Raw genomic sequence first — 56211 nt, 5'->3', positions numbered from 1 at the left:
GCGCAGCGTGTAGAACATGCAGCAGCTCGCCCGGTCCCGGGTGGGCAGCGCCGCACCGTCCGGACCGGCCAGCTCGCGGAAGGCGGCGCCGCCCGGGTACGGGGCCGTGCCGCCCGGCAGCAGCCGCTTCAGCTCGGCGACCGCTCTCGGCTCCTCGCCCAGCAGGTGGCCCAGGTACCACAGGCCCTCGGCGATCTCGTCCGACACCATGCCCCACAGGGCCCGGGGACCGCGCCGCATACGGGGCCGGAAGGCGTCCAGGACCGGCCCGAGGTGCTCGGCGACCGCCTCCCGCACCTCGGCGCGCAGGGCCTCCTCGTCCGGGACGACCCGGGCCCCGGGCAGCGCGGCGGCCGGGTCGCCGGGCAGGCACGCGAACGAGCGCACCCGTACGGCCATCCGGCCCTGCTCGCGATGGTGGGCGACGGCCTCGACGGGCAGCCGCGGCACCCGCCGGTGCAGGAACCAGGGGATGGTGATCAGCAGGCAGGCGGGCCAGGCGTAGCGGTGCAGCGCGAAGGTGGCGACGACGTCGGGGCGGGCCCGCTGTCCGTAGTCCGCCACCACCTGTGCGTCGTCCCAGGCCAGGAAGGCGTCCAGGGTCGCGGGGTCGGTGGCCAGCCCGGCGGCCGTCACCCAGCCCTCGCCGTGTGGCGCCGCCGCCTCCCAGTCGGTCACCGTCAGGGTGGGGAACACCTCGGTCAGCCGGGCGTACGCCACGGCGAAGGGCTCGATGCGCGGCCGGGCGGCGAGCAGAGAGGCCATGCGGGGCACCACCGTTATCACGTCCGTTGGCAGGTAAGGCTTACCTTACCCGATCTTCGGCGGTTTTGAGCCGGGTTTGAACTGTCACAGGGGGCGCCTATGGTGCTGGAGGACGTGAGGAGGAACCCGTATGGAGCAGGGCAGAGCGGAACCGGCGCCGCGGCTGCGCGCCCAGGTGCCCGCGCAGGGCGGCTCGCAGCCCGTGCGGGGCGAGCACACCGGACGCGACGTGCCCGCGCGGCACCCTGCCGCGCCCACCGGACCCGGCGCGCCGGACACCGCGTACGAGCACGACCCCGGCGTGCCCGACCCCGCCACGGCGTTCGTGCCCGTGCCGCTGTCCCCTCTCACGGCGCCCTCCAGGGCAGTGCCCGGCGGCGTACGAGGAGGGGTGGCGGTCCCGGCCCCCGCTTCCGCCACCGACGCCGTGCCCCGCAAGCAGCCGCAGCGGCATTCCGTACGCGGCCAGGTGCTCGCCGCCCTCCGCGAAGCCCTGATATCCGGTGAACTGCGTCCCGGCGAGGTCTATTCGGCCCCCGCGCTCGCCGTCCGCTACGGCGTCTCCGCCACGCCCGTCCGGGAGGCCATGCAGACGCTCGCCGGAGAGGGCGCGGTCGAAGTCGCCCCGAACCGCGGCTTCCGCGTCGCCGAGCGCACCCACCGCGACCTCGCGGAGCTGGCCGAGGTGCGCGCCATGCTGGAGATACCGGCGCTGCTGCGGCTGGCCCGGGCGCTGCCGGCCGAGCGGTGGGAGGACCTGCGCCCGCTGGCCGCCGCCGGCGTCGCGGCCGCCGCCCGCGGCGACCGCGCCGGTTACGCGGAGGCCGACCACGCCTTCCACCACGCGCTGCTCGCGCTCACCGGCAACCGCCAGCTCCTCCTGGTCGCCGACGACCTGCACCGCCGTACGCAGTGGCCGGCGCCCGGCGGCACCCCGCTCCGCACGGCCGACCTGCTCGCCGCCGCGTCCGAGCACACGGCGCTGCTGGACGCCCTGATGGCCCGGGAGTACGCGATCGTCGAGCGGATCGCCCGCGAACACCTGGCGTCGGCCCGCCGCCCGCACTGAGCGGCGACGGGCCTCAGGGGAGCAGCCGCTCCAGAGGCAGCGCCGCCACGTCCGCCGCGGGCCGGGAGAGGTAGAGGTCCGCGTGGTAGAAGCCGTCCGACTCCTTGCCGGTGGTGTCCAGGTCCCGGTCCTGGAGCGCGCCGAAGGCGGCCCGGCGCTCCGCGAGGTCGGCGAACCGGCGCTGGCGGAAGGTGCGCGCGGGCAGCCGCTCGGTCACCAGGCCCGCGTCCGCGAGCAGCGCGGCGACCGGCGCGTACGACACGGTCCGCAGGACGAACGCGGCGACCCAGGGCGCGGTGGGCGTACAGGCGAGCAGCCGGCCGAAGGTGGTGGCGGAGATGTAGCCCACGCCGCCCGTCACGGTGATCAGGTCGGTGCCGGCCAAGGCGTCGCGCAGCCGCCCGGTGGGCTCCGCGGCCTCCAGGTTCTCGGCGAACCCGGCGTCCAGCAGGCCCACGCGCTCGGCGTAGCCGACCGCGTGCCGGGCCGCGTCGATGCCGAGGATCCGTACCGCTTCCGGACGGCGCAGCTCGTCGAAGAACGTCCGGTCCTCGGCGGCCAGCCGGCCCGGCGGCAGACCGCCGGTCTCCTGGGCGTCGGTGTACCGGTCGTACAGGTCGTCGAGGCTCAGCTTGTGGTTCAGCAGCGCGGCGTTGACGCCGTAGGAACAGCACAGGTCGACGACCTGGAGCGGCGGGCGGCCGGGGCGGCGCCGTTGCAGGGACTCGGCCAGGGCGCGGAAGACGCCCTGGCCGTGGTGCGGGATCTGATAGTCGAGCGGACGCAGCGTACGGAAGTACGTACGCGGGTCGGGACGGTCGTAGATGGCCTCGAAATCCGCCTTTCCCCAGTCCGGGCCGGCCGATGGGTGCGGTGCTCCTGCTGCCAAGGTGTGGCCTCCTGAAAGGCGCTGCCGAAGGTTGGGAGTCAACCGCACCAGCATCCAGTGCCAAGTCCCGCACGGACAGTGCGACTTGAGGCCAAATTCGGGGTCCGTGGGGCGCGCGGAGCGACATATGCCCCGACAGCGCGGCATGCCGTGCCCTACGAAGGCGCGGGCGCCACCGGTACGTCCGCGAGGTGCTCGGCGAGCCAGGTCGGTACGCCGCCCATGAGACGGAAGAGGCGGGCGGCCTCGGCGCGCAGTCCCTCCGCCTCCTCCGGCGGAGCCGCGTCGGCGAGGGCGACCAGGGCCGGCGCCGTACCGACCAGGAAGCCCAGCTCCTCGCGGATGCGCAGCGATTCGGCGAAGCCGTGCCGGGCCTCCGCCAGTTCACCGTCGCGCAGGGCGAGACCGGCGAGATGGCGCCAGGTGAAGGACAGCAGCAGGGTGTCGCCGCGCGCGGTGGCGCCCGCGTGGGCGCGGCGGTAGGCGGCGCGGGCGGAGTCCGGGCTGTCGGCGACGTGTTCGGCCATCAGGCCGCGCCGGAAGTCCAGCATCGGGCGGCCGGGCGCCGCCGGTGCCAGCAGTGCCGCGGCGCGGCCGAGCGCGGAGCGTGCCTCGTCGGCGCGGTCGCGCACGCCGAGGACCGTGGCGGCGTACGCGAGCTGGCCGCGCTCGCAGGCCGCGGCGCCACGCTCGTCGTTGTCGCCCGCCAGCGCCTCGGCGGCGCGCAGCGCGTCCTCGGCCGCGGCCCAGCCGGTGGCGGTGAACATGCAGCGCTCCACGAGGAGCGCGGCGCGGCGGATCGCGTACGGGGGGAATCCCGCCGCGTGGGGTTCCAGCAGCGCCGCCGCGTCGTCCCAGCAGCCACGGGACCGCAGCCGCCACACGGCGCGGCCCAGGGCGTCCGCCCCGGCCGCCGACCTGGCCGCCGGAACCCCCGGCGCCGGCCCCGCGGTGTGTGGGGTTTCCGCGGGTTTCGCCGGTTCCGCGGTTCCCACCGTTTCCGCGGATCCTGCGGCTCCTGACATGGCGGTGTCCGCCACATTGCCCTCCCCGAGCGCACCGTTGAGCTGGATCTGAGAAGCAGTGGGCGCATCTCAGCACGGATTCCGCCGCCCGGCCAAGGGGGAAGGTGAATGATTTCACAATCTCTTGGACGCGTTACGGGGGCGACGGCGCGCTCGGGGGGGCGGGCGGGGTGGGGCGCCCCATGGGCCGGGGGCTCGGGGCGCGCCGTTCGGCCGGGCTGCCGGGATACGCCCGAACGGGTGATGCCGGTCCGTTGCTTCCCGGCACTGCTGACAGTGAGTCAACTGACGGCGGAAGGTGACCAGTTGTGTATCGGCCGCCGGAGCGGTACATACGCGCCATTCGGCTATGGCCGGATGTGCGCCCTGCCGCCCGCCCGCGTACGCGTCTCAGCTCATCCGCAGCGCCAGGAAGAAGTCCAGCTTGTCCTCCAGGCGCGCCAGGTCGCGTCCCGTCAGCTGCTCGATGCGGCCGACCCGGTAGCGGAGGGTGTTGACGTGCAGGTGGAGACGGGTGGCGCAGCGGGTCCAGGAGCCGTCGCAGTCGAGGAACGCCTCCAGGGTGGGGATCAGTTCGGCGCGGTGGCGGCGGTCGTAGTCGCGCAGCGGGTCCAGGAGGCGGGCCGTGAAGGCGCGGCGTACGTCGTCGGGCACGAAGGGTAGCAGCAGGACGTGCGAGGCCAGCTCCTCGTGGCCCGCCGCGCAGACCCGGCCGGGGCGGGCGGCGGCGACCCGGCGGGCGTGCCGGGCCTCCTCCAGGGCGCCGCGCAGGCCCTCCGCCGAGTGGACGGAGGCGCTGACGCCGAGGGTCAGCCGCCCGTCGTCGGCCAGTCCGCGGGACAGCGGTTCCTGGACGACGGACAGCAGGGTGTCGGCCTGGAGCCCGGCGGCGGACGCGTCCCGGCTCTCCCGCGCGTCGCCGTCCTCCGGTACGGCCGGCAGCGGCACCAGGGCCACCGCCTCGTCGCCGGTGTGCGCGACGGCGATCCGGTCGGACGGGTCGGGCCCGAACGTACCGGGGTCGACGAGCACCTCTTCCAGGAGCGACTGGGCGACCGGCCCGCCGGGCACGTCCCCGCCCTCCCACTCGACGCGGGCGACGACGACCTGCCAGTGCGGGGCGGTGCCCAGTCCGGGCAGCAGCACCGGGGCGGCCACCCGCAGCCGCGCGGCGATCTCGGCGGGCGCGGCGCCCGTCTGGACCAGTTCGAGGACCTCCTGGGCGAGGCGCCTGCGGACCGTACGGGCCGCGTCGCGGCGGTCGCGTTCGACGGCGATCAGTTGGGTGACGCCGTGCAGCAGGTCCAGCCGCTCCTCGGCCCAGTCGCCCGCGTCCGCCTCGACGGCCAGCAGCCAGTCGGACAGCACGGTCTCGCGCAGGTCCCGGCCGGTGCTCCGGATGGGGAAGAGGGAGTACGTGGTGCCGCCGAGCGGGAGCCGGTAGGGGCCGCGGCGGCCGGTGCGGGACGCGGCCAGGTGCTCCCCGGCCAGCCGTGCGCCCACCTCGGCGGGCAGCTCGGGGCCCGACCCGGCCAGCGTGGACCCGGCGATCTGCCGGCCGGTGGGGGACAGCACCCAGGCGCGCAGGTCCAGGTCCGAGCCGAGCAGGTCCAGGACGACCTCGGGGCCGCCACCGGCCGGCCCGGACGTCATCAGGCGGCGGTGCCGGTCCACCACGGCGGCCAGGTCGCCCGCCCGCTCGCCGGAGACCTGCCGTACGACGTACTCGGTGATCGACGCGAACGAGACGGCCTCGACGACGGAGAACAGCGGCAGGCGGTGCCGGGCGCAGGCCGCCACCAGGTCGTCGGGGACCGAGCCCAGTTCGGCCTCGCCCGCGGCCAGTCCGGCGACCCCGGCCGCGGCCAGTATGCGGACGAACCGCTCGGAGTCCGTCGGCTCGCGGCGCCAGGCCAGCCCGGTGAGCACCAGTTCGCCGCCGGACAGGTAGCGGCTGGGGTCGCGCAGGTCGGTGGTCATCACACCACGCACGGTCCGGTCCAGTTCCTCCTCGCCGCCCAGCAGCCGCAGGCCGAGCGTGCCGGTGTCCAGGAGTGCGCGGAGCCGCATGGTCTCTCGCCCGCCGTTCTTTTCTGTCCGATGTTGCCGGTGGAATGCCGCGAGGTTTCTGGGCCCCGCCTTTCGTTCGAATCTACAAGACATGCGCCGTGGCCAGCCAACCGCTTCATGGTTTCGGTGACTGCACCCGGCGGGTGCCCGGCGCGTTCACTTGGCCCGACCGCGTAAACACGACATGAACAGCCCGGCGGACGCGAGGGCCGAAAGTCCTCGTTCCGGGCAGCGGACGACCCGATTTCGCGAGCGGATCCGGTGCCCGGCCGGCCCGGCGTTCCGCCGCACCGAAGATTCGTGGAAGAGAGCCCCCGTATGGACTTCCTTCGCCCCGCCAGCTGGGAGGAGGCGCTCGCCGCCAAGGCCGAGCACCCCACCGCTGTGCCGATCGCGGGCGGCACCGACGTGATGGTCGAGATCAACTTCGACCACCGCCGCCCGGAGTACCTGCTCGACCTGAACCGCATCGACGACCTGCGGGAGTGGGAGGTGGGCGAGGAGACCGTACGGCTGGGCGCGTCCGTGCCGTACACGCAGATCATGGAGAACCTGCGCGCCGAGCTGCCCGGCCTGGCGCTCGCCTCGCACACCGTGGCCTCCCCGCAGATCCGCAACCGCGGCGGCGTCGGCGGCAACCTGGGCACCGCCTCCCCGGCCGGCGACGCGCACCCGGCGCTGCTCGCCTCCGGCGGCGAGGTCGAGGCCGAGTCGGTCCGCGGCCGCCGCATGATCCCGATCGACGCGTTCTACCTCGGCGTCAAGCGCAACGCGCTGGAGCCGGACGAGCTGATCCGCGCGGTGCACCTGCCGAAGGCGGACGGCCCGCAGCAGTTCTCCAAGGTCGGCACGCGCAACGCGATGGTCATCGCGGTGTGCGCCTTCGGTCTCGCGCTGCACCCGCGCACCCGGACGATACGGACCGGCATCGGCTCGGCAGCGCCCACCCCCGTACGCGCCACGGCCGCCGAGGAGTTCCTGGCGGCGGCGCTGGAGGAGGGCGGCTTCTGGGAGTCGGGGCGGCCCGTGCCGCCGTCCGTGGCGAAGCAGTTCGCGGAGCTGGCGGCGGGCGCCTGCAACCCGATCGACGACGTGCGCGGCAGCGCGAAGTACCGGCGCCACGCGGTAGGGATCATGGCGCGCCGCACCCTCGGCTGGACCTGGGAGTCCTACCGCGGCAACGAGAGGAGCGCCCAGTGCGCGTGACATTCACCGTCAACGGCCGCGAGCAGCAGGCCGACGACGTATGGGAGGGCGAGAGCCTGCTGTACGTGCTGCGCGAGCGGATGGGCCTGCCCGGTTCGAAGAACGCCTGCGAGCAGGGCGAATGCGGCTCCTGCACGGTCCGTCTGGACGGTGTGCCGGTGTGCTCCTGCCTGGTGGCGGCCGGCCAGGCGGAGGGCCGCGAGGTCGTCACCGTCGAGGGGCTGGCCGACTTCGCCGGGCAGCGCGCGCAGCGCGGCGGCTGCGCCACCGGCGCCTGCGGGACGGAGACAGGCACGGCGGCCGGCGATGCAGCCGGTACGAGCCTGGACGCGGCGCGGCGCTGGCAGGCCAAGCCGGCCGGCGCCGACGGCCGGACGGGGGAGCAGGCCGGGCTCGCGCCGATCCAGCAGGCGTTCATCGACGCGGGCGCCGTGCAGTGCGGTTTCTGCACGCCCGGTCTGCTGGTCGCCGCCGACGAACTGCTGGAGCGCAACGCCCAGCCGTCCGACGCGGACATCCGCGAGGCACTGTCCGGCAACCTGTGCCGCTGCACGGGCTACGAGAAGATCCTCGACGCGGTCCGGCTCGCCGCCGCCCGCGGCGACGTGCGGACCGTCGGAACGGGGGCCTGACCATGACCGGAGTCACCCGCACGCCCACCCACCTCACCCAGGGCGGCAAGACCGACGCGGGCATCGGCGCCTCCACGCTCCGCCCGGACGGCACCCTCAAGGTGACCGGCGAGTTCGCGTACTCCTCGGACCTGTGGCACGAGGACATGCTGTGGGGCTTCACCCTGCGCTCCACCGTCGCGCACGCCGAGATCGTCTCCATCGACACCTCCGAGGCGCTCGCCCAGTCCGGCGTGTACGCGGTCCTCACCTACGACGACCTGCCCACGGACGTGAAGAACTACGGCCTGGAGATCCGGGACACGCCTGTCCTGGCGCACGGCAAGGTCCGCCACCACGGCGAGCCGGTCGCGCTGGTCGCGGCCGACCACCCGGAGACCGCCCGCCGCGCCGCTGCCAAGATCAGAATCGAGTACGCCGAGCTGCCGCTGGTCACCGACGAGGAGTCCGCGACCCGCGAGGGCGCGCCGCTGGTCCACGAGAACCGCGACGACTCCCACGCCGGGCACGTACCGCATCCCAACATCGTGCACCGCCAGCCCATCGTGCGCGGCGACGCCGCCGCGGCGGCCCGCCGCGCCGACGTGATCGTCACCGGCGAGTACGTCTTCGGCATGCAGGACCAGGCGTTCCTCGGCCCGGAGTCCGGTCTCGCGGTACCGGGCGAGGACGGCGGCGTCGACCTGTACGTGGCCACCCAGTGGCTCCACTCCGACCTGCGTCAGATCGCGCCGGTCCTCGGCCTGCCCGAGGAGAAGGTCCGGATGACGCTCTCCGGCGTCGGCGGCGCCTTCGGCGGCCGCGAGGACCTGTCGATGCAGATCCACGCCTGCCTGCTCGCGCTGCGCACCGGCAAGCCCGTCAAGATCGTCTACAACCGGTTCGAGTCCTTCTTCGGCCACGTCCACCGGCACCCCGCCAAGCTCTGGTACGAGCACGGCGCCACCAAGGACGGCAAGCTCACCCACCTGAAGTGCCGCATCGTGCTGGACGGCGGTGCCTACGCGTCCGCCTCCCCGGCCGTCGTCGGCAACGCCGCCTCCCTCTCCGTCGGCCCCTATGCCGTCGAGGACGTGGACATCGAGGCCATCGCCCTGTATTCGAACAACCCGCCCTGTGGCGCCATGCGCGGCTTCGGCGCCGTCCAGGCGTGCTTCGCCTACGAGGCGCAGATGGACAAGCTGGCGAAGAAGCTGGGCCTGGACCCGGTCGAATTCCGGCAGGTCAACGCCATGGAGCAGGGCACCCTGCTGCCGACCGGGCAGCAGGTCGACTCCCCGGCGCCGGTCGCCGAACTGCTCCGCCGCGTCAAGGCGATGCCGCTGCCGCCGGAGCACCAGTGGGTGACCACCGAGGGCGCCGACGTCCGCGCGCTGCCCGGCGGACTGTCCAACACCACGCACGGCGAGGACGTCGTGCGCGGCATCGGCTACGCCGTCGGCATCAAGAACGTCGGCTTCTCCGAGGGCTTCGACGACTACTCCACCGCCCGCGTCCGCATGGAGGTCGTCGGCGGCGAGCCGGTCGCGACCGTGCACACCGCGATGGCGGAGGTCGGCCAGGGCGGCATCACCGTCCACGCGCAGATCGCCCGTACCGAGCTGGGCGTCGAGCAGGTCACCATCCACCCGGCGGACACCCAGGTCGGCTCGGCGGGCTCCACCTCCGCCTCCCGCCAGACCTATGTCACCGGCGGCGCGGTGAAGAACACCTGCGAGCACGTGCGCGAGCAGGTCCTGGAGCTGGGCCGCCGCAAGTTCGGCACCCATCACCCGGCGTGGGCCACCGCCGAGCTCGTCCTGGAGAGCGGCAAGGTCGTCACCGACGGCGGCGAGGTGCTCGCCGACCTCGTGGACGTCCTGGAGGGCGAGGCCGTCGATCTGGAGCTGGAGTGGCGGCACCGCCCCACCGAGGCGTTCGACCTGCGTACCGGCCAGGGCAACGGCCACGTCCAGTACTCCTTCGCCGCGCACCGCGCGGTCGTCGAGGTGGACACCGGACTCGGCCTGGTCAAGGTCATCGAACTGGCCTGCGCCCAGGACGTCGGCAAGGCGCTCAACCCGCTCTCCGTCGTCGGCCAGATCCAGGGCGGTACGACGCAGGGCCTCGGCGTCGCGGTGATGGAGGAGATCATCGTCGACCCGAAGACCGCGAAGGTGCGCAACCCCTCCTTCACGGACTATCTGATCCCCACCATCCTCGACACGCCGACCATCCCGGTCGACGTGCTCGAACTCGCCGACGAGCACGCCCCGTACGGGCTGCGCGGCATCGGCGAGGCCCCCACCCTGTCGTCCACCCCGGCCGTCCTCGCGGCGATCCGGAACGCGACCGGGCTCGAACTGAACAGGACTCCGGTCCGTCCGGAGCACCTCACCGGTACATAGCCGCTCCGGCCGGGCAGCCGTACGCGGTGCCGGTCACCGCCGTACGGCTGCCCCGCCGCAGGCGCCTGGGCCGTCCCCCGGGTCGTGCAGCCGATGTTCCATCCCAAATCTCGCGGCGCGGTGCGCGCGTGACGCGAGGGCCCCTATGAACCTTGGGAGTAAGGCACCATGACCCAGCAGTTCCTGGAGCCGAAGACCACGGCGGAAGACGCGGGCGCCGGCTCGCGGCAGCCCGCCGGCCGGTCCTGGCTCGACCGGTACTTCCACATATCCGACAGAGGGTCGACGGTCGCGCGCGAGGTGCGCGGCGGCATCACCACCTTCATGGCGATGTGTTACATCCTCCTGCTCAACCCCCTCATCCTGGCCACGCCGGACGTCGAGAAGACCACCCTGGCGAGCGCCGGGGTGGTGACGGCCACGGCGTTCGGCGCGGCGGTCTGCACCCTGCTGATGGGCTTCGTCGGCAAGGTGCCGCTGGCCCTGGCCGCCGGGCTGAACGTGTCCGCGGCGCTGACCTCGCAGGTCGTCCCGTACATGACGTGGCCGCAGGCGATGGGCATGTGTGTGCTGTACGGCGTCGTCATCATGCTCCTGGTGGTCACCGGCCTCCGCGAGATGATCATGAACGCCATCCCGCTGGCCCTCAAGCACGCCATCACCATGGGTATCGGGATGTTCGTCGCCCTGCTCGGCCTGGTGAAGGCCGGCTTCGTCGGCAAGGGCGCCGGCGGCCCCGTACAGCTCGGCCTGACCGGCGAACTCTCCGGCTGGCCGGTCCTCTTCTTCGCCGTCACGCTGCTGCTGATCTTCATGTTGCAGGCCCGCAACATCCCCGGCGCCATCCTCATCGGCATCGTCATCGGCACCGTCCTGTCCGTCCTCGCCACCAGCCTCGGCGGCCTGACCGACAAGGACTGGGGCGGCACCTCGCCCGAGCTGCACGGCAGCGCGGTGGCCGCGCCCGACTTCGGGCTCTTCGGACACGTGGAGTTCGGCGGCTGGGACCAGATCGGCGCGATCACCGTCGGCATGATCGTCTTCACTCTGGTGCTGGCCGGCTTCTTCGACGCCATGGCCACCATCATCGGCGTGGGTACGGAGGCCGAGCTCGCCGACGACAAGGGCCGGATGCCCGGCCTGTCCAAGGCGCTGTTCGTCGACGGCGCGGGCGGCGCGATCGGCGGTGTCGCGGGCGCGTCCGGCCAGACCGTGTTCATCGAGTCGGCCAGCGGCGTCGGCGAAGGCGCCCGTACCGGCCTGTCCTCGGTCGTCACCGGTCTGTTCTTCGCGGCCTGCCTCTTCTTCACCCCGCTCACCCAGCTCGTGCCCGCCCAGGTCGCCGCGGCCGCCCTCGTCGTCATCGGCTCGATGATGATGAGCGCCGCCAAGCACGTGGACTGGAGCGACCGATCCGTGTCGGTCCCGGTGTTCCTCACCGTGGCGCTGATGCCCTTCACGTACAACATCACCGCGGGCGTCGGCGCGGGCGTCATCGCCTACACCGCCATCAAGACCGCGCAGGGCAAGTGGCGGGAGGTCGGCGCCTTCATGTGGGTACTCAGCCTGATCTTCCTCGTCTACTTCGCGCTGCACCCGATCGAGAACTGGCTGGGCGTCAAGTAGCACCCGCCCCGCACCCACCCGTAAGGAGACCGACATGCTGGACATCGCCGACGAGCTGCACCGGTGGGCCCGGCAGGGACGCCCCTTCGCGGTGGCCACCGTCGTGGCCACCAGCGGCAGCGCGCCCCGCCAGCCCGGCGCCGCCCTGGCCGTCGACCGCGACGGCACGGCGATCGGGTCGGTCTCCGGCGGGTGTGTGGAGGGGGCGGTCTACGAGCTGTGCCTGGAAGCGCTCCGCACCGGGGAAACGGTGGTGGAGCGCTTCGGCTACAGCGACGAGGACGCCTTCGCGGTCGGCCTGACCTGCGGCGGCGTCATCGACATCCTCGTCACTCCGGTACAGCCGTACGGCGTGGACGAAACGGACGCACCGGGCACGCGGGGCACACCGGGTGACGGTGGCGCGGCCCGCGCGGAGGACGGTACGGGCCGCGCCGCCACCCTCACCGCCGCCCTGGCCGCCGCGGCCTCGGGCGAAGCCGCGGCGGTGGCCCGGGTCGTCGGCGGCCCGGCCCGCCTCCTGGGCGGCGCCCTGCTCGTACGCCCCGACGGCGGCGTCACCGGCACCCTCGGCGGCCACCCCGGCCTGGACCGCACCGCCGCCCACGAGACCCGCGCCCTGCTGGACGCCGGCCGCACCGCCACCGTCGAGATCGGCGCCGACGGCTCCCGCTGCGGCGAACCCGTCCGCCTCCTCGTCGAGACCTCCGTCCCCGCCCCGCGCATGATCGTCTTCGGCGCCATCGACTTCGCCGCAGCCCTCGTACGCGCCGGAAAGTTCCTCGGCCACCACGTCACCGTCTGCGACGCCCGTCCCGTCTTCGCCACCCGCGCCCGTTTCCCCGACGCGGACGAGGTCGTCGTCGACTGGCCGCACCGCTACCTCGAAACCCAGGAACTCGACGCCCGCACCGCCCTGTGCGTCCTCACCCACGACGCCAAGTTCGACGTCCCCCTCCTGGAACGCGCCCTGCGCCTCCCCGTCGCCTACGTCGGCGCCATGGGCTCCCGCCGCACCCACCTGGACCGCCTCGCCCGCCTCCGCGCCATCGGCCTGACCGAACTCGAACTCAACCGCCTGCGCTCACCCATCGGCCTCGACCTCGGCGCCCGCACCCCCGAGGAGACGGCCCTGTCCATCGCCGCCGAGATCGTCGCCAACCGCCGCGGCGGCACCGGCACCCCCCTGACCGGCGCCCACACCCCTATTCACCACGACCACCCCGCGCCCCTGGACCGCATAGGGCCGGCTTCGGTGGCGTGAGGGGGCGGAGCCGACGGCTGCGGTGATTCCGCGGGCTGATCAGGACGGCGAGCACAGCGGTCAGAAGGGGCACCAGGAGCGCGGCGCGGTACGCGGTGAGGAGACCGCCGTCGCCGGGGGCCGTGGCGGCGCCCGCGACGGCCGTGGCGACAGCGGTGGCAGCCGACAGGCCCAGCGCGGCGCCGAACTGCAAGGACGTGTACAGAAGCCCGGCGGCCAGACCCTGTTCGTGCTCGGCGACACCCTCCGTCGCGGTGATCGTGAGCGGCCCGTGGACCAGCGCGAAGGCGATGCCGATCAGCAGGAGGCTCGGGAACATCGCGGCGTACGCGCGGTCCATGCCGAGCGGCAGGAAGGCGGCGTACGCGACGACCGCCAGCAGCAGGCCGCCCAGAATCACCCGCGCGGTGCCGAACCGCCGGACCAGCCGGGGCGTCAGAACGGGCGCGAGGACCACGTCGGCACCCATGGCCAGCATCGCGAAACTCGTCTGCAGCGTGGACCAGCCGCGCAGTTCGCGCAGGTAGAGCACGGCGATGAACTGGAACCCGAAGAAGCCGGCGGTGAACAGCAGCCCGGTCAGGCCGGCGCGGACCAGCGAGCGCGTACGGAAGATGCCCGGCCGCACCAGCGGCGCCGCCGACCGGCGTTCGATCAGCACGAACGCGAGCAGGAGGACGAGAGCGGCGGCGAAGGTGGCCAGGGTCCGGACCGGCGGGGCGTGCGAGGCGCGCTCGACGGTCAGGACGAACAGGAGGATCGCGCCGGTGACGGTGACAGCGCCGGGGAGGTCCAGCCGGGGGCGTGGCGTCGCACGCGTCCCGGCCGCACGCACCTCTTTCGCGCGTATCGCCTCCGTACGCGGAATGAGCGGCAGCCCCGCGGCGAGGATCACGGCCGCCAGGACGACCGGCGCGAAGAACACCCACCGCCAGTCGGCCGCCGTGAGCAGGCCCCCGGCGACCAGCCCGACGGAGAAGCCGCCGCCCCCGGTGCCCGAGTAGACCAGCAGGGCCTTGGTGCGCTGCCGCCCCGCGGGAAAGCCGGTGGTGATGACGGACAGCCCGGCGGGCATCATGAACGCGGCGCAGGCACCCGTCACGAACCGGGCCAGGACGAGCGTCCACCCGTCGCCCGCGATGCCGCCGAGGCCCGAGAAGACGAGGAAGACCGCGAGCGGCAGCAGGAACATCCGCCGCCGTCCGAACAGGTCGGCCGCCCGCCCGCCGAGCAGCATGAAGCCGCCGTAGCCGAGCACGTACGCGCTCATCACCCACTGCAACGCGCCGGTGGACAGCCCGAGATCGGCCCGGATCGACGGCAGCGCCACGTTCAGCATGGCGATGTCGATGCCCTCCAGGAAGATCGCTCCGCACAGCACCAGCAGCACGCCCCAGCTCCGGCCGCTCATACGGTCGCCGTCCCCGGGCGCCAGGGTGGCGGTGGTGAGGTCCATGGTCGGTGCTCCCTGTGCCGGTCGGTTACCTCTTGTTACCGACCGCATCTTCCGGCACCGTGAACCCCCATGGAAGAAGGCACTTCGAAGTCACCCGGGCACACCGGGGTAACCCGTCCGGCCGAGCCGTGCGACGACGGCGCGCACGGACCCGGCACGGCCCCCGGCGCCGCGTGCGACTACGACGCCCGGCAATGGGACGTACGGGAGGGCTGTGAGGTCCGGCAGATCCTCGACCGGGTCGCCGACAAGTGGTCGCTGCTCGTCATCGCGCTGCTGGACCGCCGCACGCTGCGCTTCACCGAACTGCGCCGCGAGGTCGACGGCATCAGCCAGCGGATGCTGACGGTCACACTGCGCCAGCTCGAACGCGACGGCCTCGTCCGCCGTACCGTGCACGCGGTCGTCCCGCCCCGGGTCGACTACGAGCTGACGCCCCTGGGCGCGACCCTGCACGACACCATCCAGGCGCTGGTCACCTGGACCGAGGAGCACCAGGAAGAGATCGCCGAGGCCCGTGCCGCGTACGACCGCCGCGAACGGGACCAGGGGCCGGGGGAGGGCTGACGGAGGGGCCACTTCAGCGCGCCGCGTGCAGCTCCAAGTCGACGGCCAGCGCCCGGTGGTCCGTGTCCGGCAGGTCCAGGAAGCGGGCCGCGCGGGGGCGCAGGGCGCCGCTGACCAGGACGTGGTCGATCTGGGCGCCCAGCACGGGAGTGGTGCGGGCGGGCCAGGTCGGGGTGCGGGGGCTGCCGGTCCGCTCGGCGCTGTCGTGCAGGCCGGTGTCCAGGACGGCCCGGAAGGCGGCGTGGTCCTGGGAGGAGTTGAAGTCGCCCGCGATGACGAGAGGTTCGCGGCCGCGGGTGGCCGCCAGGTCGCGGAGGCGGCCGAGTTCGGTGCGCCAGGTGGCCAGGGAGGCGGGCAGCGGCGGCATCGGGTGGGCGACCTGGAAGCGCAGGCGGTGGCCTCGGACGGTGACGGACGCGCGGGGCATGGCGAGTTCGCCCGCCACCGCGCCGTCCGTGCGCAGCGGGAACCGGCTCAGTACGGCGGAGCCCTCGGACGCGCCGTGTCCGGCGAGGAGGCGGAAGGGGTAGGCCGCGCGGACGGCGGGGGAGTCCAGGGCGGCGGCGCAGCGCTCCGGGTCGCACTCCTGGACCGCGACGAGGTCGGGGCTCTCCCGGCGCAGCGTGGCCAGCAGTCCGTCCGTGGCGCGGCCGAATTCGAGGTTCGCGGTGAGGACGCGGAGGCGGGCGAGGGGCTCTCCGCGCGGCGCGGGGGCGTCGTCGCCGTACGGCCGGACGAACGCCGTCAGGCCGAGCAGTACGGCGGCGGCCCAGAACAGTCCGGGCCGCCAGCGCGCCGCGAGGGACAGTGCCAGGGCGAGCGCGGCGGGCACCAGCAGCCAGGGCAGGAAGGCGAGCAGTTGCGGTACGGGCGTCACGCCGTCCGAACCGGCGGCGCGGAAGACGAGGGGAACGGTGGCGGTGAGGAGGAGGGCGCCCGCGACGGCCGTGGCCGCCCGCCGCCGTGATGCCGTGCCGGTCGCAACGGCCGTGGCATTTCCCGTCCCCATAGGACGATGATGCCGTACCGGAGGGCGGGTGCGAGGTGAATCACACCGGTGCTTGGGAAATTCTTGGCCGAAAGGGGGAGAGGCCGGCGGGCCGGGTATGGCATTATTCGGTGGTGCGGGTGCCGGAACGCGCGGCGCCCGGGTTTGTGTCCGCGCGAGCAAGGAGGTGATCGGGATGAGTCCCGAAGGAAGTCCTTGCCGCAGCGTTGCAGTGTGCTGACTGCTGAATTCCCCGTGAGCTGACACCGGTGCCCTGCAAGGGGCCGGTGTACCGCCGCGCTGTGGGCCACTACCGCTGAGAAGTGCCGGATGTCCGCTGCCGGAAGCCGCCGAGCGTGGCGATGACGGCGGCCGCCGGTGTGCGCTGCCCCCGGCTGCTCCTGCTCCGCGCTCTGTATTTCCGTTCCCTTTTCCGTGTGCCGCGCACAACGCCCGGCGCGCGGAAATGCGTACGGCTGTGCCGTGGTGCTTTTCGGCGTGCGCGCACTCTCTTTCCTTTCCCGTGATTCCACATCACCGATAACGCAATTCCCTGTGCCGGGGCCCCGCGCCGCCCGGTCATGCCGTCATGCCCGCATGCCGTCATGGCCCCATGCCGCCGCGCCCCCGCACGGAGGGAGGTTCTGTCATGACCGATCTGCTCACCCCCGAGAAGCTCGCTCCGCCGGGCCGCCGCCCGTGCCGCCGGGAGCGGAAGGCCGCCGAACTGGCGGCCCGCACCCGCGCCGTCGGCGAGCACCTGGCCGCCATCAGCGCGCGCCCGGCGTCCGGGGTCCTCCAGGACCTGCGCACCGGACGCGACGGCCTGCTCCAGGAGAACGCCGAGGCCCGCCTGGAGCACGACGGCCCCAACGTCATCGCGCACGAGCGTCCGCCGCGCTGGTACGCGCAACTGGCGAAGGCGTTCTGGAACCCGTTCATCCTCGTGCTCACGGGCCTGGCCGCCGTCATGTACGTGCAGTGGCTCCAGGCCGCCGACGAGGAGCCCTTCGACCCCAAGATCCCGATCCTCGGCGCGATGGTGCTGATCAGCGCACTGCTGCGGTTCTGGCAGGAGTACCGCTCGGGCAGCTCCGCCGCCGCGCTGCGCGCCCTGGTCACCACGACCACCGCCGTACAGCGCCGGGCCGCCCGTACGCAGGCTCCGGCCACCGTGGAGGTGCCGGTGGCGGACGTCGTGCGCGGCGATGTCGTCGTGCTGGCCGCCGGTGACCTCGTACCGGCCGACCTGCGACTGCTGTCCGCCAAGGACCTCATGGTCGCCCAGGCCGCGCTCACCGGCGAGTCGCTGCCCGTCGCCAAGGCCGACACCCGGGCCGAGGACGGCGGTCAGCACACGACCGCCGACCCGGTGGAGGCGGACAACCTGGCGCTGGCGGGCACCTCCGTCACCTCCGGCACCGCGACCGGCGTGGTCGTCGCCACCGGGCGGGACACCTACTTCGGGTCGATGGCCGGTTCGCTGGCGGGCGAGCGCCCGGAGACCAGCTTCGACGCCGGGGTGAAGAAGGTCAGCTTCCTGCTGATCCGTTTCATGCTGGTGATGGTGCCGCTGGTGTTCGCCGTCAACGGCCTCACCAAGGGCGACTGGGCCGAGGCTGTCACCTTCGCGGTGGCCGTCGCGGTGGGCCTGACGCCCGAGATGCTGCCGATGGTGGTCACCACCAACCTGGCGCGCGGCGCGGTCGCCATGGCGAAGCGCAAGGTCGTCGTCAAGCGCCTGAACGCCATCCAGAACCTCGGCGCGATGGACGTGCTGTGCACGGACAAGACCGGCACCCTGACCGAGGACCGCGTCGTCCTGGACCGCTACCTCGACGTACGCGGCCACGAGGACGGCGAGGTGCTGGAGTACGCCTACCTCAACAGCCACTTCCAGACGGGGCTGCGCAACCTCATGGACCAGGCCGTCGTCGACCGGATGCACGAGGCCGAGGAGGTGGTCGTCGACGCGCGGTTCACGCTGGTCGACGAGGTCCCCTTCGACTTCGCGCGGCGCCGGATGTCGGTGGTGCTGCGGCGCGACGACCTCGACGGGCCGGCCGCCGAACACCTCCTCGTCACCAAGGGCGCGGTGGAGGAGGTCCTCGCACTGTGCACCCACCTCACCGACGGCGGGCAGCGGCTGGAGCTGACCGACGCACTGCGCCGGCAGGTCGCCCTGACCGCCGAGAACCACAACCGGCAGGGCCTGCGGGTCCTGGCGGTGGCGACCCGTACGCTGCCCGCCACCCGCGAGACGTACGGCGTCGCCGACGAGGCGGAGCTGACCCTGCGCGGCTTCCTGGCCTTCCTCGACCCGCCGAAGCGGGACGCCGCCGAGGCCCTGCGGGCGCTGGCCGGCAGCGGCATCGCCGTCAAGGTCGTCACCGGCGACAACGAGCTGGTCGCGGCGCGGGTGTGCGCCGACGTCGGTATCGAGGCGGGCACCGTCGTCACCGGGCCGTACCTCGATCTGCTCGACGAGCCGGAGCTGGCCGCCCTGGTCCGTACGACGACCGTGTTCGCCAAGGTCAACCCCGTGCAGAAGGCAAGGATCGTCCGCGCGCTGCAGGGCGCCGGACACACCGTCGGCTTCCTCGGCGACGGTATCAACGACGCCGCGGCGCTGCGCGAGGCGGACGTCGGTGTCTCGGTCGACACCGCCGTGGACCTCGCCAAGGAGTCCGCCGACATCATCCTGCTGGAGAAGGACCTGACCGTTCTCGGACAGGGCGTCCTCCAGGGGCGCCGGACCTTCGGCAACACCATCAAGTACATCAAGATGACGGCTTCCTCGAACTTCGGCAACGTCTTCTCGGTGCTGGCCGCCTCCGCCTTCCTGCCGTTCCAGCCGATGCTCGCCACCCAACTGCTCGTACAGAACCTCTGCTACGACATCTCGCAGCTCGCCACCCCCTGGGACCGGATGGACGAGGAGTACGTGCGCAAGCCGCGGACCTGGGACGCCCGGGGCATCGGACGCTTCATGCTCGTCCTGGGACCGACCAGCTCGGTCTTCGACATCACCACCTTCCTGCTGATGTGGCACGTCTTCGGGGCGAACAGCGAGGCGCACCAGGCGCTGTTCCAGTCCGGCTGGTTCGTCGAGGGGCTGCTGACACAGACGCTCGTGGTGCACATGCTGCGCACCCGCAGGATCCCGTTCGTACGGTCCCGGGCCACCCGGCCCGTCCTGCTGATGACCGCCCTGGTCATGGCGTTCGGCATCGCCCTGCCGTTCTCGCCGCTCGCCCCGGCGCTCGGCCTGACGGCACTGCCGCTGAGCTATTTCCCGTGGCTGGCCGGGACGCTGCTGGCGTACTGCCTGCTGACCCAGGGAGTGAAGACCTGGTACATCCGCCGGTTCAACACCTGGCTGTGAACCGCCGATGGAGAAGGCCGACAGAGCAAGCCGGAGCAGGGGCCCGCCTCCGGGCGGCCCCGCACCGGCGCACGGAGGAGGAGCGCGGATCATGGTGAACGAGTGGCAGCTGGCCGGCAACATCGCCGCCGGCCTGGGTTTCGGCGCGGTCATCGGCCTGGAACGGCAGTGGCGCGCCCGGATGGCGGGACTGCGCACCAACGCGCTGGTCGCCGCCGGCGCCGCGCTGTTCGTCCTGCTGTCCCAGTACGGCTTCGCGGCCGCGACCAGCACCACCGGCTACGACGGATCGCGGGTCGCCGCGCAGATCGTCTCCGGCATCGGCTTCCTCGGCGCCGGCGTCATCATGCGCGACGGACTGAACGTACGCGGCCTGAACACCGCCGCCACGCTGTGGTGCTCGGCCGCGGTCGGCGCCCTGGCGGGCACCGGGCTGTACGTGGTCGCGGCGCTCGGCACGGCCGGGGTGGTCGGCGCGAACCTGGTGCTGCGGCCGCTCGGCCGGCGGATGGACCGGGAGCCGGGCGGCGGCGCGGAGGTCGCGACCGACTACTACTTCGAGGCGGTGTGCCTGGAAACCGAGGAGGCGCACATCAGGACGCTGGTCGTACAGGCCGTCACCCGGCCCGGCTTCCGGCTGCGGGCGGTGCACAGCCGCGACGAAGGCGCCGAACGGCCGGACGGCGGGACGCCGCCGAGGGTCACCGTCGCCGCCGAGCTGACCACCGAGCGGCGCGACGACAGCCTCCTCGAAGAGGCGGTCAGCCGCCTGTCGCTGGAGCCCGCGGTGTCGGCCGTGAGCTGGACCGTCCTGAACAACCCGGACGGCGGCGAGGGGGACTACGACGAGCCGTACGGTGCGGACTACGGCGACCGCGGGCGGCACGGGCGCCGCCACCGGGTGCGGGACTTCTTCTCGGGGACGGGCGGTCCGGCCGGGCCCGGTGGCCCGTCGCGTAAAAACGGGTGACGGCGCGCGGGGCCCGGCGTTACCGTCCCTGAGGTGACCACGGACATCCGGGGCATCCCCGAAGCTCACGTCGACCGGGCACTCGACCTCGCGCACCTCGCCTTCCACGTGACGGCCGGTGACGCCACCCGCAAGCGCCAGCGCGAACTGCTGCTGAACTGCGAGCGGGTGGGGGCGTACGACGACGAGGAGATCGTCGGCTTCGCCGCGGCACACCGCCTGGGCCTCTCCGTGCCGGGCGGCGAACTGCCCGTCGCCGAACTGGACTTCGTCTCGGTCGCGCCCACCCACCGGCGGCGCGGCGTGCTGACCGGCATGATGGGCGAACTGTGGCGCCGCTGCGCCGCCGACCACCGGCCGCTGGCCTGCCTGTGGGCGTCGGAGGAAGCGATTTACGGCCGCTTCGGCTTCGGTCCCGCCACCGAGGCGTACGCCGTCGAGGTCAACACCACCCGGCCCCTGGCCCTGCGCATCACGCCCGACCGGCGCCCGCTGCGGCTGATCGCCCCGGCGGACGCCGTCACCCTACTCGCGCCGCTGTACGAGACGGGCCGGGCGCGGCGCGGCGGACGGCTCTCCCGCAGCGAGGCGTGGTGGCGGCGCGCGGTGCGCGCCGACGACGAGGACGGTGACGACGCCAAGGGCGGCCCGGCGCGCGTCGTCGTCCTCGGCGACAAGGACGCGCCCGCCGTCGGGTACGTCGTCTACCGGGTGGGGGAGAAGGGCATCGTCACCGTCGAGGAACTGGAGGCGGACGACGCGCCGGCCGCCGCCGCCCTCTGGTCCTACCTCGCCTCCATCGACCTGACGCGCAAGGTACAGGCATGGGCGGTCGCCCCCGACGACCCGCTGCTGCACTTCGCCGCCGACCGCGACCAGGTACGCGTCACCGGCCAGTGGCCCGCGATGTGGCTCCGGCTGGTGGACGTGGCACGGGCCCTGACCGCCCGCTCCTGGGCCGCCCCCGTCGACCTCGTACTGGAGATACGCGACGCCACCCTGCCCGCCAACGCCGGCCGCTTCCGCCTGACCGCGGACCCGTCCGGTACCGCCTTCGGGCCGACCGGCGACCCGGCCGACCTGGCCCTGGACGTACGGGACCTGTCGGCCTGCTACCTCGGCGGCGTCCGGCTGCGGCGGTTGGTCCACGCCGGGCTGGTCGAGGAACGCACGCCCGGCACGGCCCGGGTGCTGGACGCCGCGCTGGAGACGGAGTACCTGCCGTTCGCCGGTGAAGGCTCCTGAGCCGAGAAGGGCCGAGGACGGCCGAGGACGGCTGGAGACGGTTGACGACCGCTGAGGGCGGCGCGGTGGCCGGAAGCGGAGCACCGTGCCGCACCCCGCCGTTTGGGTGAGGTGCGGCCGGGCACCCGGCGCCGTGTTCCGAGTCCCGATCGCGCGAAGGAGCGTTCCATGACCGACATCTGGGGCTACCCGGCCGGCGCCGGCCACACGGCCGGTACGGACCTCGCGGGCTACAAGGTCGAGGCCACGGACGGCCATATCGGCAAGGTCGACAAGCACTCCGACGAGATGGGCTCCGCCTGGATCGTGGTCGACACCGGAGTCTGGATCTTCGGCAAGCACGTCCTGCTGCCGGCCGGCGTCATCGCGTCCGTCGACACCGCCGAGCGCAAGATCTACGTCTCCCGCACCAAGGAAGAGATCAAGAACTCCCCGGAGTTCGACAAGGAGAAGCACCTCGGCAACCCGGACTACCACCAGCAACTCGGCTCGTACTACCAGCCGCACCACGAGTGACCGGCCCGGCCTGACCTGTCGCCGGCCGAGGGCGGGGCTCTCGTGCCCCGTCCTCGGCCGTGCTGTGTCCAGTCCAGCCCAGCCCCGCCCTCCCGTGGCGCGCTCACACAGCGGGCAGGTGTGCCTCGGCGAAGGCGACGGCGTCGGCGACGGCTCGGTCGGCGGCGGGCAGGTGACCGGTGAGCAGATGCCACACGTGTCCCATCCCCGGTGCGACGTCCAGACGGACGGACACGGCGTCCTCGGCCAGCTTGGCGGCCAGTCGGACGGCGTCGCTGAGCATGACCTCGTGACCGCCGACCTGGATCAGGACCGGCGGCAGCCCGCGGGTGTCGGCGAAGACGGGGGAGGCCAGCGGGCTGCTCGGCGGGGCGCTGCCCAGGAAGACGTCCGCGGCACGGCGCAGCCCCGCACGGCTGACGGACGGATCGACGCCGTCGAGGGTGCGCATCGTCGCCCCCGTATGTTCGAGGTTCGCCCAGGGCGAGACGGCGATCGAGGCGGCCGGCCGGGGAAGTCCCCGGTCGCGAGCCGCGACGAGGACGCTGACCGCCATCGCGCCGCCGGCCGAGTCGCCGGCGAACACCACGTTCTCGGGCGCGGCGCCCTGCTTCAGCAGCCAGCCGTAGGCCGTGACGGCGTCGTCGACGGCGGCGGGGAAGACCGCCTCGGGCGCGAGCCGGTAGTCCGGCACCAGAACGCGGGCGCGCAGCCGCCGGGCGAGTTCGCCGGTCAGCCCACGGTAGCCCTGCGGGTCGCCGACGAGGTAGGCACCGCCGTGCAGGTAGACCAGGTACCGGCCGGGGACGGCGTCCGCGGGGACCGCCGACTCGGCGGGCACCCCGTCGGCGTCCACCGGGGTGAACGTCACGCCGTCCGGCGCCGGAAAGCAGTCCTGGAAGAACTGCCGGTAGGCGAGCCGGACGTCCTCCAGGCTGTCGGGCCCCTGCCCGGCGGCCGCGTCGAGGACGCCGCTGCTGCGAGCCGCCCATTCCCGGTAGAACGCGGGGACATCGATCGTGACCATACTGGTCCTCCTCCTGCGCAGACGCACCGCGGCCGCGTTCCGGCCGCCCCGCGAGTCTCGGACCTTCACATCGATGGGAAGGTCAAGCGGAGGGCCGGAAGCGGAGCCGTAGGCTCAGGCGCATGAGGATCGGAGAGTTGGCAGAGCGCACCGGCACCTCCCGGCGTCTGCTGCGCTACTACGAGGAACAGCGGCTGATCACGCCGGGACGGTCCGGCAACGGCTACCGTGCGTACGAGGAAGCACACGTGGGCCGCGTACTGCAGATCAAGGGACTCCTCGACGCCGGGCTGCCGACCCGGATCATCCGGCAGATCCTGCCCTGCCTGGCCGAGCCCCGGAGCATCCACTTCGACGATCTGACACCGGAGATGACGGGCATTCTGGAGCAGGAACACGATCAGCTCAGCCGGCGCATCGACTGCCTGACCCGCAACCGGGACGCGATCGCCGACTACCTGCGGACGGTACGGGGCATGCGGGCCGCCGCCGGTTCCCCCGGCCGGGCGGACTGACCGACAGCCACGGCCCCGCAGGAACCGCCACCCGGCTCACGGCAGCAGCCCCGCCCGGCGCGCCGCCACCACCGCCTGGAGCCGCGAGTGCACCCCCAGCTTGCGCATGGCGGACCGCAGGTAGCTCTTGACCGTCTCCGGGCGCAGGCCCAGCCGTTCCGCCGTCATCGCGTTGGTCGCGCCGGAGGCCACGCACGCCAGGACGTCCACCTCGCGCGGCGCCAGCACCGGGCCGTCCGGCCGGCCGTGCCCGCCCGGCGTCCGGCCGTGCCCGTCGCCCGTACGGCCGCGCCCGGGAGCGGACGCCGCCGCCAGCCGTCCGCACGCCGCCAGCAGCTCGTGCCGCAGCACCGGGTCGGCGACGCGCTGGGCCAGACCCCGCAGGTCGCCGTGTGCCTCCCGGACCTCCTCCCAGGCCGCCGGATCGGCGGCCGCGGGCTGCCGGGCGACCGACAGCAGCCGCTGCGCCTCGTCCTGGAGCAGCAGGGCCTGCTCCAGCTCGCGGGCCGCTTCCATCGCGGCGGACAGCGGGCGGTCGCCGAGCTGTACGGGGTGGCGCAGCGCCCCGTACAGCACCCCGCGCACCCGCCGCCGCACGACGACCGGCACCGCGAGCACGGAACACAGTCCCTCGGCCGCCACGGCGGCGTCGTACTCGTGGCTGATGACGGCGGACGCGTGGTAGTCGGTCACCGCGAAGGGGCGGGTGAGCTCGGCCGCCTTGCCGCCGAGGCCGTTGCCGTGCCGGACGGCCAGGCCGTGCAGCGCTGCGGTTCCGGCACCCGTCAGCTCGCTGATGCGGTAGCGGCCGGTGCCGTCCCGCAGCCCGCCGAACGCCACCGGCAGCCCGCTCGTCCGCCGCAGCCGCAGCAGCGCCGCCCGTACGTCGGCGGACCCGCCGCACTCCGATTCGACCCGCACGCCGAAACCTCCGCTTCCCCCCGTTCGGGGGTGGTGAGACCTGCGTCACTGATTACACGATGGCGGTAGGCGGTGCGGCAATGAGGAGGACACATGGCGGACACGGATACGACAGGTGCGACGGGTGGTACGGACGGTATGGGTGGGGTTAAGGGGGTTACGGAAGTGACGGGAGAGAGGACGTCCTCGGGTCCCACCGCCGAGTTCCGCGCGGCGCGGGACTTCCTCCTCCGCCACCGCGAGGACTACGACGCCGCCCGCGCGGGCTTCACCTGGCCCCGCCCCGCGTACTTCAACTGGGCGCTGGACTGGTTCGACCACATCGCCGACGGCAACGGCCGCACCGCCCTGCACATCGTCGAGGAGGACGGCACCCACACCCGCCGCACCTTCGACGAACTGCGCCGCGTCTCGGACCGGGCCGCCAACTGGCTGGCCGCGCAGGGCGTGCGCGCCGGCGACCGGATCGTGGTCATGCTCGGCAACCAGGCCGAGCTGTGGGAGACCGCCCTCGCGGCGATGAAGCTGCGCGCCGTCGTCATCCCCGCCACCCCGCTGCTCGGCCCGCTCGACCTGGCCGACCGCGTCGAGCGGGGCCGGGCCCGGCACGTGCTCGTACGGGCCGCGGACACCGGCAAGTTCGCCGGCGTGCCCGGCGACTACACCCGGATCGCGGTGGGCGGGGACGCCGGGACGGCCGCCGCGGGCTGGCTCGCCTACGAGGACGCGTACACCGCCCCCGAGACGTACGAGCCCACGGGCCCCACCCGGGCCGACGACCCCCTGATGCTCTACTTCACCTCCGGCACCACGGCCCGCCCGAAACTCGTCGAGCACACCCACACGTCCTACCCCGTCGGCCACTTGGCGACGATGTACTGGATCGGCCTGAAACCCGGCGACGTCCACCTGAACATCTCCTCACCCGGTTGGGCCAAGCACGCCTGGTCCAATCTCTTCGCCCCCTGGAACGCCGAAGCCACCGTCTTCATCCACAACTACACCCGCTTCGACGCGGCCCGGCTGACGGCCGAGATGGACCGGGCCGGCGTCACCAGCTTCTGCGCCCCGCCGACCGTGTGGCGGATGCTCATCCAGGCCGACCTGACCGCGCTGAAGAACCCGCCGCGGGAGATCGTCGCGGCCGGCGAGCCGCTCAACCCGGAGATCATCGAACGGGTACGGGAGGCGTGGGGCGTCACCATCCGCGACGGCTTCGGGCAGACCGAGACCGCCGTCCAGGTCGCCAACACCCCGGGCCAGCCCCTCAAACCGGGCTCCATGGGCCGTCCCACCCCCGGCTTCGAGGTCGTCCTGCTGGACCCGGTCACCGGCGAGCCCGCCGACGAGGGCGAGATCGCCCTGGACCTGTCGGCCCGGCCGGTCGGACTGACCACCGGCTACCACGGCGACCCGGAGCGCACCGCCGAGGCGATGGCCGACGGCTACTACCGCACCGGCGACATCGGTTCGCGCGACGCCGACGGCTACATTTTCTACACGGGCCGGAGCGACGACGTCTTCAAGGCATCCGACTACAAGATCTCACCCTTCGAGCTGGAGAGCGCACTGCTGGAGCACGAAGCGGTCGCCGAGGCCGCCGTGGTGCCGGCGCCGGACCCGGTACGGCTGGCCGTACCCAAGGCGTACGTGGTGCTGGCGGCCGGCTGGGAGCCTGGACCGGAGACCGCGGCGGAGCTCTTCGCGCACTCCCGCGCGGTGCTCGCCCCGTACAAGCGGGTCAAGCGGCTGGAGTTCGCCGACCTGCCCAAGACGGTCTCGGGCAAGATCCGCCGTGTGGAACTGCGCGAGCGCACCGCCGAAGAGGGCGGCGGCGCCGCCGAGTACCGAGAGGAAGACCACCGATGACCGACATGAGCAGGCCGCCGAGCCACCCGCCGGGACCGCGGGAGAGCGGCACGGAGCGCCGCCCGGAGGCGTACGCGCGGGGGGAGAGCGACCGGCCGCTGCTCGACCGCACCATCGGCGCCGACCTGGACCGGGCGATCGGCCGGTTCGGCGACCGCGAGGCGCTGGTCGACGTGGCGGGCGGGCGCCGCTGGACCTACGCGGAGCTGGGCCGGGCGGTGGACGAGGTGGCGCTCGGGCTGCTCGCCAAGGGCGTCCGCAAGGGCGACCGGGTCGGCATCTGGGCGCCCAACTGCCCCGAGTGGGTGCTGGTGCAGTACGCCACCGCCCGCATCGGCGCCATCATGGTCAACATCAATCCCGCCTACCGGGTGCACGAATTGGCGTACGTGCTCAAGCAGGCCGGGATGAGCGTGCTGGTCTCCGCCGTCGCGCACAGGAGCAGCGACTACCGGCGGATGATCGAACAGGTGCGGGCCGAGAGCCGGGCCCTGCGCGACGTGGTCTACATCGACGACCCCACCTGGGACGGTCTGCTGGCCGCCGGCGCCGGGGTGCCGCGGGAGAAGCTCGCCGCCTGCGCGAAGGAACTGTCGCCGTACGACCCGGTCAACATCCAGTACACTTCCGGCACCACCGGCTTCCCCAAGGGCGCCACCCTCTCCCACCACAACATCCTCAACAACGGCTTCTGGGTGGGCGAGACGGTCGGCTACACCGAGCACGACCGGGTCTGTCTGCCGGTGCCCTTCTACCACTGCTTCGGCATGGTCATGGGCAACCTCGGCGCCACCTCGCACGGCGCCTGCATCGTCATCCCGGCCCCCGCCTTCGACGCGCCGGCCACCCTGCGGGCCGTCCAGGAGGAGCGCTGCACGTCCCTGTACGGCGTACCGACGATGTTCATCGCCGAACTGGACCACCCGGACTTCGCCTCGTACGATCTGTCGTCGCTGCGCACCGGCATCATGGCGGGCTCGCCGTGTCCCGAGGAGGTGATGCGGCGGGTCGTCTCCGAGATGCACATGGCCGAGGTCTCCATCTGCTACGGCATGACCGAGACGTCCCCGGTCTCCACCCAGACCCGGCGCGACGACGACCTGGCGCACCGCACCGGCACGGTGGGCCGGGTGCTGCCGCACATCGAGGTCAAGGTGGTGGACCCGGCAACCGGCGCGACGGTACCGCGCGGCGAGCCGGGCGAACTGTGCACCCGCGGCTACAGCGTGATGCTGGGCTACTGGGAGGAGCCGGAGCGCACCGACGAGGCGATCGACGCGGAGCGCTGGATGCACACCGGCGACCTCGCGGTGATGAACGACGACGGGTACGTGCGGATCGTCGGCCGCATCAAGGACATGATCATCCGGGGTGGTGAGAACGTCTACCCGCGCGAGATCGAGGAGTTCCTCCACACCCATCCCAAGATCGCGGACGTGCAGGTGGTCGGCGTCCCGGACGCCAAGTACGGCGAGGAGATCGCCGCCTGCGTCATCCTGCGCGACACCGCGGACGGGCTCACCCGCGACGAGCTGGCCCGCTTCTGCCGCTCCCGCCTGGCGCACTACAAGGTGCCGCGGTACGTACACGTCCTCGACACCTTCCCGATGACGGTCAGCGGCAAGGTCAGGAAGATCGAGCTGCGGGAGCGGCTGGCGGCGCGGCTGACGCCGGAACCGGAGGCCGCGGCCGCACCGGCCGTCGCTCCGGAACCGTCCGGTCCCGTCGAAGCGGCGCACACCTGACGGCCGGACGCAACGGCCGGCACGGCCGGGCCGCGCGCCCTGGGATCAGGCGTGGCCCGGCCAGTCCAGCACGAGCTGCTGCGCACGCGGCAGCCGCGCGACGATGAGGTCGTACGAGTCCTCGATCATGTCCAGGACCAGCCGGTCGTCCAGTGTCCCTGTCAGTGAGACGGTGTTCCAGTGCCGCTTGTTGAGGTGGTGGCCCGGCACGACCTCGGGGTGCGCGGCCCGCAGCCGCTCCGCCAGGTCCGGATCGCACTTCAGGCTCACACTCAGCGGCCCGGCGTCCAGGCTGCTCAACGCGAAGATCTTCCCGCCGACCTTGAACGTGCACACCTCCTGGTTCCGGGGGAACGGGAACTCCTCGACCGCCCCGTTGAAGCCCAGGCAGACGGCCCGCAGCCGCTTCGCATCGAACATGCGGCCATTATCGCGCGCGAGCGGCACGGAAATGCGTGCGCACGGCGCGAGCCTCACGGCGCGGGCGGCAGCGGTACGGCGGTCAGAACGGCGGAAACCAGCACCACCGCGGCCAGCGCCACCACCTCCGCACGGGCCGGTCCGGTCGCCGCCCCCGGCAGCGCCACCTCCCGCCGCAACCGTCTGCGGGCTACCAGCGCCAGCCCGCTCACCACCAGGACGAGCACGAGTTTGACCAGCAGGACACGGCCGTACGCCGTGCCGAACGTCTCCGCGAGCGGCAGCCGGCGCAGTGTGCTGCACACACCGGTCACCGTGATCGCGGCGAACAGCAGCGCCGCCGGCCGCGCGTACCGCAGCAGCAACTCCCGCCCCGCCGCCGCGTCGTGCCGCCAGTGCCACCGGATCCGCAGCACGTGCAGCAGGCCGCCGGCCCACAGTGCCGTCGAGGTCAGGTGGGCGAGGGTGAGCGCGACGCCGATCTCCGGCGTGTCCGTCTCGGGGTGGGCCCGCAGCGCCTCGCCGATGACGACGGCGGCCAGCGGAACACCCGCCCATCCCGGACGGCCGGAGGCGGCACACAAGGCGGCGAGCAGAAAGGCGTTGGCTTCCAGGAGGGCCGACAGGCCGGGCCGGGTGGCGTACGCGTCGACCAGAGCCGGCCCCGACAGCCCCGCCAGAGGCGATCCGCGCCCCGCGATCAGCAGCAACTGCCCCACGGCCACCGCCGCTCCCACCCACGCGGCCCGTTTCGACCAGCCCCGCGGCAACCCGGCCGACGCGCCCCGCACACCCCGCGCGAGCCACGCCCCGGCCAGCTCGCCGGCCTGCACGCACAGCGCGGCCAGCAGCACCGCCCGCAGCAGCGCGGTGCCCCCGTCCCCGGGCAATCGGATCTCGTACGACTCGTCGACCACGAGCCCCGTACCGAGCAGGGGCACCAGGACGGCGACGCAGCCCGCCGCGGTGACGGCACAGACCCGCCGAGCGGGGGAGAGGCGCGCGGGCGCCCTGTCCGCGCCGGACACACCGCCGCCGTCGCCGCCCGTCGCGACAGGTTCGGGGGTGGGCGGTGAGACCGGTTGACGTGGATTCATCCCGCGATGGTCCCCGTCAGCCGAAGCGCCGGGCAACAGGGACGCACCGGCGAGTCACGCGACCAGGCCACCGGCCTCCGGCCGCCCGAGTCAGCCACCCCCTGCTCGCGTCAACCGTCCCGCCGCATGCAGACCCGCTTCCACCGGTCCAGCCCCAGCTCCGCCTCCCGGCGCCGGATCTCGCGCAGGCCCAGGGTGAGATCGGTGTCGGCCAGGACACGGAAGCCGAGCCGGGCGTAGTACGGGGCGTTCCACGGCACGTCCGCGAAGGTGGTGAGGGTGACCGACGGCAGCCCGCTGTCCCGCCGGGCCCGCTCGATGAGCGCCCGGCCGAGCCCGCGCCGCGCGCCGTCCGGGTGGACGGACACCTGCTCGATGTGCGCGCAGCCGTCGACCGGCTCCCAGAGCAGGTACGCGAGCGGCACACCGCCCGGTGCCACCCCGGCACAGGCGACCAGCGCCCGCCCCGCCTCCTGACAGCGCGCCAACTCCGGCAGCGAAGGCGGCTCGTCGTCGGCGATCGGCCCCATGCCCACGGCACGGAACGCCTCCCCGGCCGCACGCTCGATGTCGCGCAGGACGGGGAGGTCGTCGGGCACGGCCGGGCGGACGACGGGGCGGGGCTCCATGACGTTCATGGACATACCGTCGCAGGTGTCCCGGCGCACGGCAGCCGATTTTCGGATGCGGTTCTGCCTGCGGACGTGTCCGCGAGGTCGAGCACGCTTTCCTCGCCACCGGAGTTCACCCGGTGCAGCAGAATCCCGACCTGGACCGCAGCCGCCGGCGCGCCCGGCGTTCCTCCACGGTGGACCACCGGGCCACGGAACGGTACCGGTGGTGCCGGGGGCCCACCTGGCGCGGACGGGAAGCGGCCGTGGCCTCCCGGGCGTGCGCCGCTTCGGCCGGGCTGCGGGCGCTGTACCCGAGATCGCGGACGACCACGGGACGCCAAGGGCCGCCCGCGGTCCGGCGTCCCCGTTCCGGCTGCGGGAAGGGGAACAGTGATGGGCGGTACGTGCCACGGGCCCCGTCGGTAACCCGCCAGGCACCTCCTGGCGGGTTACCGGAATCCAGGCCCGCGCGTTCGTCGCTCACGTACACGCCCCTGCCGCCCGCGGCAGCCCTGACGGTGTCGAGTCAGTGTTTGACGAGCCGGTCCGCCGAGCGCACCACGAAGCACAGCAGACCGGCCGTGAGCAGGGCCGCCACGGTGGCCACGGAGGCCACGGACCGGGGGTCGAGGCCGTGGCCGAGGGCCGCGTTCAGGACGAGGACGAGGCCGGTGACCGACACGAGCGGTCCGGCGGCGTACCACGCGGCGAACACGAACGGTCCCGGGCCGCCCATCGGAGTGGCGCCGCCGACGAACAGCAGGTCGGTACGGGCCGGTCCGCGGCACGCGCCGAAGACCGCCGCCGCCGCGAACGGCACCGCGCACAGCGGCATGAGCAGGAGCGTCCACGCCGCGCCGGCCACCGCGTACGGCACGGCCGCGAGCAGGCCCAGCAGCGCGCCGAGCACCGCGGGCACGATCGCGTGATGCAGCATCAGCGTCCGCAGCCGGAACGGGGACCAGGCCGCCCGCCGTACGTTGTCGGTCTCCAGGCGGGCCGGTTCGGCGAGGGCGCCGACCGCCGCGTAGCCGCACAGCAGTCCCACGGCCAGGCCGAGGACGCGTTTCTCGCCCGCCGTCGCCGCGCCGAGCCCCGCCGCCGAGGCGGCAGCGGCCGTCCAGGCGACGGCGCGGCCCAGCCTTCCGGGCGCGCGCAGCAGGGCCAGCAGGTCGCGCCAGACGACGACCAGGTGCCGGTTCCGCGGTGCCGGCAGGCGGACCCAGCGCTTCGGTTCGTCGCCGCCGGCCTCCAGGACAGCCAGCTTCGCGGCCCGCAGTTCCAGGGCGAACACCCCGGACGTGACGGCCGTGGCCGTCGCCGCGCGGCTGCGCAGTTGGGCGTTGGGTACGTGGGCGGCGTCCCGGTGGGCGTACCGGACGGCCGCGGCGGTCACGGCCGCGAGGAGCACGGTCGCAACCGGCCATCCGTGCGCCGGTCCGCCCGTCACGGACACCACCGGCTGCGCCGCCCAGCCCCACGGGCCGGACCACAGTTCGGCCCGTTCCAGGGGCGCCCAGCGGTGGCCGGCGCCGGCCAGGGCGGCCTGGCCCGCGCCGAGGGCGAGCAGCAGGGCCGCGGGTGCGGTCGCGCGCCGTACGTACGGTGCCAGGTGCGGCCCGCGCTCCACCGCCATGCCGAGTGAGACGGCCAGCAGCGGCAGACAGACCGCCGCCGGCAGCAGGGCCAGGAACCCACCGCCGAACGAGGCCTGACCGGTGACCTGAAGGACCACGGCCACGGCCGCCGCCACCAGCAGCCCCGCCGCCACGGCCAGTCCGGCGGAGCGACGGAAGCCGGGGCGCAGCACCGCTCCGCGCCGTACGGGCTGGGCGAGGAGCCAGCCGACGGAAGGCCCGGACACCACGACCGGCCCGCGCCACAGCGCGTCGCGCGCGGCGAGTACGGCCAGCCCGAGGGTGACGGCGACGAAGGCGGCCGGCAGGGTGCGCTGGAGGTCGGCGCCGAGGCTGCCGTGGTCCGCGCCGAGCTTGAGTTCGCGCAGGAAGCGGTGGGCGTAGCCGCTGCCGTACCCCAGGGCCGCGAGGACGACGCAGTAGACGAGGACGGCGCGGTCGCGGCGGCGCTGCCGGTGGTGGGCGCGGCGCTTGGCGCGCAGCCAGTGCAGCGTCTCGGCGGTGCGGTCGTCGTCGGCCTCGTTCCACACGGCCTGCTCCCCGGCCTCCTCCGCAGAATCGCGTACGGTCATGAGCGGACGCCCAGCTTCGCCAGTACCTCGGCCGGGCTGCCGGTTTCGACGACCTCGCCGTCCTCCAGCGCGATCATGCGGTCGGCGACCTCCAGGGCCAGCTCCGCCTGGTGCGTGGCGAGCAGGACGGCCACGCCGTCCGCCTTCTCGGCGACCAGCAGGGCAGCCAGGCGCGCGCGGGCGTCGGGGTCCAGCCGCTGCTCGGGCTCGTCGAGGACGAGCAGGTCACGCGGCCGTACCAGCGCGGCGGCCAGCAGCAGCGACTGCAACTGGCCCGAGGAGAGCGAACCCGGCAGCGCGTGGGCGTGACCGGCCAGCCGGCGGTCGGCGAGCACCTGGTCGATCCATGCCTGGGCGTCGTCCACGGCATGCGCCACGGTGACGAGTTCCAGGTGTTCGCGGACGGTCAGGTCGGGGTAGCAGGCGACGCTGTCGCCGACCACCGCGACCCGCGCCCGTACCTCCGGGTCGTCCTCGGCGACCTTGCGGCCCGCGAACCGGGCCGTGCCGGTGGTCGGCGCGTCCCGGCCGCACGCGATGCGCAGCAGGGTGGACTTGCCGGACCCGTTGTGGCCGAACAGGGCCGTGCAGCTCCCGGCGGCCAGGTCGAGGTCGATCGGGTGCAGCGCCTGCCGGTCGCCGTAGCGACGGCTGACGCCGCGCAGTTGCAGCAGCGCGTTCGCGCTGGTCCTGGCCTTCATGGGGGTGCTTTCCGTCCGCGGGTCGGGTCGCCTCCGACCTTAGATCCCGTGTCCGGGGCGCGGCCGGGCGCCCGCCCAGGTACGCGGCAGGCCCGGCGGCGTCCGGCGTCCGGCGTCCGGCAGCCGGGCCTGGCCGGGGTCGGTCCGCGCCGTCAGCCGACCAGTTCGTGGTCGCGCGGTACGAAGGCGCTGGGCGTACGCCTCCGGCATCCGGCTCACCCGGAACACCTCGTAGTCCGTCGCGAGGCCCGAGGTGGGGGAGCAGCGCGTCGTCGTCGTGGGTCCGGGAGAAGTCGACGAACATCGCGATCTGGCCGGTGACCGGGACTTCGGCGCCGGGGTGGCGCAGGACGTGACCGGCCCGCCGGGAGCCGAGGCCGGGCTGGTGGCGGGCTTCCTTCGCCGCGTGCCTGGCGGCCTGGTGCTGACCGCGGGCACCGGGCGGCTTGCCGGAGACGTGCTCGCGGTCCCGGCGGCGTAGGACCTCGACCGGCGCTGAGCCGAGCAGCGCCGGTACGACGGTGAGGGCGACGAGGACGGCGACAGCGATGGCTACGGCGACAGTGTCCGCAGCGCTGGAAGGGCGGAAGAGGTGCAGGCCGAACGGGGCGGGCCTCGGCAAGGACTCGGCGCGACGGCGGCGCGGCTTCGGCACGAGCGTCAGGCCGGTGTCGGTGGTCGGAGGAGTAATGGCGCCAGCCGGCGGCGGCATGGCGCCATAACGGCGTTTCGCTGGTGCAATGCCGTGATGCGGCGCGGGAAGCCCCTCCGTGCGCGCGGCGTCGCCGTGGTGTCGCTGTGGCGCCATCGCCAGCATCGGCCTGTCAGTGCGGCATCAGGGCGCGCCGATTCACCCGTGAACCTGCTGGTCGCAGCCTTGAGCGACAAAAGAACGCCAATCTGGCTCGCCAGTGGTGCCATTGATGTGCCATGATGACGCCATGGACCTGACGCCCTACGTCGACAACCTCCGGCAGGAGCTGGCTGTCGCCGCGGAGACCGGCGGCGACGACTCCCGCGCCCTCGCCGAGCGGCTCGCCGCGCCCCTGGAATCCGCCGCCCGCCTGACCCTCCTGGACGCGCTGTCCGCCGCCATGGGCGAGGTCACGCGGGAACTGGCGCCGGGCTCGGTCGACGTACGGCTGCGGGGCCTGGACCCGGAGTTCGTGGTGACGGCGCCGCCCGTACCCGAACCGTTCCGGGAGGCGCGGGAGCCGGTCACGGCACCCGGCGCGGCGATACCGTCACCGCCGCCCGCGGACCCCGACGACGGTGCCGTGGCGCGGATCAACTTCCGGCTCCCCGCCCACCTCAAGGTCCGAGCCGAGGGCGCCGCGACCGTGGAGGGTTTGTCGGTCAACGCCTGGCTGGTGCGGGCCGTGTCCACCGCCCTCGACGGCGGGGAGCGCGCCGGCCCGACGGACCGCGGCCCGGACCCGGACAACCAGGGCCTCGTCGGCTGGGCCCGCTAGAGCCCCGCCCCACCCCACTTCCACCGGCCGGGGACACCGGCCCCGCCGACCCGCTCAGCACCCGCCTCACCAGCGGGAACAACCACTCACGTCAAGAGGACGGGACAGCCATGCCTACGTTCGAGACCCCGGAACCGATCATCGCCACCCTGGAGCTGGACTGCGGCACCGCCCGCATCACCGCGGGCAAGCGCACCGACACCGTCGTGGAGGTGCTGCCGCGCAACGGAGCCGACGACAACGACATGCGCGCCGTGCAGCAGACCCAGGTCACCTGCTCGGGCGGTCGCCTCTCGGTCAAGACGCCCAAGAAGCGGTCCCTGTTCGGCAAGCCGGGCGCCGTCGAGGTGAGCGTCGAACTGCCCGCGGGGTCGGAGGTCCGGGGCTCCACGGGCATGGGCCACTTCCACTGCGCAGGCCGCTTCGGGAACGTCACGCTCAAGACCTCGCTCGGCGACCTCCAGATCGACGAGGTGGCCGGCGGCGACCTCAAGACCGACCTCGGCGACATCCGCCTGGACCGCTCGGCCGGACACATCGAGATCACCGGCGCGGGCCGGATCGAGGTCGGAGCCGTCACCGGTACGGCGACCGTCAAGAACGGCAACGGCGCGACCAGGATCGCCGAGGTCGCCGGGGACCTGAAGACCAGCGCGGCCAACGGTGACATCTCCGTCGGTACCGCGCACGGCAGCGTCGGCGCCAAGTGCGCCAACGGCCGCATCGACATCGACGTCGCCCTGGCCGGGGTCGACGCTTCCTCCTCCTGCGGCGGCATCCGCGTCGGCGACGTCGTCCGCGGCCGGATCGACCTGCGCACCTCCGTCGGCGACCTCCTCGTGGGCATTCACGAGGGCACCGCGGCCTGGCTCGACCTGAACACCAAGTACGGCGCCGTACGCAACGAACTCGGCTCCGCCGCCGGCCCCGCGGACTCCGACGAGACCGTCGAGGTGCACGCCCGTACCGCGACCGGTGACGTCGTCGTCCGTCGCGCCTGACCGCACGTACGCCCACCGCACCGCACCCGAAGGGACAGCGGCATGACCGTCACTCAGATCTCCGCGCCGATCGCCGTGGACACCACGGCACCGGCGATCGCCGCCACCGGACTGCGCAAGTCCTACGGCGACAAGCTCGTGCTCGACGGCATCGACCTGAACATCGCCGAAGGCACCATTTTCGCCCTGCTCGGGCCCAACGGCGCCGGCAAGACCACCACCGTGGAGATCCTCTCCACCCTCATCGACGCCGACGCGGGCGACGCCTGGATCGCGGGCCGCCATCTGACCCGGGCCGCCGACGCGGTGCGCTCCGCGATCGGCGTCACCGGCCAGTTCTCGGCCGTCGACAACCTGCTGACCGCCGAGGAGAACCTCCTCCTCATGGCGGACCTGCACCACCTCGACCGGCGCGAGGGCAAGCGGCGGGCCAAGGACCTGCTGCGCCGCTTCGACCTGTCCGAGGTGGCGCGCAAGACCGCCGCCACCTTCTCCGGCGGTATGCGGCGCAAGCTGGACCTGGCGATGACCCTGGTCGGCGATCCGCGGATCATCTTCCTCGACGAGCCCACCACCGGGCTCGACCCGCGCAGCCGCCGCACCATGTGGGAGATCATCCGGAACCTGGTCGCCGACGACGGCGTGACCATCTTCCTGACCACCCAGTACCTCGAAGAGGCCGACCAGCTCGCGGACCGCATCGCCGTGCTGGACCACGGCAAGCTGATCGCCGAGGGCACCGCCGACGAGCTCAAGCAGCGCATCCCCGGCGGCCACATCCGGGTGCGGTTCGCCGACGCCCGGGCCCTGGACACCGCCGCGGGCGTCTTCGGCCTCGCCACGCGGGACGAGGAAGCCCTCACCCTGCGGATCCCCGGCGACAGCTCCGTCACCACCCTGCGAGCCGTCCTGGACACCCTGGAGACGACCGCCGTACGGGCCGAGTCGCTCACCGTGCACACCCCCGATCTGGACGACGTGTTCCTGACCCTCACCGGTCAGCCCCGCCCCGCCGGCACCGCCGGCACCGCCGCACCGACCGAGGAGAACGTCTGATGGCCACCCTGTCCTACGCGGTCCGGGACTCCAGGACGATGCTGCGGCGCAACCTCAAGAAGGCGCTGCGCTACCCGTCCCTGACGCTCACCGTCGTCATCATGCCCGTCATGATGCTGCTGCTGTTCAACTACGCCTTCGGCACCGCCTTGGGCAGCGGCATCGGGGCGTCGGCCGCCGGGGGCGGCGAGTACATCGACTACCTCGCGCCCGGCATCATCCTGATGGCCGCCACCTCCGGCGCCCTGACCACCGCGATCAGCGTCTGCATGGACAAGACCGAAGGCATCGTCAACCGCTTCCGTACGATGCCGATCTCCCGCGCCTCGTTCCTGACCGGCCATGTCGTCGGCAGCCTGATCCAGACGATGATCAGCATCGTCCTCGTCGTCGCCGTCGCGCTCCTGGTGGGCTTCCGCCCCGCCGCCACCCCCGTCGAATGGCTCGCCGCCCTCGGCCTGCTCGCCCTGCTCACCCTGGCGCTGACCTGGCTCGCCGCCGGTATCGGCCTGGTCGCCAAGAACCCCGAGACGGCCAGCAACATCCCGATGCCGCTGACGTTCCTGCCGTTCCTCGGCAGTGCCATCGTGCCGACCGAGTCGATGCCGACCGCCCTGCGCTGGTTCGCCGAGTACCAGCCGTTCACGCCGATCATCGACACCCTGCGCGGCCTGTGGCTCGGCACGGAGATCGGCGGCAGCGCGGTCACCGGACTCGCCTGGTGCGTCGGCCTCACCCTGGTCGGCTACGTCTGGGCGCGCCGCACCTTCAAGTCCGGGGCCAAGCGCTGACACGGTCCCGCACCACCGGCTCCGAGCGGTGACCCGCCCCAGCCGCCAGCACGTTCACCAGCACCGACCACCACTGGAGAACCCCATGTCGCACGACCCGACAGCCGCCGGATCCCTTCCCGACACCACCGACCACCCCACCGACGACACCACCGCCGAAGAACTGCCCACCCTGCCCACCGACCGCCGCACCGGCTGCCCCTTCGACCCGCCCGCCGAACTCACCGCGCTGAGCGACGAGCCGCTGCGCCGCCTGCGCTACGTCGACGGGCACTCCGGCTGGCTGGCCACCGGACACGCGGCGGCCCGCGCGATCCTGTCCGACCCGCGCTTCAGCGCCCGTTACGAACACCTGCACCTGCCGATGCCGCTGTCCGGCATGGAGGGGGTGACGGAGATGCAGCCGGCACCGGTCGGTGACTTCCTCGGCCTCGACGCCCCCGAGCACACCCGCTTCCGGCGGCTGCTCACCGGCAAGTTCACGGTCCGCAGGATGCGCCAGCTCTCCGAGCGCGTCGCGCAGTTCACGGACGAGTGCCTGGACGCCATGGAGCAGGCCGGACCCGCCGTCGACCTGGTGGAGGCGTTCGCGCGGCCGATACCCGCGCTCGTGATCTGCGAACTGCTCGGCGTGCCGTACGCGGACCGGGACCGCTTCCAGCAGCACGTGGCGACCCTCTTCGACCAGGCGGCGGACGTGGCGGCGAAGGGCGAGGCGTTCGCCGCCGTCGGCCGGTTCATGGGGGAACTCGTGGCCGCCAAGCGCGCCGCGCCGACCGACGATCTGCTCAGCGATCTGACCTCCTCCGACCTCACGGAGGAGGAACTGATCGGAGTCGGCGGGGTGCTGCTGGCCGCCGGACTCGACACCACCGCGAACATGCTCGGCCTCGGCACCTTCGCCCTGCTGAGCAACCCCGACCAACTCACGGCCCTGAGCGCCGACCCGGGCCTCGCGGAGCAGGCCGTCGAGGAACTGCTGCGCTACCTCAGCGTGGCCGACCCCATCCTGCGCTCCGCCCTCGAAGACGTCGAGGTGGAAGGCCGGCTGGTCAAGGCCGGTGAGACGGTGACCGTTTCGGTCCAGGCCGCCAACCGCGACCCGCGCAGGTTCCCCGGCCCCGACCGGCTGGACATCCACCGCAAGGCCACCGGACACCTGGCCTTCGGCCACGGCGCCCACCAGTGCCTCGGCCAGCAGCTCGCCCGCGTAGAGATGGCCGTCGCGTTCCCGGCGCTCCTCGCCCGCTTCCCCACCCTGCGCCTCGCGGTGCCGCCGCACGAGGTGCCGCTGCGCGACCGCGCCAACATCTACGGCGTGGTCAGCCTGCCCGTCACCTGGGACAAGGAGTAGCCCATGAGCGACCCACGCGAACCGCTGCGCCTCGGCGCCGACCGTGACCGCTGCGTAGGCGCCGGCATGTGCGCCCTGACGGCGCCCGGCGTCTTCGACCAGGACGACGAGGAGGGTCTGGTGGTCGTCCTGGACGCCGCGCCGGCCCCCGGACACCGGGCCGCCGCCCGGATGGCCGCCGGCCTCTGCCCGGCCGGAGCCATCACCGTGGCCTCCGCGGAGGCCGAGGGCCCGTAGCACCGGGGCAGCCCCGGACCGAGAACCCCGCACCGCGCGCCGGTGGGGGGCTCTCGTGTGCCCGACGGCCGTCCCCCGGCACCGGATCCGCGCGGCCGCCCTACCGGCCCGTACCGTCCCTGATCAGTTCGTCGGCCGGGTCGTTGACCGGCTGCGGGGTGCCCGTGAGGTCCATGACGAACAGCGGTATGTGCAGTGCGTCGGCGCGGGCGCGGGCGTCGCGGGAGTAGCCCGCCAGGGAGAAGCAGACGGCGACCGCGGAGTCGTTGAGCGCGTTGAGCCACAGGCACTCGACCTCCCGCAGCTTGGTCGCGCGGGTCGTCGGGTCGACCTGGGCCACCAGCCCGGAGCCGCGCAGATCCACGCCCGACGTGGTGCGTTCCGGCACCCGCGCGATGTCGGTGAAGCCCAGCCATTTCAGGTACTGGGCGGCGGCGGTGACACAGTCGCCGGCCGTACGGATGGTGACCGGACGGAAGGCGGGACGCAGCACCGGCGGCCGGCGGGGCGGCCCGCCGGGCGGTGCCGACGCGGGGCCGCCGGGGGCGGGCGGGTCGGGCGGCGGCGGGTTCGGTACCGGTACGACGGGGACGCGTACCACCGTCCCGCACGCGCAGCCGGACTCCGGCGCCGGCCACTCGTCGAGCCGTCCGCAGGTCTCGCAGCGCACCTCCACCCAGGAGCTCTGCCACGTCCGGTGCAGGATCTCCACGGGTATGCCGCCGCGCAGCACCGGCAGGGTCAGCGGGGCGCCGCACGCGCACGGGAAGGTGGGCGGGGTGAACGCGTTCTCGCGGCGGCACGTCGGGCAGCGCACCGGCACGCTGTCGGCCATGGCGGCTCCTGGCAGGTAGGTCGGCAGACAGGTTCTGCTGCTGCCGTCCATGGTCCTCCACCGGCTCGCGCCGGGGAGGCTCAGGGTGCGAGGCCGACATTACCGCAGACATATGCGCGCGGACCCGGCTTTCCGCGATCGTGCGGCAGGGCAGGGCCCGTGGGCGATGGTGCCGCCCGGCGGCACGGGAGATGGGCGCGACAGGACAATCGCACCGCCGGGCGGAGCTTCGGGGGAGGGAGAGAGAAGCAGCGCGACGCGGGCTCCGCGGCGCTGTCGGGGAGACGGACCGTCCTTCCTTCGGACGGGCACGACCACCGCACCGGTGTCTCCCGGGGAACCGGGCCGCGCGGGCCGTCGGCTCCCTGACCGTACGCCGCGGAGCCCCGCGCCGCCGTACCGTACCGGCCGGCCACCCCTCAGCGGACCGGCCGGTACGGACGCGCGAGGGGCCGGACCTCCCGTCGGGCCCCTCGCGCCGATCCGGGATCAGTCCTCGCGCAGCTCGTGCAGCGCGGCCTCGACGCGCTTGCCGTACTCCGGGTCGGCCGCGTGGAAGTGGGCGAGGTTCTTCTCGACCACGTCGTCCCGGGAGACCTGCGCCAGGCCCCCGGCGATGTTCGCCACCAGGCGGTTCTTCTCGTCCTCCGACATCAGCCGGTACAACTCGCCGGCCTGGAAGAAGTCGTCGTCCTTGGCGTGCGCCGGGGCCGCGTGGGTGCCGGTGTGGCCGGTCAGCGCGAGCGGCGCGGACAGCGGCTGGTCCGACTGCGCGGGACCGGAGTAGGAGTTGGGCTCGTAGTTCTTGGCATGCCGGTCGTAGGCGTTGGACGCCATCAGACCGTCCCGGCCGTAATTGTCCGCCACGGTCGCCTTCGGCGCGTTGACCGGCAGTTGGGTGTGGTTGACGCCCAGGCGGTAGCGGTGCGCGTCGGCGTAGGCGAAGAGCCGGCCCTGGAGCATCTTGTCCGGGGACGGGCCGATGCCGGGCACGAAGTTGTTGGGCGAGAACGCGGACTGCTCGACCTCGGCGAAGACGTTGTCGGGGTTGCGGTCCAGGACGAGGCGGCCGACCCGCTGGAGCGGGTAGTCGGCGTGCGGCCACACCTTGGTCAGGTCGAACGGGTTGAAGCGGTAGTCCGCCGCCTCGGCCGCCGGCATGATCTGCACGTACAGCGTCCAGGACGGGTACACACCGCGCTCGATGGACTGGAGCAGATCGGTCTGGTGGCTGTTGGGGTCCTTGCCGGACAGCTCGGCGCCCTGGGCGGCGTCCAGGCAGCGGATGCCCTGGTTGGTCTTGAAGTGGTACTTGACGAAGAAGGCCGCACCGGCGGCGTTCGTCCACTGGTAGGTGTGCGAGCCGTAGCCGTTCATGTGCCGGTAGGAGGCCGGGATGCCGCGGTCGCCCATCAGCCAGGTGATCTGGTGGGTGGCCTCGGGGGAGTGGGCCCAGAAGTCCCAGACGTTGTCCGGCTCCTGCTTTCCGGTGAACGGGTCGCGCTTCTGCGAGTGGATGAAGTCCGGGAACTTCAGCGGGTCCTTGATGAAGAAGACCGGGGTGTTGTTGCCGACGAGGTCGTAATTGCCCTCCTCGGTGTAGAACTTGACCGCGAAGCCGCGCGGGTCGCGGGCGGCGTCCGGGCCGCCGAGGTTGTCGGCGACGGTCGAGAAGCGGATGAACAGCTCGGTGCGCCGGCCGACCGCGCCCAGGAAGTCGGCGCGGGTGAACCCGGTGACGTCGTCGGTCACTTCGAAGTACCCGTACGCGCCGGAGCCGCGGGCGTGCACGACGCGCTCCGGGATGCGCTCGCGGTTGAAGCGGGCGAGCTTCTCCAGGAGGTGCTGGTCCTGGAGGAGCAGCGGGCCGCCGACGCCGGCGGTGGCGGAGTTCTGGTTGTCGGCGATCGGAGCGCCGGCTTCCGTGGTGAGACGGCGCGTCGTCGTGGGCTTCGGCATGGTGACCTTCCGTACGAGAGCGCGGAAGTCGGCTTCCGCATGTGGGAGCGTAAGGAGCACCCCCACCTCCGTCAACACTTTGTTGAAAAGTTGCCGGGCGGTGCTCGGAGGGGGTGCGGGAGCGGCTCACGGGCGCGCTCGGGGTGTTCCCGGCGGCGGCGCCTGGGCGCGACAGGACAGGTGTCGGCGCCGCCGCCGGGAAGTCTCGGGGAGGCTCACGCCTCGTGCGGGGAGCGCGGGTGCGGGACGCGCGCGACGAGCGCCTGCGTACGTGCGGTGGCACGTACTCCGGCCGGGGTGTGCGCGGCGATCAGCAGCAGGACCGGGCGCGCGGTTGTCACGCACTCTTTGCGGGCCCAGGTGATCGCGGACCGCAGGCCGCCGCGGCCGTCCACCCGGTGCCCCGAGCAGCCGTGGGCCCGCATCAGCTCCCGTGCCCGTCCGCCGCCCCGGCCGCCGGGGTCGAACGCGGCCAGTACGAACGGTACTTCGTACCTCGCCGCCACCCCCAAACTACCTGCCGCATAAGGCAGTTGGTCGGCGCGGACCAGCGCGACGACTGTGGTGCCCCGGTGGCCCGACGCGTCCAACGCCACCCGTACACCGACCGCGGCCGATACCTGCCGGCCGGGCGGCCCGCCCCACCCGCACACCACGTACCGGCGGGTGCGGAGCGACGCCCGGCGCGTGCGGCGGTCGTCGGCCGGCCTGCCGTGCTGCTCGTCCACCGCGTCGAGCGGGATGTCGTGGGCGGCCGTCGCGTACGGCAGGTCGATCAGTACGGGCCCGGGGCGGCCCGCCCGCGCCGTCCGGAAGGCCGCGCGGAGAGCCTGCGGCACCCGGGCCGGGTCCTCGACCTGTACGGCGGCCTTGGCCACCGGCCGGGCCGACCGGACGAGGGCCGCGGCCGGTACGGCTGCGCCGCCCCCGCCGGGCGGTGCGGTCCGGCCGGTCACGCAGACCAGCGGAACCGCGTCCGCGTGGGCCGTGCGCAGCCCGGCGAGCAGGCCGTCGAGGCCCGCGCCGGACCTGACGCCGGTCCGCTCCGGCTCCTCCGGGGCCGCGACGACGACACCGGTCCGCCCGCTCGTACGGGCCCAGCCGTCCGCCATGTGCACCGCGTCCACCTCATGCTGCGCCATCAGGTGGCGGGAGCCGTGGGCCCGTTCCAGCGCCCCGTACCACGGCAGGGCGGTGGCGCCGGGGGAGCCGAAGACGTGGACGGGCACGGTGTCAGCCGCTGGTGTGGCCGGAGAGGCGCTCGACGCCGCGCAGGAGGGCGGAGTGGTCGAGGCCGCCGTCGCCCTGGGCGCGCAGGGCGGCGACCAGGCCGGCGACGACGCCGCCGACGGGCAGCGCGGCTCCGACGGTGCGGGCGGCGTCGGTGACGATGCCCATGTCCTTGTGGTGCAGGTCGATACGGAAGCCGGGCGCGAACTCGCGGCTCAGGAAATTGTCCTTCTTGCGGGTCAGTACGGTCGAGCCGGCCAGCCCGCCGTTGAGGACGTCGAGGGCGGCGGCCAGGTCGACGCCGGACTTCTCCAGGAAGACGACGGCTTCGGCGCAGGCCTGGATGTTGACCGCGACGATGAGCTGGTTGGCGGCCTTGACGGTCTGCCCGGCGCCGTGCGGACCGCAGCGCACGATGGTCTTGCCGAGCGCCTCGAAGACCGGGTACGCGGCGTCGAAGTCCTCCTGGGCCCCGCCGACCATGATGGACAGGACGGCCTCGACGGCGCCGGCCTCACCGCCGGAGACCGGGGCGTCCAGCACCCTGATCCCCTTGCCGGCCGCGGCGGCGGCCAGGTCGACGGAGGTCTGCGGGGTGATCGAGGACATGTCGATCAGCAGCGCCCCGCGCCGGGCGTTGTCCAGGATGCCGTCGGGGCCGTAGGCGATGGCCTCGACCTGCGGGGAGGCGGGCACCATGGTGATGATGACGTCCGCTTCCCGGACCGCCTCGGCGATCGAGGCGGCGGGAGTGCCGCCGGCGGCGGCGAGCCGGTCGAGCTTGTCCTGTTCGAGGGTGTGGCCGGTGACCGGGTAGCCGGCCTTGATCAGGTTTTCGGCCATGGGCGCGCCCATGATGCCCAGCCCGATCCAGGCGATCTTCGGAAGAGTGCTCATGTACGGGGTGCCTTTCGCGAAACGGGATTCAGTGGGCGGCGGCGCGCAGCGGGCGGGGCAGCCAGGCGAACGCGCCGGCGCTGGGGGTGTCACCCGGCTTGTACTCCAGGCCGATCCAGCCGTCGTAGCCGTTCTTGCGCAGCCGGTCGAGGAGGTCTTCGAAGGGGAGGGTGCCGGTGCCGGGGGCGCCGCGGCCGGGGTTGTCGGCGATCTGGACGTGGCCGGTCCTGCCGGTGTGGCGGTCGATGACCTCCTCCAGGTCCTCGCCGTTCATCGACAGGTGGTACAGGTCCATCAGGAACCGGGCGTTGTCCAGGCCGGTGGCCGCGTTGACCGCGTCGACGACCTCGATCGCCTTGGGCGCCGAGACGATCGGGCAGTCGGGCGACTCCGGCGCGTTCAGCGCCTCGATCAGCAGCGTGGCGCCCACCCGGTGCGCGGCTCGGGCGGCCAGTGTCAGGTTCTCCAGGGCCAGGGCGTCCTGGACGGCCGGGTCCGCGCCCTCGACGCGGTTGCCGTACAGGGCGTTGAGCGCGGTGCAGCCCAGCGACTGCGCGAAGTCCGCGGCCACCTCCACGTTGGCCCGGAAACGCTCGGACTCCTCCCCGGGGACGGACAGGGCGCCGCGGTCGGGACCGGGCAACTGCCCGGCGTAGAAGTTCAGCCCGACCAGCCGGGTGCCCGCGTCGCACAGGGCGTCGCGCAGCGCGTCCAGCTCCCGCTGCTCGGGCACCGGGGCGTCCACCCACGGCCACCACAGCTCCACCGCGCCGAATCCGGCGGCCGCGGCGGCCGCCGGGCGTTCCAGCAGCGGCAGCTCGGTGAACAGGATCGACAGATTGACGTTGAAACGCGCGTCCGAGAAGCCCATGAGGGAAGAGCGCCCTTCCGTATTGCGGAACTTTCTTTCTGCTGATTGGAACATTGCCTGCGGATCTCGCGACCTGTCAAGGGGGTCGCGCGAGCGGCGGGGCACGGCGGCGGTTCGCCGCCCTCCTGTGCGCGGGGAGTTCCGGGGGCCTGGACGGGGCGCCGTCCGGCGGCGCTAGTTTGGGGGCATGGTGCGATTGCGAGTGGAATTCACGACGGAACCGTTCGACCTGGACGAAGCGCCCGCCCACGCGGTCGTGGGGCGCGACATCATCACGGGCGCCGGGCTGGACGCCGTCGACGTCGGCCCGTTCGGCAACACCGCCGAGGGGGAGGAGGAGAAGGTGCTCTCCGCGGTGGACGCGCTGCTGCGCAAGTCCCTGGAGGCCGGCGCCACCCGCGTCTCCCTCCAGGTCAACGTGATCGCGCCGGCCGGGGAGGACGCCACGTGACCGAGCCTGCCGACCACCCGTTCGTCCGGGCGGTGAAGCCGCTGGTGGACGCCATGGGCGCGGAGATGGTCGCGCCGGAGCAGGCGCGGGGTGACGATGTCGTCCTGGCCTGGGAGGGGCGGGACCGGGTCGCGGTACGGCTGCCGCACCTGGCCGAGTCGCTGGACCACCTCCTCGCCGAGCTGGAGCGCCGGCACGGGGTGCCGCTCAGCGATCTGGACCGCCGCACCAAGCAGTCGGTGGTGCGCATCCTGGAGGCGCGGGGCGCGTTCTCCGTACGCCACGGGGTCGAGACGGTCGCCGGTGCGCTCGGCGTCAGCCGCTTCACCGTCTACAACTACCTGAACAGGGACAACGCGGCGAAGGGTGCCGACTGACCCAGAAATGGTGCCAGTTGGGCACTTGCGCACATGCCGCCGTCCGGGTGAACCGGACGGCGGCTTTCTTGTTGCCGAGTTTTCAACAAAGTGTTGACGTGATGTTGCCGGAGGTCTTAGCTGTTTCCAGCCAAGCAGAGCCCGTACCGCACCAGGCCACGGAGGCTTCCCGTGTCTTCGAATCCGACGCCGGGTCTCGCCCGGTTCAACGCCGCAGCCGAGCGTACGGCCCGTGCCGCACTGCGCGAGGCGTGCGCCAGCGAAGCGTGGGGGAGCAGACTTCTCGACCGGCGCCCGTACCCCAGCACCGACGCCCTGTTCGCCGCCAGCGACGCCGCCATGGCCGAGCTGACCGCGGCGGACCTGGCCGAGGCGATGGCCGGACACCCACCCATCGGCCGGCCCGCACCGGGCGACGCCACGTCCTCCCGCGAACAGCGGGGAATGTCGGCGGCCGGGGACGACCTCAAGGCGGAGATGCTCGAACTGAACCTCGCGTATCAGGAGAAGTTCGGGCACGTCTTCCTGATCTGCGCCACCGGACGGACCGGTGAGCAGATGCGGGACGCCGCCCGTAACCGGTTGGACAACACGCCGGAACAAGAACGCGAGATCGTCCGTACCGAACTGGGCAAGATCAATCGCATCCGGCTGGGCCGCCTCGTCGAGGACGCGGCTGACCCGGCAGACGCCGCAGAAGGAGCGCGACCATGAGCAGCGAGACGGCCCGGCACGACCCCTCGGTGTCCACGCACATCCTGGACACCAGCGTGGGCCGCCCCGTGGAAGGCATCGCCCTCACGCTCTCGGCGCGCTCCGGACCCGGCGGGGTCTGGAAGGAGCACGGCACCTCCAAGACCGACGCGGACGGACGCTGCAAGGACCTGCCGGCGCTGCCGCAGGGCACCACCCACGTACGCCTCGACTTCGACACCGAGGCGTACCTCGCCAGCAAGGCCGCAACGGCCGACCAGCAAGCCGAGGAACAGCAGGACGCCCCCCGCGTAAGGGACAGCGGAGCCTTCTTCCCGGAGGTGGCGATCACCTTCGCCGTCCAGCCGGGTGAGCACTATCACGTACCGCTGCTGCTCAACCCGTTCGGCTACTCCGTATACCGAGGGAGCTAGCACCGATGGTCCACACCCCCCGTCCCGCCCGCCCGGCGATGCTCGGCCAGAACCAGTACGGCAAGGCGGAGAACCGCGTCGTCCGTATCACCCGGGACGGCGACACCCACCACATCAAGGACCTCAACGTCTCGGTCGCGCTCTCCGGCGACCTCGAAGAGGTGCACCTCTCCGGCTCCAACGCCCACTGCCTGCCCACCGACACGACGAAGAACACCGTGTACGCCTTCGCCAAGGAACACGGCATCGAGTCGGCCGAGCAGTTCGGCATCCACCTGGCCCGGCACTTCGTCACCAGCCAGGAACCGATCCACCGGGCCCGTATCCGCATCGAGGAGTACGCCTGGGAGCGCATCGAGACCTCCGAGGCCAACGCCAAGTTCATCGGCGCCGACGAGGTCAGGCACTCCTTCGTCCGCAAGGGCCAGGAGACCCGGCTGACCCAGATCACCTACGACGGTGAGCGGTGGCAGGTGATCTCCGGCCTGAAGGACCTGGTGGTGATGAACTCCACCAACTCCGAGTTCTGGGGCTACATCAAGGACCGGTACACGACGCTCAAGGAGGCGTACGACCGCATCCTGGCCACCGAGGTCTCCGGCCGCTGGCGGTTCAACTGGACCGACGACGACCAGCGGATGCCGAACTGGGAACGCTCCTACGCCCAGGTCAGGAAGCACCTGCTGGACGCCTTCGCGGAGACCTACAGCCTCTCGCTCCAGCAGACCCTGTACCAGATGGGCTCGCGGATCATCACCCACCGCGCGGAGATCGACGAGGTGCGGTTCTCGCTGCCGAACAAGCACCACTTCCTGGTGGACCTGGAGCCCTTCGGCCTGAAGAACGACACCACCGACAGCGCCGTCTACTACGCGGCGGACCGCCCGTACGGTCTGATAGAAGCCACTGTCCTGCGCGACGGTGTCGAAGCCGAGATCCCGATGGATCTGACCAACCTCTGACGGCTACCGACGCAGCGCCGTGCCTCGCCGTCCCTCCCCGTCCCGCAGCGGGGAGGGGCCCGCGCCTCCTGAGGGGAACGCGAAACATGGCCGCACCACCACCGCACGTTGAGCACCACCCCGTCCCACCGGTCCACCCGGTGGACGAGAAGCCGGCTCCCAAGCGGCTCGTCCCCGCCGCTCTGCAGCACATCGCCGCCATGTACGCCGGCGTCGTCACCCCTCCGCTCATCATCGGCCAGGCCACCGGCCTGGACACCGCGGGACGCACCCGGCTGATCGCCGCCAGCCTGCTGATCGCCGGTCTCGCGACCCTCCTGCAGACCCTCGGCGCCGGCCGGTTCGCCGGCAACCGCCTGCCGTTCGTCAACGCCGCCTCCTCGGCCGGCATCACCCCGATGCTCGCCATCGCCGAGACCACCGCCAAAGGCCACCAACTGCCCGCCATCTACGGGGCGGTGATGGTCGCCGGCGCCTTCTGCCTCGCCGTCGGCCCGTTCTTCGGCAGACTGCTGCGCTACTTCCCACCGCTGGTCACCGGCGTCGTCATCACGCTCATCGGCGTCACCCTGATGCCCGTACCGGTCGGCTGGGCCCAGGGCGGCGACAAGGAGGCCGCCGACTTCGGCGCCATGAAGTACCTGGCGCTGGCCGCCTTCACCCTCGTGGTCATCCTGCTGATCCAGCGCTTCACCCGCGGCTTCGTCAAGCAGATCGCCCTGCTGCTGGGCCTGGTCGCCGGTACTCTCGCCGCCGTCCCGTTCGGCATGGCCGGCTTCGACGCGCTGGGCGAGGCGCCCGTCGTCGCGCTGCCCACGCCCTTCGCCTTCGGCGCACCGGAGTTCCAGCCCGCCGCCGTGCTGTCCCTGTGCATCGTGATGCTGGTCCTGATGACCGAGTCCGCGGCCGGGATGCTCGCCCTCGGCGAGATCTGCGAACGGCGTACGACCGGGCAGACCATCACCCGCGGCCTGCGCACCGACGGCATCGCCACCCTCGTCGGACCGGTCTTCGGCGGCTTCCCCACCAGCGCCTTCGCGCAGAACGTCGGTGTCGTCTCGCTGACCCGGGTACGCAGCCGCTACGTCGTCGCCGTCGCCGGAGCCACCCTGCTCGTCCTCGGCGCCTTCCCTGTCCTCGGCGCGGTCGTCAACCTCGTGCCGATGCCCGTCCTCGGCGGCGCCGGCCTCGTGCTGTTCGGCTCGATCGCGGTCAGCGGCATCCGTACGCTCGCCGAAGCCGGCCTCGACGACAGCTCCAACATCATCCTGGTGGCCGTCTCGCTGGGCGCGGGCATCATCCCGCTCGCCGCCCCGACGTTCTACGAGGACTTCCCCGCCTGGGCGCAGACCGTGCTCGGCTCCGGCATCAGCGCCGGCGCGCTCGTCGCGGTCCTGCTCAACCTGTTCTTCCACCATCTCGGCACCCGGAGCACCAAGGGGGCAGCGGTCCTGTCAGCCGCTTCGCCCGGTTCCGGCACTCAAATCCCGTAGGGCCATGCCGTGCCCTCCCTCAGGCTCCCGACGAGCAGGGGGGAAACCCATGCCGCATTTTCTAGGAGAACCACCATGGCAGCACCGGCATCCCCTGACAGCGCGGTGACGCGGCGCGTCGTCATCGAGAACTGCGCCATCGCGACCGTCGACGCCGACGACACCGAGTACGCCTCGGGCCATGTCGTCGTCGCCGGCAACCTCATCGAGTCGGTGGGCGCGGGACCGGCCCCCGAGGGCCTGGCGAACGTCGTCCGCCGTATCGACGGCACCGGCCACCTCGTCACCCCCGGCCTGGTCAACACCCACCACCACTTCTACCAGTGGATGACCCGGGGCATGGCCACCGACCACAACCTCTTCAACTGGCTGGTGGCCCTCTACCCGACCTGGGCCCGCATCGACGCGCCGATGCTCGCGGCCGCCACCCAGGGCTCGCTGGGCATGATGGTCAAGGGCGGTGTCACCACCGCCTCCGACCACCACTACGTCTTCCCGCGGGGCTCCGGCGACCTGGTCGGCGCCGAACTGGCCGCCGCCCGGGAGATCGGCGCCCGCATCACCCTGGCCCGTGGCTCCATGGACCGCGGCGTCAAGGACGGCGGACTGCCGCCGGACTTCGCCGTGGAGACCACCGAGGGCGCGCTGAAAGCCACCGAAGAGGCCATCGACACCCACCACGACGCCTCCTTCGGCTCGATGGTGCACATCGCCGTGGCCCCCTGCTCCCCGTTCTCGATATCCACCGAACTTCTGCGGCAGGGCGCCGAACTGGCCCGGCGCAAGGGTGTGCGGCTGCACACCCACGGCTCGGAGACGGTCGAGGAGGAGAAGTTCTGCCACGAGCTGTTCGGCATGGGCCCGACCGACTACTTCGAGTCCACCGGCTGGCTCGGCGAGGACGTGTGGATGGCGCACTGCGTCCACATGAACGACTCCGACATCGCCGCCTTCGCCCGGACGAGGACCGGCGTGGCGCACTGCCCGTCCTCCAACGCGCGGCTCGCCGCCGGCATCGCCCGCGTCCCCGACATGCTCGCGGCGGGCGTACCGGTCGGCCTCGGCGTGGACGGCACCGCCTCCAACGAGAGCGGCGAACTCCACACCGAACTGCGTACCGCGCTGCTGATCAATCGCCTCGGCGCGCACAAGGAGGCGGCCCTCGACGCCCGCAAGGCACTGCGCCTGGGTACCTACGGCGGCGCCCAGGTCCTGGGCCGGACGGCCGAGATCGGCTCCCTGGAGGCCGGCAAGCTGGCCGACCTGGTGCTGTGGAAGCTGGACGGCCTGGCCCACTCCACCATCGCCGACCCGGTGACCGCGCTGGTCTTCGGCGCCGCCGCGCCCGTCACGCTGTCGCTGGTCGACGGCGCGCCGGTGGTCGAGGGCGGCCGGCTGACCAACGTCGACGAGGAGACCGTCGCGCGTACCGCGCGGGCCGAGGCCCGGCGCCTGGCCCGTATCGCCGCCGAGGGCTGAGCCCCCGCCCGGCGGCCCGAGAACTCGGCCGGGGGGACGGCCCCGGCCGGGAGCTTGTGGATCCGAGCGGGATCCACAAGCGCCGGAACCCGGGGGCACGGAGACCTCTCTCCGTGCCCCCGGCCCGGTACCGCCGTACCTCATGCCCCGGCAACCCAGCTTTCCATGCGCACATGTGACGACCCGTCACACACTTTGACGCGCCACAAGCGCGGACCGCTGCACCACCGCACTGACGCACGCCCTCCGTGACAGGCTCGCGCCGCCGCCCCCCTCGCGGCGCAGAAATCGAAGGAGGCCCGCAGTGGCCGCAACCCCAGGGCGGACGGCGCAGGGCGACCGGAAGCACCCGGTCGACGAGACCCTCCCGCCCTTCAAGATGTTCACCAGCGGCCTGCAGCACGTGGCCGCCATGTACGCGGGCGTGGTGGCCCCGCCGATGATCGTCGGCCCGGCCTGCGGGCTGAGCCCCGCCGAGACCGCGTTCCTGATGGGCGCCAGCCTCTTCACCGCGGGCGTCGCCACCCTGCTCCAGACCCTCGGCTTCTGGAAGATCGGCGCCAGACTGCCGTTCGTCAACGGCGTCTCGTTCGCCGGGGTGACCCCGATGGTCGCCATCGGCAAGGCGCAGAGCCCCGGCGACGCGCTGCCCGTCATCTTCGGCGCGGTGATCGTCGCCGGTGCCCTCGGCTTCTTCCTCGCGCCCTACTTCTCCAAGCTGGTGCGGTTCTTCCCGCCGGTCGTCACCGGCACCGTCATCACCCTGATCGGTGTCTCCCTGCTGCCCGTCGCCTTCAACTGGTCACAGGGCGGCAACGCCCGGGCGCACGACTACGGTTCGCTGACCAACATCGGCATGGCGGCGCTCACCTTCGTCATCGTGCTGGTGCTGCGCCGGGCGCTGCGCGGCTTCCTCCAGCAGATCTCCATCCTGCTCGGCCTGGTCGCCGGCACGCTGATCGCGATACCCGTCGGCATCACCGACTTCGGAGCGATCACCGAGGCGGATGTCGTGGGCTTCCCGGCGCCTTTCCACTTCGGCGCGCCCCAGTTCGATGTCGCCGCGATCGTCTCCATGTGCATCGTCATGCTGGTCTGCATGACCGAGTCCACCGCCGACATGCTCGCCCTGGGCAAGATCGTTGACCGGCCCGCCGACGAGCGCACCATCGAGGGCGGCCTGCGGGCCGACACCCTCGGCACCGCCCTCAGCCCGCTCTTCAACGGCTTCGCCAACAGCGCCTTCGCGCAGAACATCGGTCTGGTCGCGATGACCAAGGTGCGCAGCCGGTTCGTCGTCGCGACCGGCGGCCTGATCCTGATCGTGCTGGGCCTGTGCCCGGTCGCCGCCTCGGTGATCTCGCTCGTTCCGCTGCCGGTGCTGGGCGGCGCGGGCATCGTGCTGTTCGGCTCGGTGGCCGCCAGCGGCATCCAGACGCTGGCCACGGCCGCGATGGACAAGGGGGAGAACGCGCTGATCGTGGCGGCCTCGGTCGGCATCGGCCTGATCCCGATCGCGGCGCCGCGGTTCTACCACGACTTCCCCAAGGACCTGCTGGTCGTCCTGGACTCCGGCATCAGCACCGGCTGCCTCGTCGCCATCGTGCTCAACCTCGCCTTCAACCACCTCGGCAGGCGGCGCGGCGAACCGCCGTTGGAGGTGATCCCGCAGCAGCCGGAGCGCGGGGCTCCGGACGCGCGGCCGGCCGGGGCACACTGAGCCGCCGTACGGACACGGACGCACCGACGGCCCGTACCGTGCCGGAATCCCGGCGCGGTACGGGCCGTCGCCCCGCTCAGCCGATGTGGTACGAGTCCCCGTACACCTTCCAGTCCAGCGGCGGGTCCAGGTTCAGGTTGCCCTTCTTGAGGAAGACGCGCTGCGCGGTGTCCACGCGGCTGGTGTCGCTGTGCGCCTCCTCCTGCTGCATCGCCCACACCCGGGCGTCCAGGAAGGCGTTGAGGTACGCCTTCTCGTCGCCGCCCTGGGCCGGCGTCTTCGCCTTGGCCATGGCCCGCTTGCGGATGTTGGAGAAGCTGGTCTTGTCGCTGCCGTCACCGTGCATGACGAGGGCGTCGTAGTACGCGAACTGGCCCAGTACGCCGATCTTGTCGGCCTTGCCCTGCTTGACGGCCGGGTTGAAGTACACCCGGTCCCGCTCGTCGTTCTGAGCCTTCTGGAAGTCCTGGTCCTGGGCGGCCTTCTTCCAGTCCTTCTCGAAGGCGGACCCCAGGCCCGCGTGCGAGTCGCTGCCGTTGACCTTGCGCAGCGCGGGCAGGTACTTCGCCAGGACGTTGCCGGGCTTGCGCTTCGTGTACAGCTCGACCAGGTCCAGCATGTCGCCGGTGCCGGAACAGAAGCCGATGATGCCGGCGGTGTAGCCGCGGCCGTCCTTGATGTCCTCGATGTAGGCGTACTGCTTCTTCCAGTCCAGCGAGGAGTTCTCGGCGCTGGAGACCAGTTGCATGGCGATCTCCTTCTTCGCCGGGTCGTCCAGTCCCGCCGCGGCCTTGGCGGCGACGCGGGCCGTGGCGGGTGCCTGGCCGGTGGCGGCGACCGCCGTACCGGCGACGGCGGTGGCCGGTACGGCGAGCAGGACCAGGCCGAGGGTGAGTCCGGTGGCGGGCTTGCGGATCGCCTTGCCTATGGATCGGGCACGCATGGTTGTCCTCCAGTGGGGAGCGGGCCGGGTGAGGGCCGTGGTGCGGTGAGGGATCCCAATCGTTAGGAAGCTTTCCTATCAGACTCCGCCCAGGGCCGTCACCGGTCAGATCGCGCCAACCCCCGGCGTATCAGACGCCTCCGGGTGCGTCGCCGGACGGCCGCCAGACGTACGGAACGGTCGTGGCGGCGCTGACCAGGCCCAGCCGGTTGAGGATGGGGCGGCTGGTCTCCAGCGCGTCGACCTGCACGTACCGGAAGCCGCGCGCCACCGCGAGCGCCGCCCGGTGGGCCACCAGGGCGCGATAGATGCCCTTGCCGCGCCAGTTGGGCAGCGTCGAGCCGCCCCACAGCGAGGTGAAGGCGGTGCCCTGGTGGAAGCGCATCCATGCCGCCGAGACCACCTCGCCGGCCAGCGACTCCGCCACGGTCACCGTGCAGGGGTCGCCGTCCCGCCCCGCCACCCACTCCTCCATGGCCGGCGCCAGCCAGCTCCGGTCGTCGGCCCAGACGGCCGCGGCCAGCTCCCCGATGCGGTCGAAGTCGGCGCGGCCGGTGACCTCGCGCAGCCGTACGCCCTCGGGGAGCGGCGCCTCGCCGGGCGGCCCGGCGATCTCCGCCGCCTCGCCGATGACGACCGTCTCCTGCTCGTCCGGCACGAATCCGGCGGCGGCCAGCCGGTCCGGCAGGTCGGCGGGCAGGTCGTGGCCGTGGTACTTCCACTCGACCGGCAGTCCGCGGGCGGCGAAGTGGTCGCGCTGGGCGGCGATGAAGGCGTCCAGCTCCGCCCCGTCGAGTCCGCCCAGGTCGCGGTAGAGGATCAGTCCGCCCTGGGCGGGCAGGGTTCTGCGCAGTACGGGGCCGACCCGCTCGATGCCCGGTGTGTCCGGCGCGAACCCGCGGTCGCGCATCTGCTCGTCGTACGCCGCGCGGTAGGCGGCGGCTCGTGCTGACTCGGTGTCTTGTGTGGTCACCGGCGCCACTCCACCACAGGCCGCGGCCGGTGGCCATCGAATTCGGCCGCGGCGTGGCGTACCGGCGTCAGGCCGTCGCGGCGGGCTCCGGGGGTGTGCCGAGCAGTCCGGCCAGCAGTTCCCTGATGCCCGGCCCCGGGTCGAAGCTCCCGGCCGGGAACGAGAGTTGGTGGAAGGCGACACCGTCGAGGTAGTCGAAGAGGATCTCGCAGTGCCGCCGCGGCGTCGGCGACCCGAAGCGCCGCATCCACTCCGTGCCCCAGCCGACGACGGCCTCGCGCCCCCGAGTGAGTGCGGGCCGCAGCTCGGGCCGGGCGGAGGCTTCCAGGCAGAGGGCGTAGCGGGCGGCGGTCCTGGCGCGCTCGGGGCCGGTCGCGTACAGGAGGAACCGCGTCACGGCGTCCGCGAGTTCGGGTACGTCGGCCGGGGCGGCCTGCCGGGCGAACTCCTCCCAGTCGCGGCGCTCCAGCGCCTCCAGGTGGCCGACGATGCCGTCGATCAGGGCGCCGCGGTTGCGGAAGTAGTTGGAGGTGGTGCCCGACGGTACCCCCGCGGCGGTGTCCACCGCCTGGTAGGTGAGTCGCCGGGGCCCCTCGGCGCCCAGTACTCCGATCGCCGCGTCCAGCACCTGGTCCCGCCGTCGTGCCACCCTGCGCACCTCTCGTTACTATGTTTGTAGTGCCGATTCACTATAAACATAGTACCGTGCGGGGGCATGGAGCTGACACCACGCACGGCAGCCGTCGTCGGCGGCGGCATCGGCGGCCTCGCCACCGCCCTCCACCTGCGCGAAGGCGGCTGGTCGGTCGACGTCTTCGAACGCGCCCGCCGCCTGCCCGCCACCGGCACCGCCCTCGGGCTGTGGCCCGGCGCGCTGGCCGCCCTGGACGCCCTCGGCCTCGGTGAACGGGTACGGGACCTGAGTCGGCCGCAGACCGCCGGCGCCTTCCTGCGCCCCGACGGCGGACGCATCGCCACCCTCGATGTCGCCGCCCTCCATCGGCGCACCGGCGATGTCGTCCGCCTGATCTCCCGCCCCGAACTGCTGGCCCTTCTGTACGAGGCGGCCGGCGGCGAGGGTTCGGTCACCTTCGGCCACCCGGTCGACGACATCCGGGCGCTGGCCGGCGCGTACGACGTGGTGATCGCGGCCGACGGCCTCAACAGTGCCGCCCGCACGGCCCTGTTCGGCCCGCGGTACCGCGCCCGCTACGTCGGCGCGTCGTCCTGGCGCGGCACGGTCGAGGGTGACACCGGCGCCGTCGTCGAGACCTGGGGCGAGGGGCTGCGGTTCGGCGTCACGCCCACCACGGGCGGGCGCACCAACTGGTTCGCCTGCGCGGTGGCGCCGGAGGGGCGGCGCGGTCCGGGACGCGAGGCCGAGGCGCTGCGCTCCCGCTTCGGGCACTGGCACGCGGGTGTGCGCCACGTGCTGGAGCGGCTGGACGAGCTCGGGGTGCTGCGCCTGGACCTGTATCACCTCGATCCGCCGCTGCCCTCGTACGTCCGCGGCCGCACCGCGCTCATCGGTGACGCCGCTCACGCCATGACGCCCGACCTGGGGCGCGGGGCCGGTGAAGCGCTGGTCGACGCCGTGGAGTTGACCCGGGCCCTGCGGGTGTCGCCCCACGTGACGACGGCCCTCCGTACGTATGATCATGAACGGCGTTCCGTGACCCAACGGCTGGTGCGCACGGCGCGGCTGATGAACCGGATGGCGCATGTGCGGCGGCTGACGGGTCTGCGGAACGCGGCGATGCGGGCCGCGCTGACGCTCGGCGGGCCGCCGGCCTGAGGGGCGGCGG

The 56211-nt window shown here is 72.9% G+C and carries 51 protein-coding genes (1 of these 51 cut by a window edge); 30 read left to right on the top strand and 21 right to left on the bottom strand.

Features of this window, described 5'->3' with window-relative positions:
- Nucleotides 1-765: the 5' portion of a (2Fe-2S)-binding protein gene (locus ACZ4QV_RS31110; RefSeq protein ID WP_361583402.1), read on the bottom strand. 75 nt of this gene lie to the left of the window's left edge; the window shows 765 of its 840 coding nt (coding positions 1-765); its start codon is at nucleotides 763-765; its stop codon lies beyond the left edge, outside the window.
- A 130-nt stretch (nucleotides 766-895) separates the two neighbouring features.
- On the opposite strand from ACZ4QV_RS31110, the gene ACZ4QV_RS31105 reads away from it, so the two are divergent.
- Nucleotides 896-1834, top strand: coding sequence for a GntR family transcriptional regulator (locus ACZ4QV_RS31105; RefSeq protein WP_467763691.1), 939 nt, complete (start codon nucleotides 896-898; stop codon nucleotides 1832-1834).
- A 13-nt stretch (nucleotides 1835-1847) separates the two neighbouring features.
- Here ACZ4QV_RS31105 and ACZ4QV_RS31100 read toward each other — a convergent pair whose 3' ends face one another.
- From ACZ4QV_RS31100 to ACZ4QV_RS31090, 3 genes are all read right to left on the bottom strand, one after another.
- Nucleotides 1848-2723: a hypothetical protein gene (locus ACZ4QV_RS31100; protein ID WP_361151701.1), complete on the bottom strand. Its 876-nt coding sequence runs from the start codon at nucleotides 2721-2723 to the stop codon at nucleotides 1848-1850.
- A gap of 155 nt (nucleotides 2724-2878) precedes the next feature.
- On the bottom strand, nucleotides 2879-3748 hold the full coding sequence (locus tag ACZ4QV_RS31095) for a hypothetical protein (protein ID WP_467763694.1): 870 nt from the start codon (nucleotides 3746-3748) through the stop codon (nucleotides 2879-2881).
- Nucleotides 3749-4138: 390 nt separating this feature from the next.
- Nucleotides 4139-5818, bottom strand: coding sequence for a PucR family transcriptional regulator (locus tag ACZ4QV_RS31090; RefSeq protein ID WP_361151704.1), 1680 nt, complete (start codon nucleotides 5816-5818; stop codon nucleotides 4139-4141).
- Between the two features lie 318 nt (nucleotides 5819-6136).
- Here ACZ4QV_RS31090 and ACZ4QV_RS31085 point away from each other — a divergent pair, with 318 nt between their 5' ends.
- From ACZ4QV_RS31085 to ACZ4QV_RS31065, 5 genes are all read left to right on the top strand, one after another.
- Nucleotides 6137-7024 (top strand): FAD binding domain-containing protein, encoded by an 888-nt coding sequence (locus ACZ4QV_RS31085; protein WP_361583408.1) that lies wholly within the window; start codon nucleotides 6137-6139, stop codon nucleotides 7022-7024.
- Entirely contained in the window at nucleotides 7015-7656 is a 642-nt protein-coding gene (locus ACZ4QV_RS31080; RefSeq protein ID WP_361583411.1) for a (2Fe-2S)-binding protein, read from the top strand. The genes ACZ4QV_RS31085 and ACZ4QV_RS31080 overlap by 10 nt, the downstream gene beginning before the upstream one ends.
- Before the next feature lie 2 nt (nucleotides 7657-7658).
- Entirely contained in the window at nucleotides 7659-10043 is a 2385-nt protein-coding gene (locus tag ACZ4QV_RS31075; protein ID WP_361583414.1) for a xanthine dehydrogenase family protein molybdopterin-binding subunit, read from the top strand.
- Nucleotides 10044-10211: 168 nt separating this feature from the next.
- Complete coding sequence (locus ACZ4QV_RS31070; protein ID WP_361583417.1) at nucleotides 10212-11669, top strand: NCS2 family permease; 1458 nt, start codon at nucleotides 10212-10214, stop codon at nucleotides 11667-11669.
- Between the two features lie 34 nt (nucleotides 11670-11703).
- Entirely contained in the window at nucleotides 11704-12933 is a 1230-nt protein-coding gene (locus ACZ4QV_RS31065) for an XdhC family protein (protein ID WP_361637228.1), read from the top strand.
- Here ACZ4QV_RS31065 and ACZ4QV_RS31060 read toward each other — a convergent pair.
- Nucleotides 12875-14344, bottom strand: a complete 1470-nt coding sequence (locus tag ACZ4QV_RS31060; protein ID WP_361151720.1) for an MFS transporter — start codon at nucleotides 14342-14344, stop codon at nucleotides 12875-12877. The two genes, ACZ4QV_RS31065 and ACZ4QV_RS31060, sit on opposite strands and share 59 nt — an antisense overlap.
- A 114-nt stretch (nucleotides 14345-14458) precedes the next feature.
- Between ACZ4QV_RS31060 and ACZ4QV_RS31055 the strand changes: the two genes are divergently transcribed.
- On the top strand, nucleotides 14459-14956 hold the full coding sequence (locus ACZ4QV_RS31055; RefSeq protein ID WP_361583423.1) for a winged helix-turn-helix transcriptional regulator: 498 nt from the start codon (nucleotides 14459-14461) through the stop codon (nucleotides 14954-14956).
- 13 nt (nucleotides 14957-14969) lie between these two features.
- Here the strand turns inward: ACZ4QV_RS31055 and ACZ4QV_RS31050 are convergent, their stop codons facing one another.
- A complete protein-coding gene (locus ACZ4QV_RS31050) occupies nucleotides 14970-15965 on the bottom strand; it encodes an endonuclease/exonuclease/phosphatase family protein (protein WP_361637232.1) in 996 nt (331 codons plus the stop codon).
- 628 nt (nucleotides 15966-16593) lie between these two features.
- Between ACZ4QV_RS31050 and mgtA the strand changes: the two genes are divergently transcribed.
- The 4 genes from mgtA (at nucleotide 16594) to ACZ4QV_RS31030 (ending at nucleotide 22060) form a co-directional block, all read left to right on the top strand.
- Nucleotides 16594-19329, top strand: a complete 2736-nt coding sequence (gene mgtA, locus ACZ4QV_RS31045; protein WP_361151728.1) for a magnesium-translocating P-type ATPase — start codon at nucleotides 16594-16596, stop codon at nucleotides 19327-19329.
- Nucleotides 19330-19420: 91 nt separating this feature from the next.
- Nucleotides 19421-20299, top strand: a complete 879-nt coding sequence (locus tag ACZ4QV_RS31040; RefSeq protein ID WP_361583432.1) for an MgtC/SapB family protein — start codon at nucleotides 19421-19423, stop codon at nucleotides 20297-20299.
- Nucleotides 20300-20332: 33 nt separating this feature from the next.
- Nucleotides 20333-21544, top strand: coding sequence for a GNAT family N-acetyltransferase (locus ACZ4QV_RS31035; RefSeq protein ID WP_361637236.1), 1212 nt, complete (start codon nucleotides 20333-20335; stop codon nucleotides 21542-21544).
- Between the two features lie 168 nt (nucleotides 21545-21712).
- The gene (locus tag ACZ4QV_RS31030) at nucleotides 21713-22060 is read left to right on the top strand and encodes a PRC-barrel domain-containing protein (protein ID WP_361151736.1); all 348 of its coding nucleotides are present in this window, start codon (nucleotides 21713-21715) and stop codon (nucleotides 22058-22060) included.
- A 103-nt stretch (nucleotides 22061-22163) separates the two neighbouring features.
- Here ACZ4QV_RS31030 and ACZ4QV_RS31025 read toward each other — a convergent pair whose 3' ends face one another.
- On the bottom strand, nucleotides 22164-23087 hold the full coding sequence (locus tag ACZ4QV_RS31025) for an alpha/beta hydrolase (protein WP_361583438.1): 924 nt from the start codon (nucleotides 23085-23087) through the stop codon (nucleotides 22164-22166).
- 122 nt (nucleotides 23088-23209) lie between these two features.
- On the opposite strand from ACZ4QV_RS31025, the gene ACZ4QV_RS31020 reads away from it, so the two are divergent.
- Entirely contained in the window at nucleotides 23210-23602 is a 393-nt protein-coding gene (locus tag ACZ4QV_RS31020; protein WP_361151742.1) for a MerR family transcriptional regulator, read from the top strand.
- Nucleotides 23603-23638: 36 nt separating this feature from the next.
- On the opposite strand, the gene ACZ4QV_RS31015 is transcribed toward ACZ4QV_RS31020, so the two are convergent.
- The gene (locus ACZ4QV_RS31015; RefSeq protein ID WP_361151744.1) at nucleotides 23639-24523 is read right to left on the bottom strand and encodes a helix-turn-helix transcriptional regulator; all 885 of its coding nucleotides are present in this window, start codon (nucleotides 24521-24523) and stop codon (nucleotides 23639-23641) included.
- 138 nt (nucleotides 24524-24661) lie between these two features.
- On the opposite strand from ACZ4QV_RS31015, the gene ACZ4QV_RS31010 reads away from it, so the two are divergent.
- Together ACZ4QV_RS31010 and ACZ4QV_RS31005 are read left to right on the top strand one after the other, a co-directional pair.
- The gene (locus ACZ4QV_RS31010) at nucleotides 24662-26392 is read left to right on the top strand and encodes an AMP-binding protein (RefSeq protein WP_467763693.1); all 1731 of its coding nucleotides are present in this window, start codon (nucleotides 24662-24664) and stop codon (nucleotides 26390-26392) included.
- Nucleotides 26389-28137: an AMP-binding protein gene (locus ACZ4QV_RS31005; protein ID WP_361151747.1), complete on the top strand. Its 1749-nt coding sequence runs from the start codon at nucleotides 26389-26391 to the stop codon at nucleotides 28135-28137. Before ACZ4QV_RS31010 ends, ACZ4QV_RS31005 begins: the two co-directional genes overlap by 4 nt.
- A gap of 45 nt (nucleotides 28138-28182) precedes the next feature.
- Here ACZ4QV_RS31005 and ACZ4QV_RS31000 read toward each other — a convergent pair whose 3' ends face one another.
- From ACZ4QV_RS31000 to ACZ4QV_RS30980, 5 genes are all read right to left on the bottom strand, one after another.
- Nucleotides 28183-28557: an MmcQ/YjbR family DNA-binding protein gene (locus ACZ4QV_RS31000; protein WP_361151750.1), complete on the bottom strand. Its 375-nt coding sequence runs from the start codon at nucleotides 28555-28557 to the stop codon at nucleotides 28183-28185.
- 53 nt (nucleotides 28558-28610) lie between these two features.
- Complete coding sequence (locus tag ACZ4QV_RS30995) at nucleotides 28611-29654, bottom strand: CopD family protein (protein WP_361583444.1); 1044 nt, start codon at nucleotides 29652-29654, stop codon at nucleotides 28611-28613.
- A 110-nt stretch (nucleotides 29655-29764) separates the two neighbouring features.
- Nucleotides 29765-30292, bottom strand: a complete 528-nt coding sequence (locus ACZ4QV_RS30990; RefSeq protein WP_361583447.1) for a GNAT family N-acetyltransferase — start codon at nucleotides 30290-30292, stop codon at nucleotides 29765-29767.
- A 502-nt stretch (nucleotides 30293-30794) separates the two neighbouring features.
- Nucleotides 30795-32477 carry a hypothetical protein gene (locus tag ACZ4QV_RS30985; RefSeq protein ID WP_361615220.1) on the bottom strand — a complete coding sequence of 561 codons (1683 nt, stop codon included), beginning with the start codon at nucleotides 32475-32477 and terminating at the stop codon, nucleotides 30795-30797.
- Nucleotides 32474-33178, bottom strand: coding sequence for an ABC transporter ATP-binding protein (locus ACZ4QV_RS30980; protein ID WP_361151761.1), 705 nt, complete (start codon nucleotides 33176-33178; stop codon nucleotides 32474-32476). Before ACZ4QV_RS30980 ends, ACZ4QV_RS30985 begins: the two co-directional genes overlap by 4 nt.
- A 253-nt stretch (nucleotides 33179-33431) precedes the next feature.
- Between ACZ4QV_RS30980 and ACZ4QV_RS30975 the strand changes: the two genes are divergently transcribed.
- The 7 genes from ACZ4QV_RS30975 to ACZ4QV_RS30945 all read left to right on the top strand — a co-directional run bounded on the left by ACZ4QV_RS30975 (nucleotide 33432) and on the right by ACZ4QV_RS30945 (nucleotide 39089).
- Complete coding sequence (locus ACZ4QV_RS30975; protein ID WP_361615223.1) at nucleotides 33432-33659, top strand: hypothetical protein; 228 nt, start codon at nucleotides 33432-33434, stop codon at nucleotides 33657-33659.
- A gap of 460 nt (nucleotides 33660-34119) precedes the next feature.
- Nucleotides 34120-34650, top strand: a complete 531-nt coding sequence (locus ACZ4QV_RS30970; protein WP_361583457.1) for a hypothetical protein — start codon at nucleotides 34120-34122, stop codon at nucleotides 34648-34650.
- Between the two features lie 110 nt (nucleotides 34651-34760).
- A complete protein-coding gene (locus tag ACZ4QV_RS30965; protein ID WP_361151768.1) occupies nucleotides 34761-35651 on the top strand; it encodes a DUF4097 family beta strand repeat-containing protein in 891 nt (296 codons plus the stop codon).
- Nucleotides 35652-35693: 42 nt separating this feature from the next.
- A complete protein-coding gene (locus ACZ4QV_RS30960) occupies nucleotides 35694-36707 on the top strand; it encodes an ATP-binding cassette domain-containing protein (protein ID WP_361151770.1) in 1014 nt (337 codons plus the stop codon).
- Complete coding sequence (locus tag ACZ4QV_RS30955) at nucleotides 36707-37498, top strand: ABC transporter permease (RefSeq protein WP_361151772.1); 792 nt, start codon at nucleotides 36707-36709, stop codon at nucleotides 37496-37498. The genes ACZ4QV_RS30960 and ACZ4QV_RS30955 overlap by 1 nt, the downstream gene beginning before the upstream one ends.
- Before the next feature lie 85 nt (nucleotides 37499-37583).
- The gene (locus ACZ4QV_RS30950) at nucleotides 37584-38852 is read left to right on the top strand and encodes a cytochrome P450 (protein ID WP_361615227.1); all 1269 of its coding nucleotides are present in this window, start codon (nucleotides 37584-37586) and stop codon (nucleotides 38850-38852) included.
- A gap of 3 nt (nucleotides 38853-38855) precedes the next feature.
- Nucleotides 38856-39089, top strand: a complete 234-nt coding sequence (locus ACZ4QV_RS30945; RefSeq protein ID WP_361151778.1) for a ferredoxin — start codon at nucleotides 38856-38858, stop codon at nucleotides 39087-39089.
- Nucleotides 39090-39189: 100 nt separating this feature from the next.
- Here the strand turns inward: ACZ4QV_RS30945 and ACZ4QV_RS30940 are convergent, their stop codons facing one another.
- From ACZ4QV_RS30940 to ACZ4QV_RS30920, 5 genes are all read right to left on the bottom strand, one after another.
- Nucleotides 39190-39924: a hypothetical protein gene (locus ACZ4QV_RS30940; protein ID WP_361151781.1), complete on the bottom strand. Its 735-nt coding sequence runs from the start codon at nucleotides 39922-39924 to the stop codon at nucleotides 39190-39192.
- Between the two features lie 489 nt (nucleotides 39925-40413).
- The gene (locus tag ACZ4QV_RS30935; RefSeq protein ID WP_361151783.1) at nucleotides 40414-41883 is read right to left on the bottom strand and encodes a catalase; all 1470 of its coding nucleotides are present in this window, start codon (nucleotides 41881-41883) and stop codon (nucleotides 40414-40416) included.
- 215 nt (nucleotides 41884-42098) lie between these two features.
- The gene (locus tag ACZ4QV_RS30930; RefSeq protein WP_361583470.1) at nucleotides 42099-43112 is read right to left on the bottom strand and encodes a thiamine pyrophosphate-binding protein; all 1014 of its coding nucleotides are present in this window, start codon (nucleotides 43110-43112) and stop codon (nucleotides 42099-42101) included.
- 4 nt (nucleotides 43113-43116) lie between these two features.
- Entirely contained in the window at nucleotides 43117-44010 is an 894-nt protein-coding gene (locus tag ACZ4QV_RS30925) for a 2-hydroxy-3-oxopropionate reductase (protein WP_361151789.1), read from the bottom strand.
- A 28-nt stretch (nucleotides 44011-44038) separates the two neighbouring features.
- Complete coding sequence (locus ACZ4QV_RS30920) at nucleotides 44039-44881, bottom strand: TIM barrel protein (RefSeq protein WP_361151792.1); 843 nt, start codon at nucleotides 44879-44881, stop codon at nucleotides 44039-44041.
- A 187-nt stretch (nucleotides 44882-45068) separates the two neighbouring features.
- On the opposite strand from ACZ4QV_RS30920, the gene ACZ4QV_RS30915 reads away from it, so the two are divergent.
- The 8 genes from ACZ4QV_RS30915 (at nucleotide 45069) to ACZ4QV_RS30880 (ending at nucleotide 52490) form a co-directional block, all read left to right on the top strand.
- Nucleotides 45069-45332, top strand: coding sequence for a YkoF family thiamine-binding protein (locus ACZ4QV_RS30915; protein WP_361151794.1), 264 nt, complete (start codon nucleotides 45069-45071; stop codon nucleotides 45330-45332).
- Nucleotides 45329-45709 (top strand): helix-turn-helix domain-containing protein, encoded by a 381-nt coding sequence (locus ACZ4QV_RS30910; RefSeq protein ID WP_361151797.1) that lies wholly within the window; start codon nucleotides 45329-45331, stop codon nucleotides 45707-45709. The genes ACZ4QV_RS30915 and ACZ4QV_RS30910 overlap by 4 nt, the downstream gene beginning before the upstream one ends.
- 171 nt (nucleotides 45710-45880) lie before the next feature.
- The gene (gene uraD / locus ACZ4QV_RS30905) at nucleotides 45881-46423 is read left to right on the top strand and encodes a 2-oxo-4-hydroxy-4-carboxy-5-ureidoimidazoline decarboxylase (protein WP_361151800.1); all 543 of its coding nucleotides are present in this window, start codon (nucleotides 45881-45883) and stop codon (nucleotides 46421-46423) included.
- Nucleotides 46420-46836 (top strand): hydroxyisourate hydrolase, encoded by a 417-nt coding sequence (gene uraH, locus ACZ4QV_RS30900; RefSeq protein WP_361151802.1) that lies wholly within the window; start codon nucleotides 46420-46422, stop codon nucleotides 46834-46836. Before uraD ends, uraH begins: the two co-directional genes overlap by 4 nt.
- A gap of 5 nt (nucleotides 46837-46841) precedes the next feature.
- The gene (gene pucL, locus ACZ4QV_RS30895) at nucleotides 46842-47798 is read left to right on the top strand and encodes a factor-independent urate hydroxylase (RefSeq protein WP_361583477.1); all 957 of its coding nucleotides are present in this window, start codon (nucleotides 46842-46844) and stop codon (nucleotides 47796-47798) included.
- Nucleotides 47799-47884: 86 nt separating this feature from the next.
- Nucleotides 47885-49291, top strand: a complete 1407-nt coding sequence (locus tag ACZ4QV_RS30890) for a nucleobase:cation symporter-2 family protein (protein ID WP_361151808.1) — start codon at nucleotides 47885-47887, stop codon at nucleotides 49289-49291.
- Between the two features lie 75 nt (nucleotides 49292-49366).
- Nucleotides 49367-50770, top strand: coding sequence for an 8-oxoguanine deaminase (locus ACZ4QV_RS30885; RefSeq protein WP_361637254.1), 1404 nt, complete (start codon nucleotides 49367-49369; stop codon nucleotides 50768-50770).
- A 304-nt stretch (nucleotides 50771-51074) separates the two neighbouring features.
- Complete coding sequence (locus ACZ4QV_RS30880; protein ID WP_361583484.1) at nucleotides 51075-52490, top strand: nucleobase:cation symporter-2 family protein; 1416 nt, start codon at nucleotides 51075-51077, stop codon at nucleotides 52488-52490.
- A gap of 76 nt (nucleotides 52491-52566) precedes the next feature.
- Here ACZ4QV_RS30880 and ACZ4QV_RS30875 read toward each other — a convergent pair whose 3' ends face one another.
- The 3 genes from ACZ4QV_RS30875 to ACZ4QV_RS30865 form a co-directional block, all read right to left on the bottom strand.
- Nucleotides 52567-53433: a chitosanase gene (locus ACZ4QV_RS30875; RefSeq protein ID WP_361151816.1), complete on the bottom strand. Its 867-nt coding sequence runs from the start codon at nucleotides 53431-53433 to the stop codon at nucleotides 52567-52569.
- 130 nt (nucleotides 53434-53563) lie between these two features.
- A complete protein-coding gene (locus tag ACZ4QV_RS30870; RefSeq protein WP_361151819.1) occupies nucleotides 53564-54406 on the bottom strand; it encodes a GNAT family N-acetyltransferase in 843 nt (280 codons plus the stop codon).
- A gap of 67 nt (nucleotides 54407-54473) precedes the next feature.
- Nucleotides 54474-55055: a TetR/AcrR family transcriptional regulator gene (locus ACZ4QV_RS30865; protein ID WP_361151822.1), complete on the bottom strand. Its 582-nt coding sequence runs from the start codon at nucleotides 55053-55055 to the stop codon at nucleotides 54474-54476.
- A gap of 66 nt (nucleotides 55056-55121) precedes the next feature.
- Between ACZ4QV_RS30865 and ACZ4QV_RS30860 the strand changes: the two genes are divergently transcribed.
- Nucleotides 55122-56201 (top strand): FAD-dependent oxidoreductase, encoded by a 1080-nt coding sequence (locus tag ACZ4QV_RS30860; RefSeq protein WP_467763690.1) that lies wholly within the window; start codon nucleotides 55122-55124, stop codon nucleotides 56199-56201.
- The last annotated feature ends 10 nt before the right edge of the window (nucleotides 56202-56211 follow it).

This window comes from Streptomyces sp. NPDC026394, from assembly GCF_055567735.1.
The sequence above is the reverse complement of the archived record's forward strand: the minus strand, read 5'-3'. Positions and strand labels throughout refer to the sequence as shown.

Excerpts from the sequence above, each read along its gene's own strand:
- ACZ4QV_RS31105 (WP_467763691.1), top strand. The coding sequence starts at position 896 with ATGGAGCAGGGCAGAGCGGAACCGGCGCCGCGGCTGCGCGCCCAGGTG.
- ACZ4QV_RS31095 (WP_467763694.1), bottom strand. The coding sequence starts at position 3,748 with ATGTCAGGAGCCGCAGGATCCGCGGAAACGGTGGGAACCGCGGAACCG.
- ACZ4QV_RS31090 (WP_361151704.1), bottom strand. The coding sequence starts at position 5,818 with ATGCGGCTCCGCGCACTCCTGGACACCGGCACGCTCGGCCTGCGGCTG.
- ACZ4QV_RS31085 (WP_361583408.1), top strand. The coding sequence starts at position 6,137 with ATGGACTTCCTTCGCCCCGCCAGCTGGGAGGAGGCGCTCGCCGCCAAG.
- ACZ4QV_RS31075 (WP_361583414.1), top strand. The coding sequence starts at position 7,659 with ATGACCGGAGTCACCCGCACGCCCACCCACCTCACCCAGGGCGGCAAG.
- ACZ4QV_RS31070 (WP_361583417.1), top strand. The coding sequence starts at position 10,212 with ATGACCCAGCAGTTCCTGGAGCCGAAGACCACGGCGGAAGACGCGGGC.
- ACZ4QV_RS31065 (WP_361637228.1), top strand. The coding sequence starts at position 11,704 with ATGCTGGACATCGCCGACGAGCTGCACCGGTGGGCCCGGCAGGGACGC.
- ACZ4QV_RS31060 (WP_361151720.1), bottom strand. The coding sequence starts at position 14,344 with ATGAGCGGCCGGAGCTGGGGCGTGCTGCTGGTGCTGTGCGGAGCGATC.
- ACZ4QV_RS31055 (WP_361583423.1), top strand. The coding sequence starts at position 14,459 with ATGGAAGAAGGCACTTCGAAGTCACCCGGGCACACCGGGGTAACCCGT.
- ACZ4QV_RS31050 (WP_361637232.1), bottom strand. The coding sequence starts at position 15,965 with ATGGGGACGGGAAATGCCACGGCCGTTGCGACCGGCACGGCATCACGG.
- mgtA (WP_361151728.1), top strand. The coding sequence starts at position 16,594 with ATGACCGATCTGCTCACCCCCGAGAAGCTCGCTCCGCCGGGCCGCCGC.
- ACZ4QV_RS31040 (WP_361583432.1), top strand. The coding sequence starts at position 19,421 with ATGGTGAACGAGTGGCAGCTGGCCGGCAACATCGCCGCCGGCCTGGGT.
- ACZ4QV_RS31030 (WP_361151736.1), top strand. The coding sequence starts at position 21,713 with ATGACCGACATCTGGGGCTACCCGGCCGGCGCCGGCCACACGGCCGGT.
- ACZ4QV_RS31025 (WP_361583438.1), bottom strand. The coding sequence starts at position 23,087 with ATGGTCACGATCGATGTCCCCGCGTTCTACCGGGAATGGGCGGCTCGC.
- ACZ4QV_RS31020 (WP_361151742.1), top strand. The coding sequence starts at position 23,210 with ATGAGGATCGGAGAGTTGGCAGAGCGCACCGGCACCTCCCGGCGTCTG.
- ACZ4QV_RS31010 (WP_467763693.1), top strand. The coding sequence starts at position 24,662 with ATGGGTGGGGTTAAGGGGGTTACGGAAGTGACGGGAGAGAGGACGTCC.
- ACZ4QV_RS31005 (WP_361151747.1), top strand. The coding sequence starts at position 26,389 with ATGACCGACATGAGCAGGCCGCCGAGCCACCCGCCGGGACCGCGGGAG.
- ACZ4QV_RS31000 (WP_361151750.1), bottom strand. The coding sequence starts at position 28,557 with ATGTTCGATGCGAAGCGGCTGCGGGCCGTCTGCCTGGGCTTCAACGGG.
- ACZ4QV_RS30995 (WP_361583444.1), bottom strand. The coding sequence starts at position 29,654 with ATGAATCCACGTCAACCGGTCTCACCGCCCACCCCCGAACCTGTCGCG.
- ACZ4QV_RS30990 (WP_361583447.1), bottom strand. The coding sequence starts at position 30,292 with ATGAACGTCATGGAGCCCCGCCCCGTCGTCCGCCCGGCCGTGCCCGAC.
- ACZ4QV_RS30985 (WP_361615220.1), bottom strand. The coding sequence starts at position 32,477 with ATGACCGTACGCGATTCTGCGGAGGAGGCCGGGGAGCAGGCCGTGTGG.
- ACZ4QV_RS30980 (WP_361151761.1), bottom strand. The coding sequence starts at position 33,178 with ATGAAGGCCAGGACCAGCGCGAACGCGCTGCTGCAACTGCGCGGCGTC.
- ACZ4QV_RS30970 (WP_361583457.1), top strand. The coding sequence starts at position 34,120 with ATGGACCTGACGCCCTACGTCGACAACCTCCGGCAGGAGCTGGCTGTC.
- ACZ4QV_RS30965 (WP_361151768.1), top strand. The coding sequence starts at position 34,761 with ATGCCTACGTTCGAGACCCCGGAACCGATCATCGCCACCCTGGAGCTG.
- ACZ4QV_RS30960 (WP_361151770.1), top strand. The coding sequence starts at position 35,694 with ATGACCGTCACTCAGATCTCCGCGCCGATCGCCGTGGACACCACGGCA.
- ACZ4QV_RS30955 (WP_361151772.1), top strand. The coding sequence starts at position 36,707 with ATGGCCACCCTGTCCTACGCGGTCCGGGACTCCAGGACGATGCTGCGG.
- ACZ4QV_RS30950 (WP_361615227.1), top strand. The coding sequence starts at position 37,584 with ATGTCGCACGACCCGACAGCCGCCGGATCCCTTCCCGACACCACCGAC.
- ACZ4QV_RS30945 (WP_361151778.1), top strand. The coding sequence starts at position 38,856 with ATGAGCGACCCACGCGAACCGCTGCGCCTCGGCGCCGACCGTGACCGC.
- ACZ4QV_RS30940 (WP_361151781.1), bottom strand. The coding sequence starts at position 39,924 with ATGGCCGACAGCGTGCCGGTGCGCTGCCCGACGTGCCGCCGCGAGAAC.
- ACZ4QV_RS30935 (WP_361151783.1), bottom strand. The coding sequence starts at position 41,883 with ATGCCGAAGCCCACGACGACGCGCCGTCTCACCACGGAAGCCGGCGCT.
- ACZ4QV_RS30925 (WP_361151789.1), bottom strand. The coding sequence starts at position 44,010 with ATGAGCACTCTTCCGAAGATCGCCTGGATCGGGCTGGGCATCATGGGC.
- ACZ4QV_RS30920 (WP_361151792.1), bottom strand. The coding sequence starts at position 44,881 with ATGGGCTTCTCGGACGCGCGTTTCAACGTCAATCTGTCGATCCTGTTC.
- ACZ4QV_RS30915 (WP_361151794.1), top strand. The coding sequence starts at position 45,069 with ATGGTGCGATTGCGAGTGGAATTCACGACGGAACCGTTCGACCTGGAC.
- uraH (WP_361151802.1), top strand. The coding sequence starts at position 46,420 with ATGAGCAGCGAGACGGCCCGGCACGACCCCTCGGTGTCCACGCACATC.
- pucL (WP_361583477.1), top strand. The coding sequence starts at position 46,842 with ATGGTCCACACCCCCCGTCCCGCCCGCCCGGCGATGCTCGGCCAGAAC.
- ACZ4QV_RS30890 (WP_361151808.1), top strand. The coding sequence starts at position 47,885 with ATGGCCGCACCACCACCGCACGTTGAGCACCACCCCGTCCCACCGGTC.
- ACZ4QV_RS30885 (WP_361637254.1), top strand. The coding sequence starts at position 49,367 with ATGGCAGCACCGGCATCCCCTGACAGCGCGGTGACGCGGCGCGTCGTC.
- ACZ4QV_RS30875 (WP_361151816.1), bottom strand. The coding sequence starts at position 53,433 with ATGCGTGCCCGATCCATAGGCAAGGCGATCCGCAAGCCCGCCACCGGA.
- ACZ4QV_RS30860 (WP_467763690.1), top strand. The coding sequence starts at position 55,122 with ATGGAGCTGACACCACGCACGGCAGCCGTCGTCGGCGGCGGCATCGGC.